The following is a 55,585-nucleotide window of genomic DNA, read 5'->3' as shown; positions in this document are numbered from 1 at the left end:
GCCTTCGGCGACGAAGCAGGCTTCCAGCGACGCCGACGGCGGATAGTTGCCGGTGAAATGGCTGGTGTCGATGTCCACGCCCTTGATCTGGCCCGGCACGCCCAGGCGGATCACCGCGTGGTCGTAGCCTTCGAACCGCTTGCGGCGCGACTCCCAGCCATCCATCCACTTGCCGTTGTCATCGAACACGCCCTCCTTCCATACGGCCGGCGTCGGCTGGAACAGCCGGTTGACGTCGGCGAACCAGTCGTCGGTGACGGAAATGGCGCGGGTGCCCAGGCGGGCGTCGGCCAGGTTGACGTATTTCTCGAAAGGTACGGCGTAAGCTTTCATCGCGATCTGCCTTGAATTGAGTGGAGCGGTTTCTGCCTTTATTGCCTGTGTTGCGGTGTTGCTAGGTCACATCGCCTGCAGTCGGAACAGGGCGATCTTGTTGATCTCGGCCAGCGCCGTGGCGAACTCCTGCTCGGGTGCGTTGTGGATGCGCTCCTCGAAGGCCGCCAGGATCTGGTGCCGGTTGCTGCCTTTCACCGCCTTGATGAAGGGGAAGCCGAACCGGGCCTTGTAGGCGTCGTTGAGCGCGGTGAAGCGAGCGAATTCTTCGGCGCTGCATTCGTGGATGCCGGCGCCGGCCTGCTCCGAGGTGGAGGAGGCGGTGAGCTCGCCGCGGACGGCGGCCTTGCCGGCAAGGTCCGGGTGAGCGTTGATCAGCGCCAGCTGTTCTTCGCGGCTGGCAGCGAGCAGGATGCCGGCCATGCGCTGGTGCAGCGTGTCGATGTCGTCGAGGCTGGCGTCCACGCCCTGCTCGTAGGCGCGCTCGGCGACCCAGGGCGAGTGCTCGTAGATGTCGGCGAAGGCGGCGACGAATGCGTCGCGGTCCAGTCGGGACGGGGTCAGGGTCTGGAAGCGGCTCATTTCGCTTCTCCTTGCTCTTTATCCGAAGAGAATGGGTGGGTGGCGTGCCAGTGGCGGGCGATATCGGCGCGGCGGGCGAACCAGACCTTGTCGTGACCTTTCACATAGTCGATGAAGCGTGCCAGCGAGGCGATCCGCGCCGGGCGGCCGAGCAGGCGGCAATGCATGCCGATCGAGAGCATCTTCGGCGCCCCTTCGCAGCCTTCGGCATAGAGCACGTCGAAGGCGTCCTTGAGGTACTCGAAGAAGTCGTCGCCCTTGTTGAAGCCCTGCACCTGGGTGAAGCGCATGTCGTTGGTGTCCAGCGTATAGGGGATCACCAGGTGCGGCCTGTCCGGCGTCGATTCCGGGTCCCAGTAGGGCAGGTCGTCATCGTAGGTATCGGAGTCGTAGAGGAAGCCGCCTTCCTCGCGCACCAGGCGCCGGGTGTTGGGGCCGGTGCGGCCGGTGTACCAGCCGACCGGGCGTTCGCCGGTCAGCTCGGTGAGGATGCGGATGGCCTCGAGCATATGCTCACGTTCCTGCGCCTCGTCCATGTACTGGTAGTCGATCCAGCGGTAGCCGTGGCTGCATATCTCGTGACCGGCGTCGACCATCGCGCGGATCGCCTCGGGGTGACGCTGCGCGGCCATCGCCACGGCGAACACGGTCAGCGGAATGCCGTGCTTGTCGAACAGCTTGAGCAGGCGCCAGACGCCGGCGCGGCTGCCGTATTCGTAGAGCGACTCCATGCTCATGTGGCGCACGCCCTGCAACGGCTGTGCGGCGACCATCTCGGAGAGGAACGCCTCGGACTCCTTGTCACCATGCAACACGCAGCGCTCGCCGCCTTCCTCGTAGTTCAGCACGAAGGACAGGGCGATGCGGGCCTCGCCCGGCCAATGCGGGTGGGGCGGATTGCTGGCGTAACCGATGAGGTCGCGAGGGTAGTCGGCGTTCACTGTGATGCTTCCTTTGTGGCAGGTCGTGACGGGGCGACCGGATGTAGATTGTATACAAAACGAATTGCGCTTTGTAAATAAGAAAATTGCCTCCCGTTGCGCCCGCTTATCCGGCGAAGCGCGCCAATCCGCGTCAGTCACTGCCTGGAAGTCCAGCAGGAAACGGGCCAGCTCGGGTTTTTTGTGTTGTGTACAATTTTGTTATTGAATTGTCTTGAATGACTGCATTCGCATGCTATGCTCCAGTGCATTCCATCCATTGAAGCGGAGGTGCACGTGGGCCGTTTGACCACACACGTACTGGATGCTGCCCACGGTTGTCCGGGCAGCGGCATCAAGGTCGAGCTGTATCGCGTCGAGGCGCAGGGCCTGGAGCTGGTCGCCACGCGCGAAACCAACGCCGACGGCCGTTGCGACAGCCCGCTGCTCGAAGGCGAAGCCTATCGTTCGGGCGTCTACCAGTTGCAGTTCAGCGCCGGCGACTACTACCGCCGCCGTGGAGCCGCGCTGGCCGAGCCGGCGTTCCTCGACGTGGTGGTGCTGCGGTTCGGCATCGATGCCGGGCAGGACCATTACCACGTGCCGCTGCTGATTTCTCCCTACAGCTACTCCACCTATCGGGGCAGTTGAATCCATTTTTGCCGTGCATTGACTCTCCCTGAGTCCCTTTACCCGCCTTCGTGGCGGGTTTTTTGTGGTGGTGGTCGTAGGAGCCCGCTTGCGGGCGATCGGCCGCAACGCCGATGATCGCCGGCAAGGACTCGGCGTCCCCCCCGGCTCCTACGGGCTCGGTGTGCCCATGCGGCTTTCTCGGGGCTGCACCCTGTTTGCTGCCCGACAGCGCTGCATCGAAGACGCGCAGGCACCTCCTACCGAAAAGCGGGGCGAGCCTCACCGGCTCAACAGCGACGCCGTCCCCGCGCCCCCGAATAGGGCGGCGCTGATGCGGTTGAACCACACTTGCCCATTGCCGGTGCGCAGGTAGCGCGCCGCGCCGTGGGCGCACAGGCCATAGAAGAGCTTGCAGCACAGGTCGAGCACCGCCCAGGTGGCGATCATCACCAGCAACTGCGGCAGGAAGGGCCGTTCGGCGCTGAGGAATTGCGGCAGGAAGGCGGCGAAGAACAGGATGTCCTTGGGGTTGCTGGCGCCCAGGCCGAAGGCGCGCCAGAACAGCGGGCGGAAGCCGGGGTAGGGCAGGGCCGCCGGCAGGCCGGCCGGCGTGCCGGCCTGGCGCGAGGCCTGCCAGCTTTGCCAGGCGAGATAGAACAGGTACAGCGCGCCGACCAGCTTGAGCGCGCTGAACAGCCGTTCCGAGGCCAGCAGCAGCGCACCGAGGCCGGCGGCCGAGGCGCTGAGCAGGCAGATCGAGGCGCTGACGCCGCCGACGAAGGCCGGCCAGGAGCGGCGCACGCCGTAGTTGAGGCTGTTGCCGATCATCAGCAGTGACAGCGGGCCGGGAATCAGGATCACCACCAGCGCCGCGCTCGCGAACAGCAACCAGGTCTCCACGTTCATTCAGCTACCCCCTACATGAAAAACCCGCCGCAAGCGGCGGGCCTGGATTTCGCCTCGCTCAGAGGAACGCGAACTTGGCGATGAATATGACACAGAGCACGTACAGGCTGATCGACACCTTGTCGCGCTGGCCGGTCAGCAGCTTCAACGTCGCATAGGTCAAAAAGCCCAGGGCGATGCCGTTGGCGATGGAGAAGGTCAGCGGCATCATCACCACGGTGACGATCGCCGGAATGGTGTCCGTGAGGTCTTCCCAATCGATGTGCGCCAAGCCGCTCATCATCAGCATCGCCACGTAGATCAGCGCGCCGGCGGTGGCGTAGGCGGGGATCATGCCGGCCAGCGGGGCGAAGAACATCGCCGCGAGGAACAGCACGCCGACGGTGATCGCGGTCAGTCCGGTGCGCCCGCCCGCGGCGACGCCCGAGGCGCTTTCCACGTAGCTGGTCACCGGTGGGCAACCGACGAACGCTCCGACCACGCTGGAGGTGCTGTCGGCTTTCAGTGCGCGGGACAGGTTCTGGATCTTGCCGTCCTCGTCGACCAGATGCGCGCGGTGCGCCACGCCCATCAGCGTGCCGGCGGTGTCGAACATGTTCACGAAGAGGAACGCCAGGATCACGCTGACCATCGCCACGTTGAGCGCACCGGCGATATCCATCGCCAGCCAGGTCGGCGCCAGGCTCGGCGGCATCGACACCAGGCCGTTGTACTCCACCAGCCCCAGCGCCCAGCCGATGCCGGTCACCGCCAGGATGCTGACCAGAATGGCGCCGAATACGTTGCGGTGGCTGAGGGCCGCGATCAGCAGGAAGCAGATGGCCGCCAGCAGTGCCGAAGGTTCGGCGAACGAGCCCATGGTCAGTAGCGTGGCCGGGCTGTCGACGACGATGCCGGCGGTCTTCAGGCCGATCAGCCCGAGGAACAGGCCGACCCCGGCACCCATGGCGAAGCGCAAACTCATCGGGATGCTGTTGAGCAGCCATTCGCGGATGCGCGACAGGCTCATGAACATGAACAGCACGCCGGAGATGAACACCGCGCCCAGGGCGATCTGCCAGCTGTAGCCCATCTCGCCGACCACCGTGTAGGTGAAGAAGGCATTCAGCCCCATGCCCGGCGCCAGGCCCACCGGCCAGTTGGCATACAGGCCCATGAGGAAGCAGCCGAGCGCGGCGCCGATGCAGGTCGCGACGAATGCCGCGCCGTGATCGACGCCGGCGTCGGCCATGATGTTGGGGTTGACGAAGATGATGTAGACCATGGTGACGAATGTCGTCAGGCCGGCGAGCAGCTCGGTACGGACACTGGTGCGGTGCTCGCTGAGCCTGAAGAAGCGGTCGAGCCAGCCGGGTGCCTTCTGCTGCAGGTGCGCAGCCTTGTGTTCCTGCTTGATGCTTTCCACTGGGTGTTCCTCATCGTTCTTGTTGTCGATCACCCGGAGCGCAAGTACTCCCGAGGGGTGGGTGATGGTAGGCGCATCCTGCTTCGGTAGTTGACCGAAAGGTCAGAAATGCTTCCCGGATTATGCGTTTGTATACAAGAAATGCAATCAATGAAACGAAATAAGAAACGGTTTTGTCGGTAATCCTGGTATCTGATCGCCTCGTTGCGCGTATTCACAGAGGCGAGTGGTACGCCTGAACGGCTGCGGAAAAGTTGATTGTGCACAATGTATGCGGCTTTTCTTCGCTTTATTTTGCACGGCGAACTGCCAGTGGCTTCGCGAACACAGTAAAGTTCTGCCTTGCCGACACCCTCATATGCGAGCCATCGATGAACGAACAGTTGCAGCCCCTGAAGAAGCCGAGCAAAAACGGCAAGATTCGCACCGGGACGCAGGACGATATCGTTTATGCGCACATCTTCGACGCCATCCTCGAACAGCGCCTGGCGCCGGGCACCAAGCTCAGCGAGGAAGCGCTGGGGGAGATCTTCGGGGTCAGCCGCACCATCATTCGGCGTGCCTTGTCGCGCCTCGCCCATGAGGGCGTGGTACTGCTGCGGCCCAATCGTGGCGCGGTGGTCGCCAGCCCGAGCGTGGCCGAAGCGCGGCAGATCTTCTTCGCCCGCCGCCTGGTCGAGCGTGCCATCACCGAGCTGGCGGTGCAGCATGCCAGCGACGAGCAGCTCGCCGAGCTGCGGCAGATGGTGACGGACGAGCGCGATTGCTTCGCCCGTGGCGACCGGGGCGCCGGTATCCGCCTGTCCGGCGAGTTCCACCTCAAGCTCGCCGAAGCGGCGAAGAACACGCCACTGGTGAGTTTCCAGCGCAGCCTGGTGTCGCAGACCTCGCTGATCATCGCCCAATACGAGGGCGGTAGCCGCTCGCACTGCTCCTACGACGAGCACAACGAGCTGATCGACGCCATCGCCGCGCGCGACAGCGACCGGGCGGTGAGCCTGATGATGCATCACATGGACCATATCGACAGCAAGCTCAACCTCGAGGAAGACAGCGCCTCCGGCGACCTGCACGCGGTGTTTTCGCACATCGTGGCGAAGGCTGGAAAAGCCGCGAAAAAGCGCTGAGAGAACGTAGGGTGGATGGCCGAAGCCATCCACGCGAGTGCGGTGCCCGATCTCCCCGCACGAGGCGTATCCATGCACGTCCGCGTGGAAAATCGCTTTGCGAGTTTTCCACCCTACGGGTTGGCTTTACACCTTTCGGTGCACCGAAACCCCGGCGGCATAGGTTTCCTTCACGGCGCGGTCGTCGCCGAGGATCATCAGGGCGAAGAGTTTTTCCTGCAGGGTGCTGGCCTGGCTCAGGCGGTAATCGATCAGTGGCGTCGCCTTGTAGTCGAGCACCACGAAGTCGGCGTCCTTGCCCGGCTGCAGGTTGCCGATATGCTCGTCCAGGTACAGCGCGCGCGCGCCGCCCAGGGTGGCCAGGTACAGCGCCTTGAACGCATCGAGCTTCTGGCCCTGCAGCTGCAGCACCTTGTACGCCTCGTTGAGGCTTTGCAGTTGCGAGAAACTGGTACCGCCGCCGACGTCGGTGCCCAGGCCGACCCGCACGCCGAAGCCTTCCACCTTGGCCAGGTCGAACAGGCCGCTGCCGAGGAACAGGTTGGAAGTGGGGCAGAAGGCCACCGCCGAGCCGGTCTCGCCGAGGCGCTGACATTCGTCGTCGCACAGGTGGATGCCGTGGGCGAACACCGCGCGCGGGCCGATCAGGCCGTGGTGGTCGTAGACGTCCAGGTAGCCCTTGCGCTCGGGGAACAGCTCCCTGACCCAGGCGACTTCCTGCTTGTTCTCGGAAATATGGGTGTGCATGTACAGGCCCGGGAACTCGGCGAACAGCTTGCCGGCCAGGGTCAACTGCTCCGGCGTGCTGGTGGGCGCGAAGCGCGGGGTGACGGCGTAGTGCAGGCGGCCCTTGCCGTGCCAGCGCTCGATCAGCTCGCGGCTGTCGGCGTAGCCGGACTCGGCGCTGTCGGTGAGGAAGTCCGGGGCGTTGCGGTCCATCAGCACCTTGCCGGCGATCATCCGCAGGTTCAGCTTCTCGGCGGCCTCGAAGAAGGCATCCACCGACTGCTTGTGCACCGTGCCGAACACCAGCGCGGTGGTGGTGCCGTTGCGCAGCAGCTCGCCGAGGAACAGCCCGGCCTGCTCGCGGGCATGCGCCATGTCGCTGAAGCGGCCCTCGTTGGGGAAGGTGTAGGTTTCCAGCCAGTCCAGCAACTGCGCGCCGTAGGAGCCGATCACGCCGACCTGCGGGTAGTGGATATGGGTGTCGATGAAGCCGGGGGTGATCAGCGCGTCCGGGTATTCGACGACCTCGGTGCCGGTCGCCAGCGTCGGCAGCAGCTCGGCCGCGTGGCCGATCTGCGCCACCTTGCCGTTCTCGACGACCAGCAGGCCGTCCTCGAAGTATTCGTGGGATTGCTCGATGCCGACCTCGCGCGGGTCGGCGAGGCAGTGGAGCAGGGCGGCACGGTAGGCTTTGGCGTGGGGCATGGCGGTTCTCTAAATCGTTGTAATGATGCGTTGTGACATTGCAGCAGGCCACCTTCGGAGACCAATGCTGTTTAAGCGTCGGGCATTGCATCTCCCCTCTCCCTTGACGGGAGAGGGGCCGGGGGAGAGGGTGAAAGCTCACGTCCCCCCTCTCCCTAGCCCTCTCCCGCGAGGGGAGAGGGGACTCGTATGCCCGCTCCTCCGACGGAGGGCGCGTGATCAGTTGGCCCGGGAACGCCGAGAGGCGGGCAGCAGCATCGGCACCGGCTTCTCGCCGTCCTGGCTCTTTTCGCCGCTTCTTTCACCGAAATGGGCGTTGTAGGTGGCGATCACCTCGCCGGCGATGGATACGGCGATCTCCACCGGCAGCTTGCCCTTCACCTCGGCGATGCCCATCGGGCAGCGCATGCGCTGCACCACCTCGGGTTGGAAGCCACGCTCGCGCAGGCGATGTTCGAACCTGGCGCGCTTGCTCTTCGAGCCGATCAGCCCGTAGTAGGTGAAGTCGCCGCGCTCGAGGATCGCCGTGGTCAGTTCCAGGTCCAGCTGGTGGTTGTGGGTCATGACGATGAAGTAGCTGCCGGCGGGCATGTTCTCCACTTCCTCGACCACGTCATCGTTGACCACCTTTTCCACTCCACGCGGGATCTCGGCGGGGAATTCGCTTTCCCGCGAGTCGATCCAGCGCACCTTGCACGGCAGGCTGGCGAGCAGCGGCACCAGCGCGCGGCCGACATGGCCGGCGCCGAACACGGCGATATGCGCCTGCGGCTGGCCCATGGGCTCGAACAGCAGCAGCGTGGCACCGCCGCAGCACTGGCCGAGGCTGGCGCCGAGGGAAAAGCGTTCCAGGCGAGTATCGCGCACGCGGTTTTCCAGCATCTCGCGGGCGATCTGCTGGGCCTTGTACTCCAGGTGCCCGCCGCCGATGGTGTCGTACAGGCGCTCGCGGCCGACCACCATCTTCGAGCCGGCATTGCGCGGCGTCGAGCCGCGCTCCTCGATGATGGTCACCAGCACGCAGGGTTCGCCTTTCTGCTGCAGCTCGGCGAGTGCGTCGAGCCAATTCATGAGCTGCAAGCCTCGAGCTTCAAGCGACAAGTTAAAAGCGCGGCGGTGTTCATGCGTGCTCCTGGGCTGGACGACCCTCGGCTTTTGCTTGCGGCTTGTAGCTTGCCGCTTGCAGCTTGGCGACAGCCATGAGCACCCGCTCCGGCGTCGCCGGGGCGTCGATCTGCGGCTGGACCCGGTAGTCGGCGAGGCTCGCCACGGCGTCCTTGATCGCGCACCACACCGAGATGCCGAGCATGAACGGCGGCTCGCCGACGGCCTTGGAGTGGAACACGGTGTCCTCGGGGTTCTTGCGGTTCTCCACCAGTTTGACCCGCAAATCCAGCGGCATGTCGGCCACCGCCGGAATCTTGTAGCTGGCCGGGCCGGAGGTCATCAGCTTGCCCTTGTCGTTCCACACCAGCTCTTCCATGGTCAGCCAGCCCATGCCCTGGACGAAGCCGCCTTCGACCTGGCCGATGTCGATGGCCGGGTTCAGCGAGGCGCCGACGTCGTGCAGGATGTCGCTGCGCAGCATGCGGTATTCGCCGGTCAGGGTATCGACGATCACCTCCGAGCAGGCCGCGCCGTAGGCGTAGTAGTAGAACGGCCGGCCGCGCGCCTGGCTGCGGTCGTAGAAGATCTTCGGTGTGCGGTAGAAGCCGGTGGCCGACAGCGAGACCTGGCCGAAATAGGCCTGCTGGATCAGTTCCTCGAAGCTGATGTACTGCTCGCGCAGGCGCACCTGGCCGTTCCTGAATTCCACGTCCTCCTCGTAGACCTGCCATTTGCGCGCGGCGAACTCGACCAGCCGCTGCTTGATGGTCTGCGCGGCGTTCTGCGCCGCCTTGCCGTTGAGGTCGGCGCCGCTGCTCGCGGCGGTCGGCGAGGTGTTGGGCACCTTGTCGGTATTGGTCGCGGTGATCTGGATGCGCTCGATGTCGACCTGGAACACCTCGGCCACCACCTGGGCGACCTTGGTGTTGAGCCCCTGGCCCATCTCGGTGCCGCCGTGGTTGAGGTGGATGCTGCCGTCGGTGTAGACGTGGACCAGCGCGCCGGCCTGGTTGAGGAAGCTCGCCGTAAAGCTGATGCCGAACTTCACCGGCGTCAGCGCCAGGCCCTTCTTCAGGATCGGGCTTTTCGCATTGAACGCGCGGATCTCCTCGCGGCGCCGGGCGTACTCGGCGCTGGCCTCCAGTTCGGCGGTCATCTCCTCGAGCATGTTGTGCTCGACGGTCTGGTAGTAGTGGGTGACGTTGCGCTCGGTCTTGCCGTAGTAGTTGCGCTTGCGTACCTCGAGCGGGTCCTTGCCCAGCTCGCGGGCCACCGCGTCCATGATCTCCTCGATGGCGACCATGCCCTGCGGGCCGCCGAAGCCGCGGTAGGCGGTGTTCGAGGCGGTGTTGGTCTTGCAGCGATGGCCGTGGATGGTGGCGTCGCCCAGGTAGTAGGCGTTGTCGGCGTGGAACATGGCGCGGTCGACGATGGAGCCGGAGAGGTCCGGCGAGTAGCCGCAGTTGCCGGCCAGGTCCATTTCCACGCCATGCAGCAGGCCGTCGTCATCGAAGCCGACGTCGTATTCGACGTAGAACGGGTGGCGCTTGCCGGTCATGGTCATGTCTTCCATGCGTGGCAGGCGCATCTTGCTCGGGCGCCCGGTCAGGTGCGCGATCACCGCGCAAAGGCAGGCGGGACCGGCGGCCTGGGTTTCCTTGCCGCCGAAGCCGCCGCCCATGCGGCGCATGTCGATGACGACCTTGTTCATCGGCACGCCGAGCACCTCGGCCACCAGCTTCTGCACCTCGGTGGGGTTCTGCGTCGAGGTGTAGACGATCATGCCGCCGTCCTCGCTGGGCATCACCGAGGAGATCTGCGTCTCCAGGTAGAAGTGTTCCTGGCCGCCGATGTGCAGCGAACCCTGCAGCCGGCGCGGTGCGGCGGCCAGCGCGGTGGCCGAGTCGCCGCGCTGGTGGCTGTGGCTGTCGAGCACGAAGTGCTTCCTGTGCAGGGCGTCGACCACGTCGAGCACCGGCTCCAGGTCCTCGTATTCGATGACCGCGGCCATGGCGGCCTTGCGCGCCGTTTCCAGACTGTCGGCGGCCACCGCGATCACCGGCTGGCCGACGAATTCGACCTTGCCGTCGGCCAGCAGCGGATCGCCGGGCATGACCGCGCCGATGTCCAGCTGGCCGGGCACGTCCGCGGCGGTGATGGCGATGGCGACACCGGGGATGGCATAGCAGGGAGTGGTATCGATGCTGAGGATGCGCGCATGGGCGCGATCGCTCATGCGGGCGTAGACGTGCAACTGGTTGGGAAACTCGAGGCGGTCGTCGACGTACACCGCTTCGCCGCTGACGTGCTTGGAGGCGCTGTCGTGCTTGACGCTCCTGCCGACGCCCGTGATCAGGTCCTGGGTGAACAGCGTGGCGATCTCTTCCTGGGTCCGGGCGGTTACGTGATTAGACATAAGCGGTGACCCTCGTTTCGGTTTTCGCGGCCTGCTGTTCGAGGAAGCATTTGCGCAGCAGGTTCTGCGCGACCAGCAGGCGGTATTCGCGGCTGGCACGGAAATCGGTGAGCGGCGTGAAGTCCTCGGCCAGGGCTTCGCAGGCGCGTTCGACCGTCTGTTGATTCCAGGGCGCGCCATCGAGCGTCGCCTCGCAGGCCGCGGCACGCTTGGGAATCGCCGCCATGCCGCCGAAGGCGATACGGGCGTCGCTGACCACGCCCTGGTCGATCTTCAGGTCGAAGGCCGCGCACACCGCGGAAATGTCGTCGTCCAGGCGTTTGGACACCTTGTAGGCGCGGAAGATGCGCCCCGGCTGCGCCCGCGGCACGATGATCTTCTCGATGAATTCGCCCGGTTCGCGCGCGGTGACCTTGTAGTCGATGAAGTAGTCCTGCAGCGCCAGGGTGCGGCTGGCGGTGCCCTTGCGCAGCAGCAGTTGCGCGCCGAGGGCGATCAGCAGCGGCGGCGAGTCGCCGATGGGCGAGGCGTTGCCGATGTTGCCGCCGAGGGTGCCCTGGTTGCGGATCTGCAGTGAGGCGAAGCGCTGCAGCAGCTCGCCGAAATCCGGGTACTCGCTGGCCAGCGCGGCGTAGCAGTCGGTCAGCGGCGTTGCGGCGCCGATCTCGATGCGGCTGTCGGTGATCTCGACTTTCTTCATCTCGGCGATCTGGCCGACATGGATCATGACCGGCAGCGCGCGATGGAACTGGGTGACTTCCAGCGCCAGGTCGGTGCCGCCGGCGAGCAGCCGGGCTTCGGGGTTGGCGCTGTAGAGCTCGGCCAGGTCGGCCACGGTCAACGGCGACAGGCAGCGCTTGTCGCCACTGTTCAGCTCGGCCGTCTCGCGCGGCGCGATGGCCTTCAGCCGGGCGATGGTTTCGGCCGCGCGGGCATCGAACTGGTCCGGCTGGTGGTCGCCGCAGGCCTGTTCGGCGGCGGCGAGGATCGGCCGGTAGCCGGTGCAGCGGCAGAGGTTGCCGGCCAGCGCCTCGTGGGTCTGGTGCGGATCGTATTGGTTGACGGCAGCGTTCTTCTGCAGGGCGAACAGGCTCATGACGAAGCCGGGGGTGCAGAAACCGCACTGCGAGCCGTGGCAATCGACCATGGCCTGCTGGACGCTGTGCAGCTGGCCGCGGTCCTTGAGGTCCTCGACGGTGATCAACTGCTTGCCGTGCAGGGCGGATACGAAGGTCAGGCAGGAATTCAGCGTGCGATAGCGGATGCGCTCGCCGTCGAGCTCGCCGACGACGACAGTGCAGGCGCCGCAGTCGCCGGAGGCGCAACCTTCCTTGGTGCCGGTCTTGCCGCGGTATTCGCGCAGGTACTCGAGCACCGTGGTGTTGGGATCGAGCGCGCTTTCGCTGCGCATTTCCCGGTTGAGGAGAAACTGGATCAAGGCGAGGCCTCCGGCTGTTGTTCTTGTGAAGCGAAAACTAGCGGTATCTGACTTTTCGGTCAAGAAATACCTGACTCAAAAGTCAATGCGGCTGACGAGCGCACGCCTCGGGCGGGAACCTCATCGCTGTTGCCCGGGCTTCGACTTCTATTTAAGTCGGTTCAGGCGTTCTCGGCCTGCTTGTCGCGACGATAGGCGTAGGTCTCGGCGAACCGCCAGAGCATGTAGGCGCTGCAGGTGGTCGCCGGGTACTTCGGTGGATTGTCCGCGTCGTGGCAGCCGGGCAGGCAGCTGATTTCGGTGTCCGGATGCGGCTCGGCGAAGAACGGCATGGAATAGCGATCCACGCCCAGCGGGCTGATCACCCGGTGCGGCGTCGATTTGTAGCGGTCGTTGCTCCAGCGCGCCATCATGTCGCCGATGTTGACCACATAGGTGCCTGCGATGGGCGGCGCATCGATCCATTCGCCCTTGACGTTCTGCACCTGCAGGCCGCCGGCCTGGTCCTGGTGCAGCAGAGTGACGCAGCCGTAGTCGGTATGTGCGCCGGCGCCCTGCTGCTCGGCGCTGCTGGCGGTGGCGCGGGGCGGGTAGTGGATCATGCGGAACACGCTGATCGGCTCGACGAAGCGCTTGTCGAAGAAGTCGCGCTCGATGCCCAGCGCCAGGGCGATGGCGCGCAGCAGGGTGCAGGCCAGGTCCTGCATGTCGCGGTAGTGGCCTTCCATCAGTTCCACCCAGCCGTCGATCTGCGCGGGGTGGCGGTTGGGCCCGCGCAGCGGCTTGCCGGCCAGCACGTCGGGGTGCTCGGCGCCCATGTGGAAACCCATGTCGAAGGTTTCCTTGAGGTCGCATGGCTGGCTGGGGTCGAGCTGTTCGGTGGCGACGGCGCCGTAGCCGCGATGATGTTGGCTCCGGGTGATGTCGATCTTCAGCTTTTCTTCGGCCGGCAGGGCGAAGAAGCGCTGTGCCTGTTCGGTGAGGGTCGCGATACGCTCGGCGCTGATCGGATGTCCCTTGATGTAGAAGAACCCCCAGTCGCGGCAGGCGGCGTCGATCTGCCGGGCGACATCGAAATGGCCGGCTTCGTCGGGGCGGTACAGCGGGGAGATGTCGATGATGGGCAGTTGGGTCATTTCGGAATACCTTGGATCGCAGCCTGAAGCCTGAAGCCTGAAGCCTGAAGCCTGAAGCAGGCACGGCTGGCTTCCAGCTTCAGGCTTCCAGCTCAGCGCTTATTTGGGCAACTCGGCCTTGATGCCTTCGACGTAGTAATTCATCGAAGCCAGGTCCTTGATGGTCGCGGTCTGGCCTTCGGCGATGCGCACCTCGCCGGACTGGTCCTTGATCGGGCCGGTGAACGGGTGGAACTCGCCGCTCTTGATGCTGGCGATGATCTGCTCGGCCTCGGCCTTGACGTCGGCCGGCACCAGGTCGCTGATCGGCAGGCTGATGCTGTCCTGCGCCAGGCCGCCCCAGAAGTCCTCGGATTTCCAGGTGCCGGCCATCACGGCTTCGGCGGACTTGGCGTAATGCGGGCCCCAGTCGTTGACGATGGAGGTCAGCACCGCTTTCGGTCCGAAGTGGGCCATGTCCGAAGCGTAGCCGACGGAGTAGGCGCCACGGCGCTCGGCGGCCTGGATCGGCGCCGGGCTGTCGGTGTGCTGGAAGACCACGTCGACGCCCTGGTCGATCAGCGCGTTGGCGGCATCGGCTTCCTTGCCCGGATCGAACCAGGTGTTGACCCAGACGACCTTGACCTCGGTGCCGGGGTTGTATTTGTCCAGCGCCAGCTGGATGGCGTTGATGTCACGGATCACTTCCGGGATCGGGAACGAGGCGATGTAGCCGACCTTCTTGGTCTTGGTCATCTTCGCTGCGAGGAAGCCGCCGACGTAGCGGCCTTCGTAGGAGCGGGTCAGGTAGGTGCCGACGTTCTTGTCCTGCTTGTAGCCGGTGGCGTGCTCGAAGGTGACGTCGGGGAACTGCTTGGCGACCTTGATCGTCGGGTTCATGTACCCGAACGACGTGGTGAAGATCAGGTCATAGTCACCCTTGGCCATGTTGCGGATCACCCGCTCGGCGTCGGCACCCTCGGGCACGTTCTCGACGAAACTGGTCTGAACCTTGTCGCCGAGCTTCTCTTCCAGGTACTTGCGGCCCTGTTCGTGCTGGTAGGTCCAGCCGTGGTCGCCGATCGGGCCGATGTAGACGAAGCCGACCTTCAGCGGGTCGGCTGCCGATGCGCTGAGGGTCGCGCTGAAGCCGATCGCTGCGGCCAGGGCACGCAGCATGTTTTTCCGTGTGTGTTTCTGCATGGGGGTGACGCTCCTTCTGGTTTTGCTGGCAAAGCATGGTTTTGGCTGAAAGCGTAGTAGCAAAAAGCTGACCAACTAGACAAAAACGCCTGCTGCGTGGAAAAGCGGCGTGCGGGGTCCGCTCGTTGCGCTTCGGGAGATTCTCCTTGGTGCGTCGGGTGCCTGTCACGCCCCGAGAGGGTGCAGCTACGGGACTGGTGGGGGCTCGGGTGCAGGACCAGGTGCCGCATCCGCGTGGATGGCTTCGGCCATCCACCCTACGCCCACCTGGCGGGTGCGCTGCGGTAGGGTGGAAAACTCGCGAAGCGATTTTCCACGCGGGGCATGCATGGGTACGCCTCGTGCGCAAGATCAGGCGTCGCATCCGCGTGGATGGCTTCGGCCATCCACCCTACGAAAGCAACCATTGCCTGCGGCCTGTGGCGCCGTTTGGCGCGGCAACGCCGCTCGCGACGAAACGGGAGCCGCCCCTGGGCCTTCAGCCGGCGATCAGTCGGCGTGCCGCCTGGCTGTGGTCGGCGATCAGCCCGGCGATGTCCAGGCCCTCGATCTGGCCATCGATCACGCGCCACTCGCCGCCGATCATCACCCGGTCGGCACGGTCGGCGCCGCACAGCAGCAGCGCGGCGATGGGGTCGTGGCTGCCGGAAAAGCGCAGTTCGTCGAGCTTGAACAGCGCCAGGTCGGCCTGCTTGCCGATGGCCAGCTCGCCGATGTCGCTGCGCCCGAGCAGGCGCGCCGAGCCGCGGGTCGCCCAGCCGAGCACCTTTTCCGGGGTGATCGCCTGCGCGCCATAGCGCAAGCGCTGGATGAACAGCGCCTGGCGCGCTTCGAGCATCATGTTCGAGGCGTCGTTGGACGCCGAGCCGTCGACGCCCAGGCCGATGGTGGCGCCCTTTGCCTCGAGTTCCAGGGTGTGGCAGATACCCGAGGCCAGGCGCATGTTGGAACTCGGGCAATGGCAGATGCCGACGCCGGCCGCGCCCAGCCGGTGGATTTCGACCTGGTTGAAATGGATGCCATGTGCCAGCCAGGTCCGCGGTCCCAGCCAGCCGACGCTTTGCAGGTAGTCCACGGTGCGCATGCCGAAGCGCTGCGCACAGAACTCCTGCTCGTCCAGCGTCTCGGCCAGGTGGGTATGCAGGCGCACGTCGCGCTTTTCGGCCATCTCGGCGCTGGCGCGCATGATGTCGGTGGTGACCGAGAAGGGCGAGCAGGGCGCCAGGGCGATCTGGATCTGCGCACCGTCGCCGCGCTCATGGTAGCGGTCGATCAGGCGCTCGCTGTCGGCGAGGATCACCTCGGCAGTCTGCACCACGCTCTGGCAGGGCAGTCCGCCGTCGTGCTTGCCCAGGTTCATCGAGCCGCGGGTCAGCATGGCACGCATGCCCAATTCCCGTACCGCTTCGACCTGGATGTCGATGGCCTCATCCAGTCCGGCGGGAAACAGGTAGTGGTGGTCGGCCGCCGTGGTGCAGCCCGAGAGCAGCAGTTCGGCGAGGGCCACTTTGCTGGCGAGCGCCAGTTGCCGGGGCGTCAGCCGGGCCCAGACGGGATAGAGCGTCAGCAGCCAGTCGAACAGCGGCTCGTTGACCACCGGGCCCCAGGCGCGGGTAAGGGTCTGGTAGAAGTGATGATGCGTATTGACCAGCCCCGGCAGCACGACGTGCTCGCGGGCATCGAAGCTGCTGTCCACCGGCGTGGCCGGCGCCTGGCCGGCGCCGAGCAGTTCGACGATCACGCCATTTTCGATCACCAGCCCGCCGGCGGCGTCCTGCTGGTTCGCGGTGAAGATGGCGAGAGGGTTCTTGATCCAGATACGGGTAGCGGACATGGCCGGCTTCTCCTGAAAGTGTGGGGTTCAGAAACGAGCCAGCTCAGTTATGCCCTGTCTGCTGATCCAGGGGGACGCCTAGTCGGGGACGTCTAGTCGGGGACGCCTAGTCGGGGGCGCGAAACGCGGCTGGAAAGATAAACCATTCGGCGGATTTTGCCAGCATTTGCCGAAGCATGGCTGCGGGCCCTACCAGGGCAGCCTGTCGCCCTGGTAGTCGATGAAGCGATGTCCACCCTGGCCGGCTGCCTGCGTCACCTGCTCGACCAGTCCCTTGCAGCTGGTCGCCACGTCCAGCGGCGCTTCATCGCCGCCCATGTCGGTGCGCACCCAGCCGGGATGCAGTGACAGTACGCTGATGCCGGTTTCGCCCAGCTCGGCGGCGAAGCTGCGCGTCAGGTGGTTGAGGGCCGTCTTGCTGGCGCCATAGAGCGCCATGCCCATGCCCGGTCCGGATTCCACGCTGCCCATGATCGAGCTCATGAAGGCGATCACCCCGCTGTTCGGGTTCACCAGCGGCAGTAGGCGTTCGGCCAGGCGGATCGGTGCCACGGCATTGGTGGCGAACAGCTCGCCGATCTCGTCGCGGCTGGCCTGGCTCGCCGGCTTGTTCTTCGGCCCGGCGATGCCGGCGTTGATGTGCAATAGATCCAATTGCATGCCCGCCAGGCGTTCGGCCAGTGCCTCGATGCCGGCGGCATCGGTGACGTCCAGCGCCTCGATGCGCACGCCGGGCACGGCCTTCAGGCCTGTGGCATGCTGCGGGTCACGCACGCTGGCGATCACCTGCCAGCCGGCGTCGCTCAACTGCTCGACCAGGCCGAGACCCAGGCCCCGGGAGGCGCCGATGACGAGTGCGGTCTTGCTCATGGGAATCTCCTCAGGCATTCAACGGAAGGGCAAGGATAGCGCGCCGGCCGGCGTCGTGGGTGTTGCCGGGTCGGCAGGTAAGGCCGTGTCGCTACCCTGAAGCATCGCCAGGCACAGGGTGGGCCAGGCGGCGTTCCGCTTCAGCCCACCAGATACCGCGCTGTCGTAGCTCGGTGGGCTGAAGCCCACCCTGCATCCTCAGGACAGGCTCTCAGAGCGGCGGCAGGTCTTCCATCAGATCGGTGGCATAGATGCCGGGGATGTGCAGCTCGCTCTGCACCAGTTGCTGGCCTTCCATCTGCGGCTGGGTCACCCAGGTGAGGATGTCGTAGTAGCGGCGGATGTTGGCGACGAAGTGCACCGGCTCCCCGCCGCGGGCATAACCGTAGCGGGTCTTGCTGTACCACTGCTTCTGCGCCAGGCGCGGCAGCATCTGCTTTACGTCCAGCCATTTGTTCGGGTCGAGCCCCTCGGCCTCGGCCAGTTTGCGGGCATCTTCCAGATGGCCGCCGCCGACGTTGTAGGCGGCCAGGGCGAACCAGGTTCGATCGGGTTCCAGGATGCTCTCCGGCAGGCTCGCGTGCACCTGCACCAGATACTTGCCGCCGCCCTGGATGCTCTGCACCGGATCGAGGCGATTGGTGACGCCCATGGCGTTGGCCGTGCGCAGGGTCAGCATCATCAGGCCGCGCACGCCGGTCTTGGAGGTGGCTTCGGGCTGCCAGTGGGATTCCTGATAGCCGATTGCGGCCAGCAAGCGCCAATCGATACCGTGCTGCCTGGCGGTTTCGCGGAAAGTCTTCTCGTAGCGCGGCAGGCGCTGCTGCAGGTGCTTGGCGAAGGCATAGGCGCCGACGTAGCCGAGCACGTCGACATGGCCGTAGTAGCGCTCGCGCAGGCGTTGCAGGGTGCCGTTCTGCCGGGCCTGGTCGAGGAAGTGGTTGGCCGCCTGGAGCAGGCTGTCGTCCTCGCCCTTGGCGACGATCCAGGCCAGGTTGTTCTGTTCGCCGATATCGAACCCGGCGCGGATGTTGGTGAAGTACACCTGGTTCATCGACAGTTCGTTGGATTCCACCAGGGTCAGGTCGATCTGGCCCTCGTCGACCATGCGCAGCAGGTCGACCACTTCCACCGCATCCGATTCCTCGTAGCGCAGCTCCGGCAGCTCGGCCTGCAGTGCCGCGAGTTTTTCCGCCTGGCTGCTGCCCTTGAGCACGAGAATCCGCTTGCCGACCAGGTCCTCGGGGCGGGTCGGCCTGCGCTGGCCGTTGCGGTAGACGACCTGGGTGGTGACGTCGAGATAGGAATGCGTGAAGCGCGCCAGCGCCTGGCGGCCTTCGCTGGCCACCAGCCCCGCCGCCGCGAGCGCCGGGCCGCCGGGACGGTTCAGGCGGGTGAAGATTTCATCGATGCTGTCGGCGGTTTCGATCTGCAGCTCGACGCCCAGGTCGCTGGCGAAGCGCTTGACCAGTTCGTACTCGAAGCCGGCCTCGCCGTTGCGGTCCTGGAAGTAGGTGGACGGGCTGTTGCGGGTGATCACGCGCAGCACGCCTTCCTCCTGTATGCGCTCGAGGTCACTGGGCTTTTCGGCGCAGCTGCTGAGCATCAGGAAGATTCCGGTCGCCAACAGCCAGGTGGCGCAGCGCTTGCGGAACGGGGTTTGGGCAAACATCGGCGCAGTATACGCAAAGGCGAACCGCCACCATATCTGGACAGCGAGGCGGCTCTCTGCTAGGCAAAGGGCGGCAAACGGGTGCGCTTGGGCGCCGGTGCCGCGCTTTCGCGGGCTCGGCTGCAACGCGGTCAGCAGCACAATGCCGGAAAAAAAGTTTTCGATAAGTATGAGAATCGAGCGGCTGGCCGTTCGCGATGAGTCCGGCATAATGCCCGGCCCTGGAGACTTTTTCGTGTAATGACCGACATCGAGCCCAAGCCCTGGTTCGTCTATCTGGTGCGTGCCGCCAACGGGGCGCTGTACTGCGGCATCAGCGACGATGCGCAGCGGCGCTTCGCCGAGCACCAACGCGGGCGAGGCGCCCGGTTCTTCCATTCCAGCCCGGCACAGGCCCTGGTGTACGTCGAAGCCTGCGCCAGCAAGGGCGATGCATTGCGCCGGGAGATCGCGATCAAGCGGCTGAACAAGCGCGCCAAGGAAAGCCTGGTCGGCCTTGCCAATGACGTATCGTGAATGACCCATCAATCAGTCGGTAGGCTCGGCTGGACGGACCGTCTAAGCTGACGGCTCTCGAACCTCGATAAGAAAATCTGGCGGAGCGCTGTCATGCACGAGCTGATCCTGCACCACTATCCCACCTCGCCGTTCGCCGAGAAGGCGCGTCTGATGCTGGGGTTCAAGCAACTGTCCTGGCGCTCGGTGATGATCCCGCCGGTCATGCCCAAGCCGGATCTGACCGCGCTGACCGGTGGCTACCGCCGTACGCCGGTGCTGCAGGTCGGTGCCGACATCTATTGCGACACTGCACTGATCGCCCGCCGCCTGGAGGCGCAAAAGGCCACGCCGGCGCTGTTTCCCGAGGGTGGGGAGTTCAACGTCGCGGCGCTGGCGCAGTGGGCCGATTCGGTGCTGTTCCTCAATGCGGTGAGCCTGGTTTTCCAGCCCGAATCCATGGCCCTGCGCTTCGCCCAGGCGCCCAGGGAGTTCGTCCAGGTATTCAGCAAGGATCGCGCGCAGCTGTTCGGTAACGGTACGGTGACCCGCGTACCACTGGAGCAGGCGAAGAACGACTGGCCCGTCTTCATGGCGCGCCTGCAGCAACAGCTGGCCCGCGAGGAGGGCGAGTTTCTCTTCGGCAGCGCGCCATCGTTGGCCGATTTCTCGGTTGCCCACTGCCTGTGGTTCCTGCGCGCTACCCCGGTGACCGCGCCATTGGTGGACGACTACCCGGAGATCCGCGTCTGGCTGGACAAGGTGCTGGGCGTCGGCCATGGCTCGCACAGCGAGCTGTCTGCCGAAGAGGCGCTGCGCATGGCGCGCGAGGCGGAGCCGGTCGCCGTGCCGGAGGAGCCTTTCGTCGAGCCCAACGGTTTCCACGAGGGGCAACGGGTGGCGATCTGTGCGGTGGACTACGGTGCCGATCCGGTCGAGGGTGAGCTGGTCTTCGCCGGTGTCGAGGAGTCGATCCTGCGCCGCACCGATGACCGGGCGGGTGTCGTGCATGTGCATTTTCCGCGCATCGGTTATCGCATCGAGGCGCGTTGAAGCACTGTTCATTTCTTCCGTGAGGCCCCTGGGGCGATGCTTTCGATCTGCTCGCAGGCCTTACCGCAGACGCAGCCCGTTCAGCGGATGCGCTCCAGATCCTCGTGGCTGAACGGCGCCGGATGCGTCGGCCAGTCGAGCGCCAGGCATTCGAATTCGCGGGCCAGCAGGCTGGCGACGATCAGGTCGCGCAGCCAGCGGTGATCGGCGGGCACCACGTACCAGGGCGCACCGCCGCCGTGGCTGGCGCTCAGCACGTCGGCCCAGCAGGCCTGGCGCTGGGCGAAGTCGCGATGCCCTTGCAGGTCGTCCAGGGCCAGTTTCCAGCGTTTGTCGGGCCGTTCGAGACGCTGATGCAGCCGACGTTTCTGTTCATCCACCGATATCTGCAGGTAGCACTTCAGCGGATGGATCCGCAGCGCCGGCAGTTGCCGCTCGAAGGTTGCGATCGCGATCCGTCGTTGTGGAATATCTTCATCGCGGCACAACCCGTCGCGCAGATCGCTGACCAAGGCCTCGTAGTAGCTGCGGTTGAACACGCCGAGCAGGCCCGGCGCGGGTAGGCGCTGACGGTAGCGCCAGAGGACATCGTGGCGGCGTTCGTCCTCGCTCGGCGCCTGGAAGCTGCAGGGCGCCAGGCCCAGCGGGTCGAGGCCGCCGAGCACGCGACGGATGACGCCGTTCTTGCCGGCGCAGTCGGGCCCCTGCAGCACCAGCAGCAAAGCCTCCCGACGATTGGCCCAGAGCATGGTCTGCCGCTCGCGCAGCCAGGCTTTCAGCGCGCCCAGTTGCTCTTGCGCCTGGGCCTTGTCGAGGCCGTACTGGCGCGCCGGATCTCGCGCCAGCGGCGCGGCCGGGTCGCACAGGCAATCGTCGAGAACGGCGTCGGGCAGGCGCATGGCGGTTCCTGGGTTGCGTCAGTCCTTGCGGCGCTTGAGCTGGTCCGTCAACTGGGTCGGCAACTGGCGGATGATCAGCATGTCGCGGGCCTCGTCGTACTCGATCTTCGAACCCAGCAGGTGCGATTCGAAGCTGATCGACAGCCCCTCGGCGCGGCCGGTGAAACGGCGGAACTGGTTGAGGGTGCGCTTGTCCGGCGGAATCTCCGGCGAGAGACCGTAATCCTTGTTGCGGATATGGTCGTAGAAGGCCTTGGGGCGCTCCTCGTCGATCACCCCGGAAAGCTCTTCCAGGGTCATCGGCTGGCCCAGCTTGGCCTGGCTGCTGGCATAGTCCACCAGAGCGCTGGTCTTCTCGCGGGCCTGTTCTTCGGGCAGGTCCTCGCTCTCGACGAAATCGCTGAAGGCCTTGAGCAATGTGCGTGTCTCGCCGGGCGCGTCGACGCCCTCCTGGCAGCCGATGAAGTCGCGGAAGTACTCGGAGACCTTCTTGCCGTTCTTGCCCTTGATGAAGGAGATGTACTGCCTGGACTGCTTGTTGTTCTGCCACTCGGAAATGTTGATCCGCGCGGCCAGATGCAACTGGCCGAGGTCCAGGTGCCTGGCTGGGGCGACGTCCAGCGATTCGGTGACGGTGACGCCTTCGCTGTGGTGCAGCAGGGCGATGGCCAGGTAATCGGTCATGCCCTGCTGGTAGTGGGCGAACAGTACGTGGCCGCCGGTGGAGAGGTTGGATTCCTCCATCAGCTTCTGCAGGTGCTCCACCGCCTGCCGGCTGAAGGCGGTGAAGTCCCGATTGCCCTCCATGTATTGCGTCAGCCAACCGCTGAAGGGGTAGGCACCCGACTCCTCGTGAAAGAAGCCCCAGGCCTTGCCCTGCTTGGCGTTGTAGCTCTCGTTGAGGTCGGCCAGCAGGTTTTCCATGGCCTGCGACTCGCCCAGCTCCGAAGCGCGGGCGTGGAGCACGGCGGGCGTGCCGTCGGGTTTCTTCTCGATCAGGTGGACGATGCAATGGCGGATGGGCATGGCGATCTCACGGCTGGAATGCAACAGGTGGGGCAGTTTACCCGAGAGCCGGCGTTGCGTGGCTTGCGTCCCGAAGAAGCCGGTCGTATCCGGGACGAAAAGCGCGGGTTCTATAAGCGTCCCCTGTGCATACCGATTCGCAGCTCAGGATAGGGGTGCCGAAAGGAAGCGTAATCCGAGTAAACTGGTCGCCTTTTCCCGCAGGAATGATTCCATGACTTCTGCTTGGCGCAATTGCGTCTGGATGCTCTTCGGTGGCTCGCTGATCCTCGCCATTTCCCTGGGCGTCCGCCATGGTTTCGGCCTGTTCCTGCCGCCGATGAGCGCCGAGTTCGGCTGGGGGCGCGAGGTGTTCGCCTTCGCCATCGCCGTGCAGAACCTCATCTGGGGACTGGTGCAGCCGGTGACCGGGGCTCTGGCCGATCGCTTCGGTGTGGCGCGTGCGGTGCTGATCGGCGGGATTCTCTACGCCATCGGACTGGCGTTGATGGCGGTTTCCGACTCGCCGCTGACGCTGACCCTGAGCGCCGGCCTGCTGATCGGGCTGGGGCTTTCCGGTACGTCCTTCTCGGTGATCCTCGGCGCGGTCGGCCGCGCGGTGCCTGCGCAGAAACGCAGCATGGCCATGGGCATCGCCAGCGCGGCGGGCTCTTTCGGCCAGTTCATCATGCTGCCGGGCAGCCTGGGCCTGATCGAATGGCTGGGCTGGTCCTCGGCGCTGCTGGCGCTGGGTTTGCTGGTCGCGCTGATCGTGCCGCTCGCCGGGATGATGCGCAGCCCCGCGCAGACCCCGGCCGCGCCCGGTGCGCAGCAGTCGCTCGGCGAGGCGCTGCGTGAGGCGGCCGGGCATTCCGGCTTCCGCCTGCTGGCGCTGGGCTTCTTCGTCTGTGGCTTTCAGGTGGTATTCATCGGTTTGCACCTGCCGGCCTATCTGGTCGATCAGCATCTGCCGGCACAGGTCGGCACCACGGTGCTGGCGCTGGTCGGACTGTTCAACGTGGTGGGCACCTACACCGCCGGTTGGCTGGGCAGTTGCTATTCCAAGCCGAAGCTGCTGGCCGGGCTCTACCTGATCCGTGCGGTGGTGATCGCCGCCTTCCTGCTGGCGCCGCTGAGCGTCTGGAGCGCCTACGCCTTCGGCATCGCCATGGGCCTGCTGTGGCTGTCCACGGTGCCGCTGACCAATGGCACCGTGGCGACGATGTTCGGCGTACGCAATCTGTCCATGCTCGGCGGCATCGCTTTCCTCTTCCACCAGCTCGGTTCGTTCTTCGGCGGCTGGCTGGGCGGCTGGCTGTACGACCGCACCGGCAGCTACGACCTGGTCTGGCAGATCGCGATCGCCCTCAGCCTGATGGCTGCGGCGCTCAACTGGCCGATCCGCGAGCAGCCGGTCGAACGGCTGCGCACGGCGGCGCAGGCCGGTTGATGCGCCGGTTCTGGCTCGGCGGCATGGCCGTGGCCGTGCTCGGCCTGCTGGCGGCGTTCGCCTGGTGGGGCTGGCAGCGCGGCGGGCTGGCGCTACTGCAATTGGGGCTTGGCACCTGCTGAAGCGTTCGGCTGCCGCGGCGCGGCCACGGCGCGACCGATTTGACCAGGGCCAGCAGCTCGGCGCTCATCGGCGGCGGCAGGATATGGCGGGCGACACAGGAGGTGATGCGCCATGGTCGCCAAGTCGGGCGGCCCGTTGCGCTCGTAGCCCGGGCCTCGGCGCGATGATCCGGTTCCGTGTGGCTGACGGGCGGCCAGCATAACCGGCAGGATTTCGGATGGGCAGGCGGGCCACGGCGAGTGGCCGAGATTGCGAAAGCAGGGAATCAAATCGCGAATTCCCGCTCAAAGAGCGAAACGGCGTCGCGGACGTCAAGGATAAATCGCCGTTTGTTAACGACAGCAATCGGGCGCTATGCGTGCACGTTGACAGCAGACAACCGTCATCGGCGAAAACCGTGGCACGGTTGTCGCATAACCGTCATCAACACTTGGTAAATACCTGCCCGCACGCAGTCAACGGAGCAAGAAGCAATGTCCACACTCACCGAACTCGCCCAGCACATCGCCAAGCTCTACCCCCTGCAGGACAAGCGAGTCGGCAAGCGCTACCGCGTGGTTGGCGAACTGGCCGGGATGACCGAGCTGGAGGAAATCAACGGCGAACCGCGCTATATCCGGACGCTGGCCTTGAAGGACAAGCAGGTCTGGGACCTCGCCGTTTGAGCTCATGCTGATCCGCGATACGCATCTGGCGGATCTGCCCGCCATCGGCGCGTTGCTCGCGCAGTTGGGCTATGCCGGCACCGAAGCCTTCCTCGCCGAGCGGCTGGCGCGGCAACTGAACCATCCGGACGCCGTGGTGCTGGTGGCCGAGCAGGATGGCCGCGTGCTGGGGCTGATCTCGCTGCACTTCATCGCGCAACTGGCCCTGGCCGGCGACTTCTGCCGCATCAGCTACCTGTGCGTCGACGCCGCCGCGCGTGCCGGCGGGATCGGCGCGGCGTTGGTAGCGGCGGCGCAGCAGCTTGCCGAGCAGCGCGGCTGCGATCGCATGGAGCTGCACTGCGACAGCCGCCGGGTTGCCGCCCATGCGTTCTATGCGCGCCTCGGCTATGAGGATGCACCGAAGTATTTGCGCAAGTCGCTGCGCTGATTAGCATGCCCGTTCGCCCCAGCGCTGCGCCCGCCAGCCGGCCTGTTCGGCCTCGGACAGAAAGGTCCAGGCGACAAAGCGGCTGCGCTTCTGTCCCTGGGCCATCTCCACCACGCGAATCCGCCGCGCGCCGAGGCGCTGCAGCCGCTTGTGCAGCGGCGCGACATTGGCGCCCTTGGAAACCAGCGTGCTGTAGCAGTAAGCCTGCGCTGTGAAGGCCGCGCTCTGCTCGGCCAGGCGCGCGATGAAGGCTGCCTCGCCACCTTCGCACCAGAGCTCGGCGGCTTGCCCGCCGAAATTCAGCGCCGGCAATTTTCGCGTGGGATCGAGCTTGCCGAGGTTGCGCCACTTGCGCTGGCTGCCGCTGCTGGCCTCGGCCTGGGAGGCATGGAAGGGCGGGTTGCAAAGGGTGACGTCGAAACGATCCTCGGGCAGCACCAGGCCTGCGAATATCTGCCGCGGCGCCGCCTGCAGCCGCAGTTCGACGGCCTTGTCGAGCCCGTTCGCCGCGACCAGGGTGCGTGCCGAGGCCAGCGCCGTGGCGTCGATGTCCGAGCCGGTGAAGCGCCAGCCATATTCGCGCTGGCCGATCAGCGGGTAGATGCAGTTGGCGCCGGTGCCGACATCCAGTGCGCGAACATGGGCACCCCGCGGAATCGCGCCGCCGTTGTCCTCGGCGAGCAGGTCGGCCAGGCCATGCAGATAGTCGGCGCGGCCGGGCACCGGCGGGCACAGGTAGCCCGGCGGGATGTCCCAGTGCTCGATGCCGTAGAACTGCCTGAGCAGCGCGCGATTGAACACCTTGACCGCGTCCGGGTTGGCGAAGTCGATGCTCTGCTTGCCGTACGGGTTGACGATGACGAAATCGGCCAGCTCCGGGCTGGCGGCGATCAGCGCCGGGAAGTCGTAGCGGCCGGTGTGGCGGTTGCGCGGGTGCAGTACGGCTTTGGCCGTTTCGCCGCCGGCGTGGCGGGGCGGCTTGTTCGGGGCTTTGCTCGGCATGGGAACGCGGGACGGTGATGGATCAGGCGCGCATTGTCCCATAAGCAGAGCGTATTGGTTTCATTGCCCGACCCTGCAGGAGCCAGGGGGCTGGCACCTACGGAGAGCGGTGGCGCGGCACCGCCAGCATCCACAACAATCCCCAGAGAAACGCCCCGGCACCCAGCCAGAACGCGCTGTGCAGGCTGCCGCCCATGTTCATCCAGACGCTGGTCAGCCAGGGGGCGGCGAGCTGGGTCAGGCTATAGAGGGCGATCAGCGCCGCCGACAGGCGCGGACCCTGGTGCGGATGCAGCGTACGCGCCAGACGCTGGGTCAGCAGTACCGTGCCGAGGAAGGTGCCGCCGACCAGTACCGCGCAGAGCAGGATGCCGCTGGCGCCGGGCAGCAGCAGCGCGGCCAGCACGCCGACCAGTTGGACCAGATAGCTCAGGCGCAGGGCGATGTCGTCACCCATGCGCACGCCGAGCCGGTTCCACAGCCAGGGCGAGGGCAGCGTCGCCAGCGCCACCACCAGCCAGCTGCCGCCGACCAGGAAATCGCCGGGCTCGGCCTGCAGGCGTGCGATCATCGGCAGGAAGGTCATCGGCAGGATGTAGCCCATGCCGGCACCGGCATAGGAGAGAAACAGCGGGGTACTGGCACGATCGAGCAACCTGCCGCTGGGCGGTGTCGTCGATGCCCGGGCCGACTCGTCGGGCGGCATGTCCAGTCGCGACAGCTGACGCCAGCCCCACCAGGCCAGCGGTATCGACAGCAGCGCCGCCGGCCACCAGCGCTCGGCGCCCTGCAGCATGCCGTCGCTCAGGCTCACCAGCAGGCTGGAGAGGATCAGCCCCACGCATACGCCGAGATAGACCAGGCCGCTGGACGAGATGCGCTGATGCCGCGCCAGCCATTCGAGGGTCAGCGACGGTGCCTGGACGAATACCAGGCCATTGCTGATGCCGTTGAGCAGGCGCAGTGCGGCGAGGGCATCGGCGGATTCGGCCTGGGTCTGCAACAGGCTGCTCAGCACATGCAGCGCCAGCGCCCAGGGCAGGCTGCGGCGGATCTGCGCCACGCGGTGCCAGCGCAGCGCGAGCAGCGCGCCGAGCAGATAGCCGAGGTAATTCCAGCTGGCGATGCTGGCGCCCTGTTGCACGCTGAGCAGGCCGTCCTCGACCAGCCACGGCAGCAGCGGGGTATAGACGAAGCGGCCGAGGCCGTGGACGACCAGCAGCAGGATGGCGCCGGCCAGCAGGACCGGAAACAGGGCGGGACGGTGGGGCATCATGAAGGCTTTTCGGAATGAGGGCCCGAGCTTAGCCGCTGGCGGCATCGGCGACCATGCCGCTTTAGTCGCCGTTGCCGAGCGCAGTGAGGCCCCAAAAGAGTGTGCATCGACGATATGCACAGCCGCAGCCAAGTCCCAACCGGCGGCCCGGTCCTGACCTGGGGTGAACACTGTACCCGCCGCATGCGCCGAGACCCGGCGGTGCGCGTAGCGCACGCAAAGGCCATGCCCCCGTTACGTGTTGCAGGGGCTTGGTGACCTGGCAGCCCGATGTTCGGGTGATCGGACACACGCCGGTAGGTTGGCGCTGCGCGCAGCGAAGCCCAACGGCTGGAATCGACAAACGTTCGGCGAGGCGGCGCTAGAGCGGAAACAGCAGCGGCACCAGCACTACCGAAACCAGCATCACCAGCAGCGTGAAGGGCACGCCGATACGCACGAAGTCGGCGAACCGGTAATGGCCCGGACCGAGCACCAGCGTATTCACCGGTGAGGAAATCGGCGTCATGAAGGCGGCCGAAGCGGCGAGGGCGACGATCATCGCGAACGGGTAGGGCGAGGCGCCCAGCTGTTCGGCCACCGACAGCGCCACCGGCGCCATCAGCACCGCGGTGGCGGTATTGGAGATGAACAGGCCGATCAGCGCGGTGAGCAGGAACAGACAGCCCAGCAGCGCACGGGGGCCGGCATCGCCGAACAGCTCGATCAGCCCGCCGGTGGCCAGGGCGATACCGCCGGTTTTCTGCAGCGCCAGCGCGAACGGCAGCATGCCGACGATCAGCACCAGGCTCTGCCAGTGGATGGCCTTGTAGGCGCTGTCCATGTCGATGCAGCGGAACAGCCCCATGACCAGGCAGCCGATCAGCGCGGCCAGCACGTTGGGCACCAGGCCGCTGACCATCAACGCCACCATCATGCCCAGGCCGAGCAGAGCGAAGGGCGCCTGGCTGGCGGCCGGGGCGACATCGTCCACTTCGGCCGGCAGGCTGAGCACCAGGAAGTCGCGGCTCATGCCCTGCAGGCGATGGATGTGCTTCCAGCTGCCGGCGACCAGCAAGGTGTCGGCCGGCTTGAGTTTCTCGTCAACCAGCAGGCCCTGCAGCGCCTCGCGGTTGCGCCGCAGGCCGACCACGTTGAGCTTGTGCCGGCTGCGAAAGCCCAGCGCCTGGATGGTCTTGCCCGGCAGGCTCGAATCGGGCGGCAGGGCGACCTCTGCCAGGCCCAGTTCGCGGGCGTGGTCGACATAGTAGGAACTGGCCAGGTGCAAGGGTTCCAGGCCGAGTTCGTCGTAGGCGCCGAGCAGGCCGATCGCCGGGCTGGCCAGGTCCACCAGCAGCACGTCGCCGACGAACAGCTCGGTATTGCCGGTGGCGATCAGCAGCAGGTTGCGGAAGCGATGCTGGCGTTCGACGGCGATCACGTTGATGCCGTACTGCGTGCGCAGTTGCAGTTCGTCCAGCGCCTGGTTGGCCAGGACCGAGCCCGGCCGCACGCGCAGGCGCCGCTCGCGCTCGGACAAGCGATAGTCGCGAGCCAGGTCGGCCAGGGTATGGCGCGGCACCAGCGCCGCGTGGTCATCGGTACCGCCGAGCCAGCGCCGCGCCAGGAGCATGTAGCCGATGCCGAGCAGGAGGATCGCCAGGCCGATCGGGGTGAAGTCGAAAAAGGCGAAACCGTCCAGCCCGGCGCGCCGCAGTTCGCTGGCCACCACCAGATTCGGCGGGGTCGCCACCAGCGTCAGCATGCCGCTGATCAGCCCGGCGAACGCCAGCGGCATCATCAGGCGTCGCGGGGAGACCTTCATCCGCGCGGCGATGCCGAGCACCACCGGGATGAAGATCGCCACCACGCCGGTGGAGCTCATCACCGAGCCGAGCCCCGCGACCGCCAGCATCAGCAATATCAACAGGCGGGTTTCGTTGCTGCCGGCGGTGCGCATCAGCCAATCGCCCAGGCGATAGGCGATGCCGGTGCGCACCAGGCCGTCGCCGATGACGAACAGCGCGGCGATCAGCACGACGCTGGGGTCGCTGAAACCGGCCAGGGCCTCCGGGACGCTGAGCACGCCCGAGAGCGGCAGGGCGACCATGGCCAGCAGCGCGACCACGTCCATGCGCGGCCTGTTGACGATGAACAGGCCGACGCAGACGGCCAGCAGGAATAGAACCAGGAGCAGGTCGCCGTTCATGCGAATTCAGGGATAGGCGAGAATGGATTTGATGCGCGGCAGGTTGCGTTCGATCCAGCCCCTGTCGATGGCGCCCCAGTCGCGGATGGCGTAGTGGCCGGCATTGTGCCGTTCGCCATCGTCCTGCTGGAAGCTGCAGTCGATGTCCAGCTCGGCGAGGGCGGCGAGCGTGTCCTGGGCGGTGCGCCGGGGCATGCCGGTCGCCGCCATCAGCGCCGGGACGCTGGTGGCGGTGCCGCTGTCGATCAGCCAGGCGACATAGAGCCGGCGGTAGAAGCTGGTTTTGGTCTTGCTGGTGGTCATGCCGGGATCCTTGCCAGGTCGTTGAGAGCGCCGCACGGGCTTCGACGACCTGACAGGGCGGCACGAGGCCGATCAGCCCAGGGCGAGCATGCCCATGTAGGTCGCTGCGCCGGCAGTGTAACCGAGGAAGGCCAGCAGGCTGACCCGCTTGACGTACCAGGTGAAGCTGATCTTCTCCATGCCCATGGCGGCCACACCGGCTGCCGAGCCGATGATCAGTGTGCTGCCGCCGGTACCGGCACAGTAGGCGAGCATTTCCCAGAAATTGCCGTCGACGACGAACTGCGACAGCCAGCCGGTTTCGCCTGCGGCTGCTGCGGCGAGTAGCGTTTCGCTGACCAGCGGGTACATCTTCATCGCACCGGCCACCAGCGGCACGTTGTCGACCACGGCCGACAGCAGGCCGATGGCGTAGTTGATCGCGTAGATGTTGCCCAGCGCCTCGCGCAGCCCGCCGGCGACCTGAGTCAGGTGGCCGGCCGTGGCAAGGCTGGAAACCGCCAGCAGGATGCCGAGGAAGAACAGCACGCTGGGCGTGTCCACCTTGCGCAGTACGCCGACCACCGAGAGTGGGTGCTTGTCCTCGGCATTCTTGCCGCGGTGGATGAGCTCGGTGGTTATCCAGAGCACACCGAGGCCGAAGAGGATGCCCATGTACGGCGGCAGGTGGGTGACGGTCTTGAATACCGGGACGAAGAGCAGCGAACCGAGGCCGAGAGCCAGCACCAGATTGCGTTCGAACGCGGTGGTAACCGGCGGCTGCTTTTCCGCCAGGTGCGCTCGGGCCCGCGGGCGGGGAGCTTCACCGTGCAGGCGGACGCTGAGAATCAGCAGCGGGACCAGCAGGCAGACCAGGCTCGGCAGGAACAGGCCGACGATGATGCCGCTGGCGGTGATCTGCGTGCCGATCCAGAGCATGGTGGTGGTGACGTCACCGATCGGCGACCAGGCGCCGCCGGCGTTGGCGGCGATCACGACGATGCCGACATAGAGCCAGCGTTCGGGACGGCCTCGGATCAGCTTGCGCAGCAGCGAGACCATGACGATGGTGGTGGTGAGGTTGTCCAGCACGGCCGAGAGGAAGAAGGTGATCAGGCCGACGATCCACAGCAGGTGCACGCGCTTGCGGGTCTGGATACGGTCGGTAATGACCTTGAAGCCTTCATGGGAATCGATCAGCTCGACGATGGTCATCGCCCCGAGCAGGAAGAACAGGATCTCCGATATCTCGCCGAGATGGTGGCGCAGCGCCTCGACCACCACCGCCGAGGAATCCGCCGGGCCATGGCTGCCGGGCTCCAGCAGCGGCAGGATCTGGTCCGCGCCCAGCACCAGGACGGTCCAGGTGAGCACCGCGGTGAGGATCGCGGCGGCGGCCTTGTCGATTTTCAGGGGATGTTCGAAGGCTATGCATAGATAGCCTATGACGAACACGACAGCCATGAGTGCATACATCGCGGAGACTCCATCTAGAGAAACCTTGCCGGGCCTGCGGGCGCGATGACGCAGGCCCGGCGGCTGGCGGGCTGCCGAGTACGATTGGCTGTGCGAGGTGAAACAAGTCGGGACCGGGGTGCGGGGCAGTTGCCTGCCGCTGGGAATCGGTTCGCGCACAAGGCGGGGTGCCTACAGGCACTGCGCTTCGCGGCAAGGGCTCATTTCGTATCGTCGCGCTGTTCGCGTTGGCTTCTAACGGCCTGCCAGTTTGTTAATGGGTATTTCACGAGCGGCATAGTGTATCAGTGTCGTCTGCAATAACTTGTCATCAATCAATAGGCGGCGAATCAGTAAAAAGGCCAGCATCGTTGGATGCTGGCCTTTGCCGATTACAGCGTCGCGATACGCTCGCGCTGTTCCAGGAGCCTGGCTCTGGCCTGTTCGGCCTCGGCCAGTTTGGCGCGCTCCTTGTCGATCACCTCGACCGGCGCCTTGTCGACGAAGGCGGCGTTGCCGAGCTTGCCGCCGACGCGCTTGACCTCGCCGTCCAGGCGGCCGATCTCCTTGTCCAGCCGCGCCAGTTCGGCGTCCTTGTCGATCAGGCCGGCCATCGGCACCAGCACCTGCATGTCGCCGACCAGCGCGAGCGCCGACAGCGGGGCCTCTTCGCCGGCAGCCAGGATGCGCACGCTTTCCAGCTTGGCCAGCTTTTTCAGCAGCGGCTCGTTTTCGCCGAGGCGACGCTGGTCGGACGCCGAGACGTTGCCCAGCACCACGTCGATGCGCTTGGCCATGGAGATGTTCATCTCGCCGCGAATCTGGCGGATGCCCAGCATGAACGCCTTGACCCACTCGATGTCGCCCTCGGCGGCCTCGTCGAGACGCTCGGGATCGAGCTCCGGCCAGGGTTGCAGCATCAGCGTCGGGCCGGACTTGCCGGCCAGCGGCGCGACGCGCTGCCAGATTTCCTCGGTGATGAACGGCATGAATGGATGCGCCAGGCGCAACGCGGTCTCCAGCACGCGTACCAGGGTGCGGCGGGTGCCGCGCTGGCGGTCGGCGCTCGCGCTTTCATCCCAGAGTACCGGCTTGACCAGCTCCAGGTACCAGGCGCAGTACTCGTCCCAGATGAATTCGTAGAGGGCCTGGGCGGCCAGGTCGAAGCGGAAGGCTTCCAGCTGGCGGGTCACTTCGGCCTCGGTGCGCTGCAGGGCGGAGATGATCCAGCGGTCCACCGGGGACAGTTCGACCGGAGCGCCGGCCGCCGGCTCGTCGGCGGTGCCGGTGTCCTTGCCTTCGGTGTTCTCGAAGACGAAGTTGGCGGCGTTCCAGATCTTGTTGCAGAAGTTGCGGTAACCCTCGACGCGGCCCATGTCGAACTTGATGTCGCGGCCGGTGGAGGCCAGCGAACAGAAGGTGAAGCGCAGCGCGTCGGTGCCGTAGCTGGCGATGCCTTCGGAGAATTCGGCGCGGGTCTGCTTGGCGATCTTCTCCGCTAGCTTGGGCTGCATCATGCCGCTGGTGCGCTTGGTCAGCAGTTCGTCCAGGGTAATGCCGTCGACGATGTCCAGCGGGTCGAGCACGTTGCCCTTGGATTTGGACATCTTCTGGCCCTGGCCGTCGCGCACCAGGCCGTGGACGTAGACGGTCCTGAACGGAATCTGGCCGGTCAGGTGGGTCGACAGCATGATCATCCGGGCGACCCAGAAGAAGATGATGTCGAAGCCGGTGACCAGCACGTCGGTGGGGTGGAAGGTCTTGAGGAAGTCGGTCTGCTGCGGCCAGCCCAGCGTAGAGAAGGTCCACAGGCCGGAGCTGAACCAGGTGTCCAGCACGTCCTCGTCCTGGCGCAGCGACTCGTCGTTGCGGATGCCGTGCTTCTTGCGCACTTCGCTCTCGTCGCGGCCGACGTAGACGTTGCCGGCCTCGTCGTACCAGGCCGGGATGCGGTGGCCCCACCAGAGCTGACGGCTGATGCACCAGTCCTGGATGTCACGCATCCAGCTGAAGTACATGTTCTCGTACTGCTTGGGCACGAACTGGATCTCGCCGCTTTCCACCGCGGCGATGGCCTTCTCGGCCAGCGGCTTGGTGGAGACGTACCACTGGTCGGTCAGCCAGGGTTCGATGACGGTGCCGGAGCGGTCGCCGCGCGGTACTTTCAGCGCGTGGTCATCGATCTTCTCCAGCAGGCTCATGGCCTCGAACTCGGCGACGATGGCCTTGCGCGCGTCGAAGCGGTCCATGTGCGCGTAGCCGTCCGGCAGGCTGGCGTCGACCTTGTCGTTCAGCGTGCCGTCGATGTTGAACACCTGGGCGCGCGCCAGCACGCAGGCGTTCTGGTCGAAGATGTTGATCAGCGGCAGGTTGTGGCGCTTGCCGACTTCGTAGTCGTTGAAGTCGTGGGCCGGGGTGATCTTCACGCAGCCGGTGCCGAACTCGCGGTCGACATAGTCGTCGGCGACGATCGGGATCAGGCGATTGACCAGCGGCAGCATGACGTGGCGGCCGATCAGGTCCTTGTAGCGCTCGTCCTCGGGATGCACGGCGATGGCAGCGTCACCGAGCATGGTTTCCGGGCGGGTGGTGGCGACCACCAGGTAATTCCTGCCGTCGGCGGTGCGCGCATCATCGGCCAGTGGATAGCGCAGGTGCCAGAGGTGGCCCTTCTCGTCGTGGTTCTCCACTTCCAGGTCGGAAATGGCGGTGTGCAGCTTGGTGTCCCAGTTGACCAGGCGCTTGCCGCGATAGATCAGCCCGTCCTCGTGCAGGCGTACGAAAGCTTCCTTGACCGCCTCGGAGAGGTCAGGGTCCATGGTGAAGCGTTCGCGCGACCAGTCCACCGAGGAGCCCAGGCGGCGGATCTGCCGGGTGATGTTGCCGCCGGACTGCCCCTTCCACTCCCAGACCTTTTCCAGGAATTTCTCGCGGCCGAGGTCATGACGGCTCACGCCCTGGGCGGCCAGTTGGCGCTCGACCACCATCTGCGTGGCGATGCCCGCATGGTCGGTGCCCGGCTGCCAGAGGGTATTGCGGCCCTGCATGCGGCGCCAGCGGATCAGTGCATCCATGATCGCGTTGTTGAAGCCATGGCCCATGTGCAGGCTGCCGGTGACGTTCGGCGGCGGGATCATGATGGTGTAGGGCACGCCTGCGCCCTGGGGTGCGAAGTAATTGTTCGATTCCCAGGTCTGGTACCAGGAAGTCTCGATGGCGTGCGGCTGGTAGGTCTTGTCCATGCGGCGGGACCCTTAGAACGGCTGGTCGGAAAAACGGGCAAGTATAAAGGCAAACGGTCGTCACGTTTTTACGGCGGTGCATTTTTACTGCCGATGTGCCTGCCGGGCGATCCGCCCGCGTGCCTGTTGCGCGAGTCAGGACCTGGGCGCGCGGATCAGCCTGTCGAGCCGGCTTTCCAGGCGACGCTTGAGTTCGGCCTCGATCTGCGGCACGAAATCGTCGATCACCTCCTGCAGGATCAGGTTGGCCGCGGTGCGCAGTTCGTGGTCGATGTGTCGTTCGGCGAGCGAGCGAAAGGCGCTGCGTACGCTGGGCTCGCGTGATTCGTTCGCGACCGCGGTGCCCGTTGGCGCGGCAGGCGCAGGCTCGATGATGTCGGACAGCAGCGGAATGGTGTCGGGGTCCAGCGCTTCGCCTGCTGCGGACGTGTCCTGGAAATCGTCACCGAGCAGGGCGCGGATGGACTCCAGGTCGCTGAGCAGCTCGGCGGGTTTGTTCGGGGTTTTCGGTGCCATCTGAATGCTTCCGGGGCTTGGGCGGCTAGAGTTCGACCCGTTTAGGATCATAGCCTTGCCGTCGGTACAGGCGGAAATTGTCCCGGCAGACGGTCAGCAGTTGCGGTTCCTGGTTGACGATTTCGATGACCCGGCTGAACTGGTCGATATGGGACGAGAGCGTCGGCGCGAGGTTGACCAGCAGCCCCTGCGTGGCCTGCGGCGGCTGTTCCACGCCGATGACCACCGGTGCCTGCGGATCGTCGGCGTGCAGTTCGTGGGGGATGAAGCGCTCGGCGCGAAAGCTCCAGAGCAACTCGTCGAGCTGGCTGGCTTGCGCGTCGTCGCTGCAGCGGATGAAGACCCGCATGCCGTGCTGCCAGCCCTTGGCCGCGAGCTGGCAGGCCGCCCGCAGGCGGCCGAGCGGATTGGCGTCCGGCAGTACATAGAACTCGATGCGCGTCATGGACGTGCTCCGTCATGGCCGGGCAGACAAAGGCTGCGCCGGCCATGGCGTTCATGCACGACGGTTGCGCGCATCTCAGTTGGCTCGGTCCAACAGGTACTGGGTCAGCAGGGGCACGGGACGGCCGGTGGCGCCTTTCTCCTTGCCGCCGCTGATCCAGGCGGTGCCGGCGATATCCAGGTGCGCCCAGGGATATTTCTTGGTGAAGCGCGAGAGGAAACAGGCGGCGGTGATGGTACCGGCCTTGGGGCCGCCGATGTTGGCGATGTCGGCGAAGGGGCTGTCCAACTGTTCCTGGTACTCGTCGAACAGCGGCAGTTGCCAGGCGCGGTCGGCGGCATTCTCGCCGGCGCTCAGCAGTTGTTGCGCCAGCTCCTCGTCGTTGCCGAGCAGCCCGGAGGTGTTGCTGCCCAGGGCGACGATACAGGCGCCGGTCAGGGTGGCAACGTCGATCACCGCGCGGGGCTCGAAGCGCTCGGCGTAGGTCAGCGCATCGCACAGCACCAGGCGGCCTTCGGCGTCGGTGTTGAGGATTTCCACGGTCTGCCCGCTCATGGTGGTGACGATGTCGCCCGGGCGGGTCGCGCCGCCGCTGGGCATGTTCTCGGCGCAGGCCAGCAGGCACACCAGGTTGATCGGCAGCTGCAGTTCGAGCACGGCCTTGAGGGTGCCGAGCACGCTCGCGGCGCCGCACATGTCGTACTTCATCTCGTCCATGCCGAGGCCCGGCTTGAGGCTGATGCCGCCGGTGTCGAAGGTGATGCCCTTGCCGACCAGGGCGTAGGGCTTGTCGCCCTTCTTGCCGCCGTTGTATTGCAGGGCGACGATGCAGCCCGGCTGATCGCTGCCCTGGGAAACGGCGAGGAACGCGCCGGCGCCCAGCTCGCGCAGCTTCTTCTCGTCGAGCACCTCGACCTTGAGGCCCTTGTAGGCCTTGCTCATCTGCTTCGCCTGATCGGCGATGTAGGTCGGGTGGCAGACGTTCGGCGGCAGATTGCCGAGGTCGCGGGTGAAGGCCATGCCGACGGCGATCGCCGAGGCCTCGCGGGTCGCACGCGCGATCGCGGCTTGCTCGGATTTGTCGCACAGCAGGATGATCTTCTGCAGCGCGCGCGGGTCGGCCTTCTTGCTCTTGAAGCGATCGAACACGTATTGGCCGTCGGCTAGAATTTCCACCAGCAGGCGGGTGCGGGCATAGCTGTCGCGGCCCTTGACCTGCACATCCTGCAGGGCGAACGCGGCGTCGCCGCCGCCGAGGTTCTTGATCGCAGTCAGCGCGGCATTGACCACCTTGCGCCATTGGCGGGCGTCGAGCTCATCCGCCTTGCCGGTGCCGACCAGCAAAATGCGCTCGGCCTTGAGATTCGGCAGGCCGTGCAGCAGCAGGGTCTGGCCCGGCTTGCCCTGGATGTCACCGCGCTTGAGCGCCGCGCCGAGCGCCCCACCGCTGGCACTGTCGACGCTCTGGGCGACGCTGCCAAGGACGCAGTCCTCGCCCAGCGGCAGAATCAGGGTGGCGGTCTTCTGTGTGGAGGCTTTGGCGCTTTTGACAACGAATTCCATGACGTGGTGTCCCCAAGACAAAGAGTCGGGTTTGCAGGATAATGCCGGGCTTATTTTTCCGGTGGTTCGCCTGTTCGGTCGTTGCTGACGACTGCGCTAGGCTGGAAACGTTGCGATCGACTGCGCTTGTCAGTGATCGCGGCGACGCGGCCATCCGCGTCCAGCCGGTTCGCTATTACCTATTTCCAACGGTCTGCTGCGGCGGGCCGGCAACTGGCGGCTAGTTTGAGCGTTGCCGCCAGAGCCTGACAACCCTGGAGTGTCTGGTTTGATCGTCTTTCGTTACCTGTCCCGAGAGCTGCTGGTCACCATGAGCGCGGTCAGTGCCGTGCTGCTGGTGATCATCATGAGCGGCCGTTTCATCAAGTATCTGGCCCAAGCCGCCCAGGGGGTGCTCGATCCGAGCGTGTTGCTGCTGATCATGGGCTTTCGTCTGCCCGGCTTCCTGCAGCTGATCCTGCCGCTCGGCCTGTTCCTCGGCATCCTGCTGGCCTATGGGCGGCTCTATCTGGAAAGCGAGATGACCGTGCTCTCCGCCACGGGCATGAGCCAGCGCCGCCTGCTGGCCTACAGTCTGGCGCCAGCGGCGCTGGTGGCCGCATTGGTCGGCTGGCTGAGCCTTGGCCTGGCGCCGCAGGGCATCGCCGAAGTGGACCGCATCCTCAACCAGCAGGATTCGCTGACCGAGTTCGACACCCTGGTGCCGGGGCGCTTCCAGACCCTGCGCGGCGGTTCGCGCGTGACCTACACCCGCGAGCTGTCGGCGGATCGCAGCGAACTGGCCGGCGTGTTCATTTCCGAGACCAACGTGTCGCGGCAGACCGGCAAGGAGGGCAGTCTTTCGGTGCTGGTCGCCGAGAGCGGCCGCCAGGAAATCCAACCCGACGGCAGCCGTTACCTGATCCTGGAGAACGGCTACCGCTACGACGGCAACCCCGGGCAGGCGGACTACCGGGCGATCCAGTACGACACCTACGGCGTGCTGTTGCCCAAGCCGGAAGTGAGCATGGAGCTGAGCGAGCGCGAGGCGCTGCCGACCCGCGAATTGCTCGGCAGCCAGAACGTTCGCCACCAGACCGAGCTGCAATGGCGGCTCTCTTTGCCGCTGCTGGTGTTCGTCGTCACCGTGCTCGCCGTACCGCTGGCCAAGGTGAATCCGCGCCAGGGCCGCTTTCTCAAGCTGCTGCCGGCGATCCTGCTGTACATGACCTACCTCGCCCTGTTGATCGCGGCCCGTGGCGCGCTGGACAAGGGGCGCATCCCGATGGCGCTGGGGCTGTGGTGGGTGCACGGGGTGTTCCTGGCGATCGGCCTGCTGCTGCTGTACTGGGAACCCATCAGGCTGCGAATGAACAAGCGGCGCGCGCAGCTGGAGGTGGCTCGTGGTTAAGCTCGATCGCTACATCGGTATCCATGTCTTTCTCGCCATCCTCAGTGTGCTGGGGATCATCGTCGGGCTGGCGCTGCTGTTCGCCTTCATCGACGAGCTGGGCGATGTCGAGGGTAGCTACAGCCTGTTCGATGCGCTGCAGTACGTCCTGCTGACCTCGCCGCGGCGGCTCTACGAGATGCTGCCAATGGCGGCCCTGATCGGCTGCCTGATCGGCCTCGGCACGCTGGCCAGCAGTAGCGAACTGACCATCATGCGCGCGGCCGGGGTCTCCCTGGGTCGCATCGTCCTGGCGGTGATGAAGCCGATGCTGGTGCTGCTGGTGGCGGGCATTCTGATCGGTGAATACGTCGCGCCCTGGAGCGAGGACATCGCCCAGGCCCAGCGTTCGCTGGCGCAGGGTGCCGGTGAGGCGCAGAGCAGCAAGCGCGGCCTGTGGCATCGGCAGGAAAACGAATTCGTGCACGTCAATGCGGTGCAGCCGGGGGGCGTGCTGGTGGGAGTGACGCGTTACCGCTTCGACGAGGAGCGGCGATTGCTGTCGTCGAGCTTCGCCCGGCGCGCGAGTTATCAGGGCGACCACTGGCAGCTGCAAACCGTATCGACCACGCATTTTCGCGGCGATCACACCGAGGTGTTGCAGGCGCCCGAGGAGCGTTGGGACGTGCAGCTGACGCCGCAGCTGCTCGGCACGGTGGTGATGGAGCCGGAGGCGTTGTCCATCACCGGCCTGTGGCGCTACATCCACTACCTGGGCGAGCAGGGCTTGAACAACGGGCGCTACTGGCTCGCCTTCTGGACCAAGGTCCTGCAGCCGGCGGTCACCGTTGCGCTGGTGCTGCTGGCGATCTCGTTCATCTTCGGGCCGCTGCGTTCGGTCACGCTCGGGCAGCGGATCTTCACCGGCGTGGTGGTCGGTTTCGTCTTCCGCATCATCCAGGACCTGCTCGGGCCGGCGAGCCAGGTATTCGGCTTCTCGCCGCTGCTCGCCGTGGTGCTGCCGGCAGGCGTCTGTGCGCTGATCGGCGTCTGGCTGCTGCGGCGGGCGGGGTAAGAGCAGCGGCAAGCTTCAAGCTGCAAGCGGCAAGAAAGGCCCGCCGGGAGCGCATCCCCGCTTGCAGCTTGCAGCTATTTCTTATGGATATTCTTCGGCAACTGCACGGCCTGGCTCTCGGAATAGATGTCGTGCCAGGTCCGCTTACGCTTGTCCCAGAGCATCCACCAGTAGCCCAGTCCCAGGCACAGCCAGGAGAGCAGGGCGATCAGAAAGCGCAGCAGTGCCTGCCAGAGATCGATGGCGCTGCCGTCGGCGTTCTGGATGCGAATGCCCCAGACCTGCATGCCCAGCGTCTGGCCGTTATGGGTCCAGAACTTGGCGAAGAAGCCGAACAGGCTGAACAGCAGCAGCGTCGAGAGCACGGGATCGATATCCAGCCCGCCAGCGTCGGCGAGGGCCTTCAATTGTTCGCTGCCGTATAGCAGGCGCAGCAGAACCTGCTGATAGAACAGTGTCACCACCATCATCAGGGCGATGCACAGCAGGCTGTCGTAGAAGAGGGCGGCAAGTCGGCGCGCCAGGCCGGCGGCGGGAAATTGGCCCTGCGGGCTCAGCTGGTGTTTGCGCATTGCATGTCTCGATGAATGGGGGGTGGGGCATTTTAGGGTCTGTTGCCATTTCGTTCACGGCCCGAAGGGTTGCGCGGCAAATGGCGCCATGCGGCGTTGCGGGACTTGGCAAGGGAGCGACCATTACCGGCGTCCCGCGCCTGCGGAACGCCGCCCGACCTGGCGCCATTTGGCGCAGTAACGCGGCTCGCGACGAAGTGGCAGCAGCCCCTAGGGAATCGCGTGCATAAAAAAGCCCCTGATGTCGCCATCAGGGGCTTTTCGGAGCGGAGGCTCAGCCCAGGATCTGAACCTGGTCGGCCTGCATGCCCTTTTGACCTTGCACGGCGACGAAGCTGACCTTCTGGCCTTCTTTCAGGCTCTTGAAGCCGTTGCCTTCGATCGCGCGGAAGTGCACGAACAGATCCGGACCGCTCTCGGGAGTGATGAAACCAAAACCTTTCTCGTCGTTAAACCACTTGACGGTACCGTTCTGACGATTCGACATGTCTTTGTATCCTTGAAACTCAAAAGTAGAATTGCCCCTGCAATGGCAGGAAGCTGGAACTGGTTGCAAAGAGTAAGAGAGTCGAGCGGAGTAGCGGATCTGAAGATCTACTGCACCAGGTCACGATTCAACAGCGACCCATGCAAACACAGTGGGCACACTCTACGATAACTCACCGGGCAATGCCAACCCCTCGGAGCCATAGAATTTGCCCTGTTCAGGCGCGCCATTCGGCGCTTTTGAGGTGACCGCGCCCCGCCGATTCTGCGGGCGATGTCACGGGCCGGCTGCGCCGATATCGGTGCGACAGCCTGCGAATACATGGTGATGCCAGATCGTTTTGCCGGTGAAGCGTCGAGTCCGCGCCTTGGCGAGGATTCGGGTAAGCCTGGTGCCAGGTGCAGCCTCGCTATGGCGTGCCGGCTTCGTGCGCAACTCGATTGCCTCGTTGCTGAAGCGCGCAGCGCGCTGCGTTGTAGCGATTCACTGATGGTGCCTCGAGAGAGACTCGAACTCTCACGTTGTTACCAACGGCGGATTTTGAATCCGCTGCGTCTACCGATTCCGCCATCGAGGCACAGTGGCGGCGCAGTATAGGGATGCGCGGCTGGGCGGTCAATCGTTTGGCGTGGTCAGCCCGACGTCTTTCGGATAAGCTTTGCGCCCTTTCCGCTCCCCTGAATGGCTCGCATGCAAGTCGCCGATTTTTCCTTCCAGTTGCCGGATTCCCTGATTGCCCGACATCCGCTGGCCGAGCGCCGGGCCAGCCGTCTGCTGGTGCTCGAGGGCGAATCCGGCAAGCTGGTGCATCGGTGTTTCGCCGACCTGCTCGAGCACGTGCGACCCGGCGACCTGATGGTGTTCAACGATACCCGGGTGATCCCCGCGCGACTGTTCGGCCAGAAGGCTACTGGCGGCAAGCTGGAGATTCTCGTCGAGCGGGTGCTGGACAACCATCGGGTGCTGGCCCATGTGCGCTCGAGCAAGTCGCCCAAGGCGGGAACCAGGATTCTGCTCGAGGGTGGGGGCGAAGCCGAGATGCTCGCCCGCCACGACGCGCTCTTCGAGTTGAGCTTCGCCGACGAGGTGTTGCCGTTGCTCGAACGCATCGGGCACATGCCACTGCCTCCTTATATAGACAGGCCGGACGAAGCGGCCGACCGCGAACGCTACCAGACGGTCTATGCGCAGCGCGCCGGGGCCGTGGCCGCGCCTACCGCCGGCCTGCATTTCGACGACGCGCTGCTGGCGGCGCTGCGCGACAAGGGCGTCGAGAGCGCCTACGTCACGTTGCATGTCGGTGCCGGCACGTTCCAGCCGGTGCGTGTGCAAAGCATCGAAGAACACCACATGCACCGTGAATGGCTCGAGGTCAGTCAGGCGGTGGTCGACGCGGTCGCGGCCTGTCGCGCCCGTGGCGGCCGGGTGATCGCGGTGGGTACGACCAGTGTGCGCTCGCTGGAAACGGCTGCACGCGATGGCGAACTCAAGCCGTTCAGCGGCGACACCGACATCTTCATCTACCCGGGCAAGCCCTTCCATGTGGTGGATGCCCTGGTGACCAACTTCCATCTGCCCGAGTCGACCCTGCTGATGCTGGTCGCCGCCTTCGCCGGTTACCCCGAGACGATGGCGGCCTACGCTGAGGCCGTGGCGCAGGGCTATCGCTTCTTCAGTTACGGTGATGCCATGTTCATCACGCGCAATCCCGCTCCGCGCGGCCCCGAGGAAATCAAATGAGTCGCACCTGCCACATGTCGTTCGAGCTGCTTGCCACCGATGGCAAGGCGCGCCGGGGACGTCTGACCTTCCCGCGTGGAACCGTGGAGACCCCGGCCTTCATGCCGGTGGGCACCTACGGCACCGTCAAGGGCATGTTGCCGCGCGACGTCGAGGCCATCGGCGCGCAGATCATCCTCGGCAACACCTTCCACCTCTGGTTGCGGCCGGGGACCGAGGTGATCAGGCGGCACGGCGATCTGCACGATTTCATGCAGTGGCAGGGGCCGATCCTCACCGACTCGGGCGGTTTCCAGGTGTTCAGCCTGGGCGCGATGCGCAAGATCAAGGAGGAGGGCGTTTACTTCGCGTCCCCGGTGGATGGCGCCAAGGTGTTCATGGGGCCGGAGGAGTCGATGCAGGTCCAGCGCGAGCTGGGCTCGGACATCGTGATGATCTTCGACGAGTGCACGCCCTATCCGGCCGACGAGGACGTGGCGCGGCGCTCCATGGAATTGTCGTTGCGCTGGGCCAAGCGTTCGAAAGTGGCCCATGGGGACAGTCCGGCGGCGCTGTTCGGCATCGTTCAGGGCGGCATGCATGAATCGCTGCGCATGCGTTCGCTGGAAGGGCTGTGCGAGATCGGTTTCGACGGCCTGGCGATCGGTGGGCTTTCGGTGGGCGAGCCCAAGGAAGAGATGATCCGCGTGCTGGACTTCCTCCCGCCGCGGATGCCGGCCGACAAGCCGCGTTATCTGATGGGGGTGGGCAAGCCGGAAGACCTGGTGGAAGGCGTGCGCCGCGGCGTCGACATGTTCGACTGCGTGATGCCGACGCGCAATGCGCGTAACGGTCATCTTTTCACCGATAGTGGGGTGGTCAAGATCCGCAACGCCGTGCACAGGCACGACGATTCCCCCCTTGATCCGGGCTGCGATTGTTACACCTGCAAACATTTCTCCCGCGCATATCTGCATCACCTGGATAAATGCGGTGAAATGCTGGGTAGCATGTTGAATACCATCCACAACCTGCGGCATTACCAGCGGGTGATGGCTGGTTTACGCGACGCCATTCAACAGGGTACATTGGCGGCCTTTGTCGACGCCTTTTATGCCAAGCGCGGTCTGCCAACGCCGCCGCTTGCGTGACGTGCCAATACAAAACAAACCTTTCTGCAACAGGAGTGCTACATGAGCTTTCTGATTCCCGCCGCCTATGCCCAGGAGGCTGCCGCTGGTCCTGCCGGCACTGGTTTCGAGTGGGTGTTTCTGGTCGGTTTCCTGGTCATCTTCTACCTGATGATCTGGCGCCCCCAGTCCAAGCGTGCCAAGGAGCATAAGAACCTGATCGCCGGCCTGCAGAAGGGCGACGAAGTGGTCACCTCCGGCGGCATCGCCGGCAAGGTCACCAAGGTCGCCGATGATTTCGTGGTGATCGAAGTGTCCGACAACGTTGAACTGAAGTTTCAGAAGGTGGCGATTGCCGCAACGTTGCCCAAGGGCACTCTGAAGGCCATCTGAGCTGACTTCATTCAACACCAAACGACGGGGCGCGCAAGGCGCCCCGCGTCATTAAACGGGCTGCGTCATGCTCAATAGATTCCCTCTCTGGAAATACCTGCTGATACTGGCAGTGCTCGCGATTGCCTTCGTTTATTCGGCGCCCAATCTCTATCCCGACGATCCGGCGATCCAGATCACCGGTGCCAGCGCTGCGCAAGAAGTCGGCCAGGTCGAGCTCGATCGCGTCAGCAAGGCGCTCGAGGATGGCGGTATCGCGGTGAAATCCGCGGCGCCGGACGAACAGGGGCGCGGCGGCCTGGTGCGCCTGGCGCGCCAGGACGATCAATTGCCGGCCCAGGACATCGTCCGGCGCGCCCTCGGCGATGCCTATGTCGTTGCGCTCAACCTGGCGCCGACGACGCCGGACTGGCTGCGCAATCTCGGCGCGAGCCCGATGAAGCTCGGCCTGGATCTTTCCGGCGGCGTGCACTTCCTGCTGGAAGTCGACATGGAAAAAGCCGTCGAAACGCGGCTGAATGTCTACGAAGGCGAGGTGAAGGGCCTGCTGCGCAAGGAGCGTGTGCGTTACCGCAGTCTGCCCAATCTGAAGAATGCCGTGCAGCTGGGCTTCGCCGATGAGGCCTCTCTTGCCGGGGCGCAATCGCTGATCCGCAAGAACTTCAACGATTTCGAGCTGACCACCAGCGAGCGCAATGGTCAGCAGGTGCTGCGCCTGGCGCTGACCGAAGCCAAGCTGGCGGAAATCCGCGAGTACTCGATCAGACAGAACCTGACGACGGTGCGCAATCGTGTCAACGAGCTGGGCGTGGCCGAGCCGCTGGTTCAGCGTCAGGGCGCCAACCGCATCGTGGTGGAGCTGCCTGGTGTTCAGGACACGGCCGAAGCCAAGCGCATTCTCGGCAAGACGGCGAACCTCGAATTCCGCCTGGCCGCCGAGGCCGATGCGTCGCGTGCATCCACCGAAACCTTCGAGTTCCGCCAGGAGGGGCGCCCACCGGTCCAGCTGGAGCGTACGCTGATCATCACCGGCGACCAGGTGACCGATGCCCAGGCCAGCTATGACGAGAACGGTCGTCCGCAGGTCAATATCCGTCTCGACGGGCACGGTGGCGACCTGATGAATCGGGCCACGCGCAACAATGTCGGGCGCAGCATGGCGGTCATCTTCATCGAGCAGCGGCCGCTGACGCGTTATGTGCGGCAAGTGGTCGAGGGTGTCGAGCAGGAGGTTCGGGTCGAAACCTTCCAGGAAGAGAAGAAGATCATCAGCCTGGCGACCATCCAGTCGCCGCTCGGCAGCCAGTTCCGCATCACCGGCCTCGATGGCCAGGGTGAGTCCTCCGAGCTGGCCTTGTTGCTGCGTGCCGGTGGCCTGGCGGCGCCGATGTACTTCGCCGAAGAGCGCACCATCGGCCCGAGCCTGGGTGCCGAAAACATCAAGCTGGGCATCCAGGCGGCCATGTGGGGCTTCCTTTTCGTCGCCATTTTCATGGTGCTGATCTACAAGTTCTTCGGCGTGCTGGCGACCATCGCGTTGCTGTTCAATATGGTGGTGCTCACCGCGCTGATGTCGATGCTCAATGCCACGCTCACCCTGCCGGGTATTGCCGGTATCGTGTTGACCATGGGCATGGCGGTTGACGCCAATGTGCTGATCTTCTCGCGCATCCGCGAGGAGATCGCCAATGGCATGTCGATCCAGCGGGCCATTCACGAGGGCTTCGATCGGGCATTCTCGGCGATTGTCGACGGCAACCTGACCACGCTGCTGGTGGGTGGCATCCTGTTCGCCATGGGCACCGGTCCGATCAAGGGCTTCGCGGTCACCCTGTCGCTCGGCATCCTGACGTCGATGTTTACTGCAATCATCGTGACGCGCGGCATGGTCAACCTGATCTATGGTGGCCGCGATCTCAAGAAGCTGTGGATTTAAGGGGCTATCACGATGAAGCGCGTAATCAATTTCATGGGCGTTCGCCATGTGGCCGTCGCTCTTACCGTGCTGCTGACGGTCGCATCCTTGGCCAGTCTGGTGATGAAAGGGCTGAATTTCGGTCTGGACTTCACCGGCGGCAGCTTGATCGAGCTGGGCTATGAGCGTCCGGTCGAACTCGAGCAGGTGCGCGGCCAACTGGTTCGGTCGGGCTTCACCGATGCGGTGGTGCAGAGCTTCGGTGCCACGACCGATGTACTGGTACGCATGCCGGGCGATGATCCGCTGCTGGGCGAGCGCATCGCCGAGGCACTGCGCAATGGCGGCGACGGCAATCAGGTCAGCGTCAAGCGGGTCGAATTCGTCGGGCCGGCGGTAGGCGAGGAGCTGCGCGATCAGGGTGGTTTGGGCATGCTCCTGGCGCTGGGTGGCATCCTGGTCTACGTGGCGTTCCGCTTTCAGTGGAAGTTCGGGTTCGGCGCCGTGTTGTCCCTGTTCCACGATGTGATCGTGGTGCTCGGTGTGTTCTCCTTCTTCCAGATTTCCTTCGATCTGACGGTGCTGGCGGCGGTGCTGGCGGTGATCGGTTATTCACTGAACGACACCATCGTCATCTTCGACCGGATCCGCGAGAACTTCCGCATGCTGCGCAAGGCGGAGCTGCTGGAAAACATCAACATCTCCACGACCCAAACGCTGCTGCGCACCTTGGCGACTTCGGTGTCCACGTTGCTGGCCGTCGGCGCGCTGATGGTCTTCGGCGGCGAAAACCTCTGGGGCTTCTCGCTGGCGCTGTTGATCGGCGTCGGCGCGGGCACCTATTCGTCGATCTACGTGGCGGGGACGTTGCTGCTGTGGCTCAAGCTGACTCGCGACGACCTGATCCCGCCGGTGGTCGAGGAGGCAGCGGACGAGCGCCCCTGATTAATCCTCGCAACTTTCGCGGCCTTGGCGGGTCCAAGGCTGCGCAATGGGCGCAGCCCGAAGGAAGAGGATGTCACCGTGAACAAGTCCATGTTGGTCGGTACGGCGTTGGGTGTGGTGGTCGCCACTGCTGGCGGAGCATTCGCGACCTATAGTCTGGTCGATAGGGGGCCGAAGTTTGCCGAGGTGCTCGCGGTCGAGCCCATCAAGGAAACGATCAAGACGCCCCGGGAGATCTGCAAGGACGTGACGGTCACTCGGCAGAAGCCGGTTCAGGACCAGCATCGAATCGCCGGTACTGCGGTGGGTGCGGTGGTCGGCGGTCTGCTCGGCAATCAGGTCGGTGGCGGCAACGGCAAGAAGATCGCGACGGTCGCCGGTGCGGTAGGCGGCGGTTACGCCGGCAATCAGGTACAGGAGCGGATGCAGGCCAGCAGCACCTATACCACGACCGAGACCCGCTGCAATACGGTGACCGACAGCCATGACAAGATCGTTGGCTACGACGTGAAATACGACCTGGATGGCAAGGTTGGTCGTGTGCAGATGGATCGCGATCCGGGCAGTCGGATCCCGGTGCAGGACGGCCAGCTGATGCTGTCGCAGCAATAATTTCTGCCGCGGATAAAAAACGCCCCGATCGATCGGGGCGTTTTTCGTTGTTGCGTTTTTCAGCGTTTGAGCGATGGCGTCAGGTGGGGCTGGATGGTGGTCAGCACTGCCTTGAAGCACTTGGTATTGCCCGCGACGATCTGCCCCTTCTCGAGGAAATCGTGGCCGCCGCTGAAGTCGCTGACCAGCCCGCCGGCTTCCTGGATCAGCAGGGCGCCGGCCGCCATGTCCCATTCGGAAAGGCCGAATTCCCAGAATGCATCGAAGCGGCCTGCCGCGACGTAGGCCAGGTCGAGGCTGGCTGCGCCAGCTCGGCGCAGGCCGGCGGTCTCGCCGACCAGGCTGCGGAACATGTTCAGGTAGCTGTCCAGGTTGTCCATCTGCCCATCGCGGAACGGGAAGCCGGTGCCGAGCAGGGCGCCTTCCAGGCTCTTGCGCGAACTGACGCGCAGGCGGCGACCGTTCAGGGCCGCGCCACGGCCGCGGCTGGCGGTGAATTCTTCCTGGCGTACCGGGTCGAGGATCACCGCATGTTCCAGGCGACCGCGGTATTTGCAGGCGATGCTCACGGCGTAGTGCGGAATGCCGCGCACGAAGTTGGTGGTGCCGTCGAGCGGGTCGATGATCCACAGGTAATCGGCGCCGTCGCCGCTGCCTTCGAGCAGCCCGCCTTCCTCGCCGAGAATGCCGTGATTCGGGTAGGCCTTGCGCAGCGCATTGACGATGCTCTGCTCGGCGGCGCGATCGATCTCGGTGACATAATCCTTCGCGTCTTTCTCGTTGACCGAGATTGCATCCAGGCGATCGGTGGAACGGACAATCAGTTCGCCGGCGCTGCGGGCGGCGCGCAGCGCGATATTCAGCATGGGCTGCATGGATCAATTACCTGGTCGTTTAAAGAAAGCGCGAAATTCTATCAGGAAAGCGGCGACGCATGTAGCGCCGCGCGTGGGGCCGAGCGCCGGTGGATGGCGGACGCCGAGACGCTTCCTGTAAGCTTTCCGTCCGTATTTCGAGTCGAGAATTTCCGTGTCGCTGCAAAACATTCGCGTGGTGCTGGTCAACACCAGTCATGCCGGCAATATCGGTGGTGCCGCCCGGGCCATGAAGAACATGGGGTTGTCGCGGCTGGTGCTGGTCGATCCGGAAGATTTCCCGAGCCCGAACGCCATTGCCAGGGCGTCCGGCGCTACCGATATTCTCGATGCCGCGCAGATCGTCGGCACGCTGGAAGAAGCGCTGGTCGGTTGCAGCCTGGTGCTGGGGACCAGTGCGCGTGATCGGCGTATTCCCTGGCCATTGCTGGACCCGCGCGAGTGCGGAATGGCTACCGTGGAGCAGGCGGCTTCGGGTGGCGAGGTGGCGCTGGTGTTCGGTCGCGAATATGCCGGGCTGACCAATGAAGAACTGCAGCGCTGTCAGTTCCACGTGCATATTCCGTCGGACCCCGAGTTCAGTTCCCTGAACCTGGCGGCTGCCGTGCAGGTGCTCGCCTATGAGGTGCGCATGGGCTGGCTGGCCGCCGAGGGGCGGCCGACCAAGACGCAAAAGTTGGAGACCACCGCAATGCTGGATGCCCAGCCGGTGACCATGGATGAGCTGGAGCATTACTTCGGCCATCTGGAGCAGACGCTGGTGGATATCGGCTTCCTCGATCCGGAAAAGCCACGGCATCTCATGCCCCGGTTGCGGCGGCTCTACGGGCGCAGCGGCATCAGCAAGCTGGAAATGAATATCCTGCGCGGTATTCTCACCGAGACACAGAAGGCCGCCCGCGGCGAGCCTCACAAGCGGAGAAAGGATTGATGTTCGAGCGCATGCGCGAAGATATCCGGAGCGTGTTTCATCGCGATCCGGCGGCACGTAATGCGTTCGAGGTGCTGACCTGTTATCCCGGGCTGCATGCCATCTGGATTCATCGGCTGTCGCATTGGCTGTGGGGGCATGAGTGGAAGTGGCTGGCGCGCATGACCTCGAATCTGGGGCGCTGGCTGACGGGGGTCGAGATCCATCCGGGGGCGAAGATCGGTCGCCGCTTCTTCATCGATCACGGGATGGGCATCGTCATCGGCGAAACTGCCGAAATCGGCGATGACGTGACGCTCTATCATGGCGTCACGCTGGGCGGTACCAGCTGGAACAAGGGCAAGCGCCACCCGACGCTCGAAGACGGGGTGATCGTCGGGGCCGGGGCGAAGATTCTCGGTCCCTTCATCGTCGGCGCGGGCGCCAAGATCGGCTCCAATGCGGTGGTGACCCGCGAAGTGCCGGCCGGCGCCACCGCGGTGGGGATTCCGGGGCGGGTCATCGTCAAGTCGAGCGACGAGCAGGAAGCCAGGCGCAAGGCCATCGCGCAGAAGATCGGCTTCGATGCCTATGGCGTCAGCGAGGACATGCCCGACCCGGTGGCCCGGGCGATCGGGCAACTGCTCGATCATGTGCAGGCGGTCGAGGAGCGTCTGGAGGGCATGTGTGGCGCGCTCAAGGCGCTGGGCAGCGATTACTGTGCGAAGGAACTCCCGCAATTGCGCGAGGAGGATTTCGTCGAGGTGAAGCCCGAGGTCGTCGAGCCGCGCCCCTGAAGTGCGGGCCGAGGCGGTAGCTGCTATCATGCGCAGCCAGCGCCTCGACCGATTCGGCGAGTCCTGTGGTTCGCCGTGACCCTCGACTAAAGACCGACTATTTTAATAAGTCTTATAGTTGACTCAAATACTCGGGAATTGCATAATTGCGCCAAACCGTGATGCTTGGTGCAGACCGATGCGATTGACCACTAAAGGCCGTTATGCCGTAACCGCCATGCTTGATCTGGCGCTGCATGCGCAGCATGGCCCGGTTTCCCTGGCCGATATTTCCGAGCGGCAGGGCATTTCGCTTTCCTATCTTGAGCAATTGTTCGCCAAGTTGCGCCGCAGCAGTCTGGTGACCAGTGTGCGTGGCCCTGGTGGCGGCTATCAGTTGTCGCGGGACATGACCGGGATTCAGGTGGCCCAGGTGATCGACGCCGTCAACGAGTCTGTCGATGCGACTCGCTGCCAGGGCCTGGGCGGCTGCCATTCAGGTGACACCTGCCTGACCCATCATCTGTGGTGCGACCTCAGCCAGCAGATCCATGAATTTCTCAGCGGCATCAGCCTGGCCGATCTGGTCAAGCGCCAGGACGTGCAACAGGTCGCGCTGCGCCAGGATATGCGCAAAGCCAATGGCAGCGCACCGCAGCTGGACAAGATCGAAGCGTCCGCCATCGAATGAGCAGGGCGACTGCCTGATAGGAGATATCTGAATGAAATTGCCGATTTACCTGGACTACTCCGCCACCACGCCGGTGGATCCGCGTGTCGCCGCGAAGATGATCGAATGCCTGACCCATGAAGGCAATTTCGGCAACCCGGCCTCGCGCTCGCACGCCTTTGGCTGGAAGGCCGAGGAGGCTGTGGAGAATGCCCGACGGCAGGTCGCCGAGCTGGTCAATGCCGATCCGCGCGAGATCGTCTGGACCTCCGGCGCGACCGAGTCCGACAACCTGGCGATCAAGGGTGTCGCGCATTTCTATGCCACCAAGGGCAAGCACATCGTTACCACCAAGATCGAACACAAGGCCGTGCTGGACACCACCCGCCAGCTCGAGCGCGAAGGCTTCGAAGTCACCTACCTCGAGCCGGGCGAAGACGGCATCGTCACGCCGGCGATGGTCGAGGCGGCGCTGCGTGACGACACCATTCTGGTTTCGGTGATGCACGTCAACAACGAGATCGGCACCATCAACGACATCGGCGCCATCGGCGAGCTGACCCGTGCCCGCGGGATTCTGTTCCACGTCGACGCCGCTCAATCCACCGGCAAGGTGGAGATCGATCTGGAGAAGATGAAGGTCGACCTGATGTCCTTCTCCGCGCACAAGACCTATGGGCCGAAGGGTGTCGGCGCGCTCTATGTCCGGCGCAAGCCGCGCGTGCGTCTCGAGGCCCAGATGCACGGTGGTGGTCACGAGCGCGGCATGCGCTCCGGCACGCTGGCGACCCATCAGCTGGTCGGCATGGGGGAGGCCTTCCGTATCGCGAAGGAGGAGATGGCTCAGGAGAACGAGCGCATCCGCGCGCTGCGCGATCGCTTCTACAAGCAGGTCGAGCATCTCGAAGAGCTCTACGTGAATGGCAGCATGACCGCGCGCGTGCCGCACAACCTCAATCTCAGCTTCAACTACGTCGAGGGCGAGTCGCTGATCATGGCGCTCAAGGACCTGGCGGTCTCCTCCGGTTCCGCCTGCACCTCCGCCTCGCTGGAGCCGTCCTACGTGCTGCGCGCCCTGGGGCGCAACGACGAGCTGGCGCACAGCTCCATCCGCTTCACCTTCGGGCGCTTCACCACGGAAGAGGAAATCGACTACGCCGCGCAGAAGGTCTGCGAGGCCGTGACCAAGCTGCGCGAGCTTTCGCCCCTGTGGGACATGTTCAAAGACGGCGTCGACATCTCCAAGGTCGAGTGGCAGGCCCACTGATCCGCGTCGAGCTCCGCATAGCCTGATATAGAGAGGATTGCACCATGGCATACAGCGATAAGGTCATCGACCACTACGAAAATCCGCGCAACGTCGGCAAGTTCGACGCCGAGGATCCGAGCATCGGTACCGGCATGGTCGGCGCTCCCGCCTGCGGCGACGTGATGCGCCTGCAGATCAAGGTCAACGAGCAGGGCGTCATCGAAGACGCCAAGTTCAAGACCTACGGTTGCGGTTCGGCGATCGCCTCCAGTTCCCTCGCCACCGAATGGATGAAGGGCAAGACGCTGGAGGAGGCCGAAACCATCAAGAACACCCAGCTGGCCGAAGAATTGGCGCTGCCGCCGGTGAAGATTCACTGTTCGGTGCTCGCCGAAGACGCGATCAAGGCCGCCGTGCGCGATTACCGCGAGAAGAAAGGCCTGCTCTAAAAGGAGGTTGCGATGGCTATCAGCATGACACCGGCTGCCGCCCAGCATGTTCGCCGCTCGCTCGAGGGGCGTGGCAAGGGGGTGGGCGTGAGGCTCGGAGTGCGCACCACCGGCTGCTCCGGGCTGGCCTATGTGCTCGAGTTCGTCGATGAGACGGGCGCCGAGGACTCGGTGTTCGAGAGCCATGGGGTCAAGGTGATCATCGATCCGAAGAGCCTCGTCTATCTCGACGGCACCGAACTCGACTTCGTTCGCGAAGGCCTCAACGAGGGCTTCAAGTTCAACAATCCGAACGTGCGTGGCGAATGCGGCTGCGGCGAGAGCTTCAATATCTGAGGGCGCTGTGGGTACTCCTTGTCATTTCGCGCTCTTCGGTCTGCAACCCGACTTCGAGCTGGATCTGGATGGGCTGGCTGTCCGCTATCGGGAGCTGGCGCGCCAGACGCATCCCGATCGTTTCGCCGATGCCACCGAGAGCGAGCAGCGCCAGGCGCTGGAGCGCTCCGCCAACCTCAACGAGGCCTATCAGACGCTGAAGAGCCCGAGCCGCCGCGCGCGCTACCTGCTCGCGGTGGAGGGGCATGAGGTGCCGCTGGAGGCGACCGTGCAGGACCCGCAGTTCCTCATGCAGCAGATGCACTGGCGCGAGGAGCTGGAGGAATTGCAGGAGCAGGCCGACCTCGATGGCGTGGCGGCTTTCAAGTCGCGCCTGAAGCAGGCGCAGCAGGGGCTGAACGACGGCTTCGCCCAGGTCTGGCAAGACCCTGCGCGCCGCGAGGAGGCCGAGCGCCTGGTTCGCCGCATGCAGTTTCTCGACAAGCTATCCCAGGAAGTGCGCCAACTCGAAGAGCGCCTCGACGATTAACCCCGCGTAGCGCCTGGCGCTGCGCCCGATATCAGACAGACATGGCCTTACTTCAGATTGCCGAGCCAGGACAAAGCCCACAGCCGCACCAGCGCCGCCTGGCCGTCGGGATAGACCTGGGCACCACCAATTCTCTCGTGGCTGCGCTGCGCAGTGGCGTCACCGCGCCGCTGGCCGATGACGAAGGGCAAGTGATCCTGCCGTCGGCGGTGCGCTACCACGCCGATCGGGTCGAGGTCGGCCGCGCGGCCAGGCAGGCGGCGGCCGTGGATCCGCTCAATACCATCATCTCGGTCAAGCGCTTGATGGGGCGCGGCCTGGGCGACGTCAAGCAACTGGGCGAGCAGCTACCGTACCGCTTCAACAGCGAAGGCGAGTCGCAGATGCCCTACATCGAGACGGTGCAGGGGCCGAAAAGCCCGGTGGAGATTTCCGCCGAGATCCTCGCGACGCTGCGCCAGCGTGCCGAAGCCACGCTGGGTGGCGAGCTGGTCGGCGCGGTGATCACGGTGCCGGCGTATTTTGACGATGCGCAGCGCCAGGCAACCAAGGATGCCGCGCGACTCGCCGGTCTCAACGTGCTGCGGCTGCTCAACGAGCCCACGGCCGCGGCGGTCGCCTATGGGCTGGATCGCCAGGCCGAGGGTGTGGTCGCCATCTATGACCTGGGGGGCGGCACCTTCGATATTTCGATCCTGCGCCTGAGCAAGGGGGTCTTCGAGGTGCTGGCCACTGGCGGCGATACCGCCCTGGGCGGCGACGATCTCGATCACGCCGTGGCGGGCTGGGTCCTCGCCCAGGCTGGCGTTTCCGAGAATCTCGATCCGGGTGCCCAGCGTGCGTTGCTGAAGGTCGCCTGCGATGCCAAGGAGCGTCTGAGTGACGCCGATGCGGTGGAGATCGCCTACGCGGACTGGCGGGGCACGCTGAGCCGCGAAACCTTCGATGCGCTCATCGAACCGATGATCGCTCGCAGCCTGAAGTCCTGCCGCCGTGCGGTGCGTGACTCCGGCGTCGAGCTGGAGGAGGTGACCGCCGTGGTCATGGTGGGCGGTTCGACCCGGGTGCCGAGCGTGCGTTCGGCCGTCGCCAGGCTGTTCGGCCGCGAGCCGTTGACCGACATCGACCCCGACGAAGTGGTGGCGATCGGTGCGGCGATCCAGGCCGAGACCCTGGCCGGCAACAACCGTGGCGGCGAAGAGTTGCTGTTGCTCGACGTGATCCCGCTGTCGCTGGGGCTGGAAACCATGGGCGGTCTGATGGAAAAGATCATTCCGCGCAACACCACCATTCCGGTCGCCCGCGCCCAGGACTTCACCACCTACAAGGATGGCCAGTCGGCCATGATGATCCATGTGCTGCAGGGCGAGCGCGAGCTGATCGCCGATTGCCGTTCGCTGGCACGCTTCGAGCTGCGGGGGATTCCGCCGATGGTCGCCGGCGCGGCGAAAATCCGCGTGACCTTCCAGGTCGATGCCGATGGTCTGCTCAGTGTCTCGGCGCGCGAGCTGGGCTCCGGTGTCGAGGCGAGCATTCAGGTCAAGCCGTCCTACGGCCTGACCGATGGCGAGATCGCGCGGATGCTCGAGGATTCCTTCCGCAAGGCGGACGATGATCGCCATGCCCGCGCACTGCGTGAGCAACTGGTCGACGCCCAGCGCCTGCTGGAAGCTGTCGAGGCGGCGCTGGCGGCCGACGGCGAGCGCCTGCTCAGCGGCGAAGAGCGCGAGGCCATCGAGCTGCAGATGGGTGAATTGCGGGGGCTGCTCGACAGCCAGGACGTCACCGCCATCGAGCGCCAGAGCAAGCGCCTGAGCCAGATCACCGATGCCTTCGCTGCGCGTCGACTGGATTCCACCGTCAAGGCCGCGCTGGCCGGACGGCGGCTAAACGATATCGAGGATTGACCCAGATGCCGCAGATCATTTTCCTGCCCAATACCGACCATTGCCCGGAAGGCGCCGTCATCGAGGCGCAAGCCGGCGAGACGGTGCTGGATGCCGCGCTGCGCAATGGCATCGATATCGAGCATGCCTGCGAGAAGTCCTGTGCCTGCACCACCTGCCATGTGGTGGTGCGCGAAGGGTTCGACTCGCTCGAGGCGTCCGACGAACTGGAGGACGACATGCTCGACAAGGCCTGGGGGCTGGAGCCGCATTCGCGGCTCTCCTGCCAGGCGGTAGTGGCCGATGCGGACCTCGTGGTGGAGATTCCGAAGTACACCATCAACCAGGTTTCCGAAGGGCATTGAGGCGAGGGAAGAGTCATGGTTCTCAAATGGACGGATGTGCAGGACATCGCCATCGAGCTGGCCGAGCGCAAGGTCGACGTCGATCCGCGTTACGTGAACTTCGTCGAGCTGCACCGCTGGGTGCTGGAGCTGCCGGACTTCTCTGACGACCCCCAGCGCGGTGGCGAGAAGGTTCTCGAAGCGATCCAGGCGGCCTGGATCGAAGAGGCCTAGGCGGCAGCGGCAAGCTGCAAGCCATAAGC

General features: G+C 65.1%; 54 protein-coding genes and 1 tRNA gene (1 of these 55 cut by a window edge). 26 read left to right on the top strand and 29 right to left on the bottom strand.

What is annotated here, in order from left to right; translation table 11 throughout:
* The 3 genes from alc to puuE form a co-directional block, all read right to left on the bottom strand.
* Positions 1-333, bottom strand: the start of a protein-coding gene (gene alc, locus IN820_RS13475; RefSeq protein ID WP_193681446.1) for an allantoicase. The gene continues 663 nt to the left of window position 1, outside the view; the window shows 333 of its 996 coding nt (coding positions 1-333); its start codon is at positions 331-333; its stop codon lies off the left edge, out of view.
* Positions 334-399: 66 nt separating this feature from the next.
* Positions 400-915 carry a 2-oxo-4-hydroxy-4-carboxy-5-ureidoimidazoline decarboxylase gene (gene uraD, locus IN820_RS13470; protein ID WP_193681445.1) on the bottom strand — a complete coding sequence of 172 codons (516 nt, stop codon included), beginning with the start codon at positions 913-915 and terminating at the stop codon, positions 400-402.
* The gene (gene puuE / locus IN820_RS13465) at positions 912-1,856 is read right to left on the bottom strand and encodes an allantoinase PuuE (RefSeq protein ID WP_193681444.1); all 945 of its coding nucleotides are present in this window, start codon (positions 1,854-1,856) and stop codon (positions 912-914) included. The genes uraD and puuE overlap by 4 nt, the downstream gene beginning before the upstream one ends.
* Positions 1,857-2,093: 237 nt before the next feature.
* Here puuE and uraH point away from each other — a divergent pair, with 237 nt between their 5' ends.
* Positions 2,094-2,486, top strand: a complete 393-nt coding sequence (gene uraH, locus IN820_RS13460; protein ID WP_193681443.1) for a hydroxyisourate hydrolase — start codon at positions 2,094-2,096, stop codon at positions 2,484-2,486.
* A gap of 261 nt (positions 2,487-2,747) precedes the next feature.
* On the opposite strand, the gene IN820_RS13455 is transcribed toward uraH, so the two are convergent.
* Positions 2,748-3,374, bottom strand: coding sequence for a LysE family translocator (locus tag IN820_RS13455; RefSeq protein ID WP_193681442.1), 627 nt, complete (start codon positions 3,372-3,374; stop codon positions 2,748-2,750).
* Positions 3,375-3,432: 58 nt separating this feature from the next.
* Positions 3,433-4,779 (bottom strand): NCS2 family permease, encoded by a 1,347-nt coding sequence (locus IN820_RS13450; protein WP_193681441.1) that lies wholly within the window; start codon positions 4,777-4,779, stop codon positions 3,433-3,435.
* Between the two features lie 371 nt (positions 4,780-5,150).
* Here IN820_RS13450 and IN820_RS13445 point away from each other — a divergent pair, with 371 nt between their 5' ends.
* On the top strand, positions 5,151-5,906 hold the full coding sequence (locus tag IN820_RS13445) for a GntR family transcriptional regulator (RefSeq protein WP_193681440.1): 756 nt from the start codon (positions 5,151-5,153) through the stop codon (positions 5,904-5,906).
* A gap of 126 nt (positions 5,907-6,032) precedes the next feature.
* Here IN820_RS13445 and guaD read toward each other — a convergent pair whose 3' ends face one another.
* From guaD to mltF, 9 genes are all read right to left on the bottom strand, one after another.
* Positions 6,033-7,337 carry a guanine deaminase gene (gene guaD / locus IN820_RS13440; protein WP_193681439.1) on the bottom strand — a complete coding sequence of 435 codons (1,305 nt, stop codon included), beginning with the start codon at positions 7,335-7,337 and terminating at the stop codon, positions 6,033-6,035.
* Positions 7,338-7,556: 219 nt separating this feature from the next.
* On the bottom strand, positions 7,557-8,408 hold the full coding sequence (xdhC, locus tag IN820_RS13435) for a xanthine dehydrogenase accessory protein XdhC (protein WP_193681438.1): 852 nt from the start codon (positions 8,406-8,408) through the stop codon (positions 7,557-7,559).
* A gap of 49 nt (positions 8,409-8,457) precedes the next feature.
* Entirely contained in the window at positions 8,458-10,860 is a 2,403-nt protein-coding gene (gene xdhB / locus IN820_RS13430) for a xanthine dehydrogenase molybdopterin binding subunit (protein ID WP_193681437.1), read from the bottom strand.
* Positions 10,853-12,298: a xanthine dehydrogenase small subunit gene (xdhA, locus tag IN820_RS13425; protein WP_193681436.1), complete on the bottom strand. Its 1,446-nt coding sequence runs from the start codon at positions 12,296-12,298 to the stop codon at positions 10,853-10,855. The genes xdhB and xdhA overlap by 8 nt, the downstream gene beginning before the upstream one ends.
* A gap of 161 nt (positions 12,299-12,459) precedes the next feature.
* Positions 12,460-13,434: a 2-oxoglutarate and iron-dependent oxygenase domain-containing protein gene (locus IN820_RS13420; RefSeq protein ID WP_193681435.1), complete on the bottom strand. Its 975-nt coding sequence runs from the start codon at positions 13,432-13,434 to the stop codon at positions 12,460-12,462.
* A 99-nt stretch (positions 13,435-13,533) separates the two neighbouring features.
* A complete protein-coding gene (locus IN820_RS13415) occupies positions 13,534-14,616 on the bottom strand; it encodes a BMP family ABC transporter substrate-binding protein (protein WP_193681434.1) in 1,083 nt (360 codons plus the stop codon).
* Between the two features lie 478 nt (positions 14,617-15,094).
* Positions 15,095-16,450 (bottom strand): 8-oxoguanine deaminase, encoded by a 1,356-nt coding sequence (locus IN820_RS13410; protein WP_193681433.1) that lies wholly within the window; start codon positions 16,448-16,450, stop codon positions 15,095-15,097.
* Positions 16,451-16,639: 189 nt separating this feature from the next.
* Positions 16,640-17,320 carry an SDR family oxidoreductase gene (locus tag IN820_RS13405; RefSeq protein ID WP_193681432.1) on the bottom strand — a complete coding sequence of 227 codons (681 nt, stop codon included), beginning with the start codon at positions 17,318-17,320 and terminating at the stop codon, positions 16,640-16,642.
* A 211-nt stretch (positions 17,321-17,531) separates the two neighbouring features.
* The gene (gene mltF / locus IN820_RS13400) at positions 17,532-18,992 is read right to left on the bottom strand and encodes a membrane-bound lytic murein transglycosylase MltF (RefSeq protein WP_193681431.1); all 1,461 of its coding nucleotides are present in this window, start codon (positions 18,990-18,992) and stop codon (positions 17,532-17,534) included.
* 240 nt (positions 18,993-19,232) lie between these two features.
* On the opposite strand from mltF, the gene IN820_RS13395 reads away from it, so the two are divergent.
* Complete coding sequence (locus tag IN820_RS13395; protein ID WP_193681430.1) at positions 19,233-19,508, top strand: GIY-YIG nuclease family protein; 276 nt, start codon at positions 19,233-19,235, stop codon at positions 19,506-19,508.
* Between the two features lie 93 nt (positions 19,509-19,601).
* Positions 19,602-20,540, top strand: a complete 939-nt coding sequence (locus tag IN820_RS13390) for a glutathione S-transferase family protein (RefSeq protein ID WP_193681429.1) — start codon at positions 19,602-19,604, stop codon at positions 20,538-20,540.
* Between the two features lie 80 nt (positions 20,541-20,620).
* On the opposite strand, the gene IN820_RS13385 is transcribed toward IN820_RS13390, so the two are convergent.
* Both IN820_RS13385 and yejK read right to left on the bottom strand, forming a co-directional pair.
* Positions 20,621-21,439, bottom strand: a complete 819-nt coding sequence (locus tag IN820_RS13385) for a polyphosphate kinase 2 family protein (protein ID WP_193681428.1) — start codon at positions 21,437-21,439, stop codon at positions 20,621-20,623.
* Positions 21,440-21,457: 18 nt separating this feature from the next.
* Entirely contained in the window at positions 21,458-22,465 is a 1,008-nt protein-coding gene (gene yejK / locus IN820_RS13380) for a nucleoid-associated protein YejK (protein ID WP_193681427.1), read from the bottom strand.
* 214 nt (positions 22,466-22,679) lie between these two features.
* Between yejK and IN820_RS13375 the strand changes: the two genes are divergently transcribed.
* The 4 genes from IN820_RS13375 to IN820_RS13365 all read left to right on the top strand — a co-directional run bounded on the left by IN820_RS13375 (position 22,680) and on the right by IN820_RS13365 (position 25,112).
* Complete coding sequence (locus IN820_RS13375) at positions 22,680-23,894, top strand: MFS transporter (protein WP_193681426.1); 1,215 nt, start codon at positions 22,680-22,682, stop codon at positions 23,892-23,894.
* A complete protein-coding gene (locus tag IN820_RS22795; RefSeq protein WP_268939454.1) occupies positions 23,894-24,016 on the top strand; it encodes a hypothetical protein in 123 nt (40 codons plus the stop codon). Before IN820_RS13375 ends, IN820_RS22795 begins: the two co-directional genes overlap by 1 nt.
* A gap of 474 nt (positions 24,017-24,490) precedes the next feature.
* The gene (locus IN820_RS13370; RefSeq protein WP_193681425.1) at positions 24,491-24,682 is read left to right on the top strand and encodes a hypothetical protein; all 192 of its coding nucleotides are present in this window, start codon (positions 24,491-24,493) and stop codon (positions 24,680-24,682) included.
* A gap of 4 nt (positions 24,683-24,686) precedes the next feature.
* A complete protein-coding gene (locus IN820_RS13365) occupies positions 24,687-25,112 on the top strand; it encodes a GNAT family N-acetyltransferase (protein ID WP_193681424.1) in 426 nt (141 codons plus the stop codon).
* Here IN820_RS13365 and rlmF read toward each other — a convergent pair whose 3' ends face one another.
* From rlmF to IN820_RS13320, 9 genes are all read right to left on the bottom strand, one after another.
* Positions 25,113-26,114: a 23S rRNA (adenine(1618)-N(6))-methyltransferase RlmF gene (gene rlmF / locus IN820_RS13360; protein ID WP_193681423.1), complete on the bottom strand. Its 1,002-nt coding sequence runs from the start codon at positions 26,112-26,114 to the stop codon at positions 25,113-25,115. It abuts the gene before it with no gap.
* Positions 26,115-26,211: 97 nt separating this feature from the next.
* On the bottom strand, positions 26,212-27,387 hold the full coding sequence (locus tag IN820_RS13355) for a YbfB/YjiJ family MFS transporter (protein WP_193681451.1): 1,176 nt from the start codon (positions 27,385-27,387) through the stop codon (positions 26,212-26,214).
* Positions 27,388-27,751: 364 nt separating this feature from the next.
* Entirely contained in the window at positions 27,752-29,578 is a 1,827-nt protein-coding gene (locus IN820_RS13350) for an SLC13 family permease (RefSeq protein ID WP_193681422.1), read from the bottom strand.
* 6 nt (positions 29,579-29,584) lie between these two features.
* Positions 29,585-29,881 carry a winged helix-turn-helix domain-containing protein gene (locus tag IN820_RS13345; protein ID WP_193681421.1) on the bottom strand — a complete coding sequence of 99 codons (297 nt, stop codon included), beginning with the start codon at positions 29,879-29,881 and terminating at the stop codon, positions 29,585-29,587.
* A gap of 72 nt (positions 29,882-29,953) precedes the next feature.
* A complete protein-coding gene (gene nhaD, locus IN820_RS13340) occupies positions 29,954-31,336 on the bottom strand; it encodes a sodium:proton antiporter NhaD (RefSeq protein WP_193681420.1) in 1,383 nt (460 codons plus the stop codon).
* Positions 31,337-31,707: 371 nt separating this feature from the next.
* The gene (locus IN820_RS13335) at positions 31,708-34,557 is read right to left on the bottom strand and encodes a valine--tRNA ligase (RefSeq protein ID WP_193681419.1); all 2,850 of its coding nucleotides are present in this window, start codon (positions 34,555-34,557) and stop codon (positions 31,708-31,710) included.
* A gap of 135 nt (positions 34,558-34,692) precedes the next feature.
* Positions 34,693-35,073: a DNA polymerase III subunit chi gene (locus IN820_RS13330; protein ID WP_193681418.1), complete on the bottom strand. Its 381-nt coding sequence runs from the start codon at positions 35,071-35,073 to the stop codon at positions 34,693-34,695.
* 25 nt (positions 35,074-35,098) lie between these two features.
* On the bottom strand, positions 35,099-35,518 hold the full coding sequence (locus IN820_RS13325) for a DNA polymerase III subunit chi (RefSeq protein WP_193681417.1): 420 nt from the start codon (positions 35,516-35,518) through the stop codon (positions 35,099-35,101).
* Positions 35,519-35,593: 75 nt separating this feature from the next.
* Positions 35,594-37,081 carry a leucyl aminopeptidase gene (locus IN820_RS13320; protein WP_193681416.1) on the bottom strand — a complete coding sequence of 496 codons (1,488 nt, stop codon included), beginning with the start codon at positions 37,079-37,081 and terminating at the stop codon, positions 35,594-35,596.
* Positions 37,082-37,349: 268 nt separating this feature from the next.
* On the opposite strand from IN820_RS13320, the gene lptF reads away from it, so the two are divergent.
* The gene (gene lptF / locus IN820_RS13315) at positions 37,350-38,471 is read left to right on the top strand and encodes an LPS export ABC transporter permease LptF (protein ID WP_193681415.1); all 1,122 of its coding nucleotides are present in this window, start codon (positions 37,350-37,352) and stop codon (positions 38,469-38,471) included.
* The gene (gene lptG, locus IN820_RS13310; RefSeq protein ID WP_193681414.1) at positions 38,464-39,525 is read left to right on the top strand and encodes an LPS export ABC transporter permease LptG; all 1,062 of its coding nucleotides are present in this window, start codon (positions 38,464-38,466) and stop codon (positions 39,523-39,525) included. The genes lptF and lptG overlap by 8 nt, the downstream gene beginning before the upstream one ends.
* A 74-nt stretch (positions 39,526-39,599) precedes the next feature.
* Here the strand turns inward: lptG and IN820_RS13305 are convergent, their stop codons facing one another.
* From IN820_RS13305 to IN820_RS13295, 3 genes are all read right to left on the bottom strand, one after another.
* Complete coding sequence (locus IN820_RS13305) at positions 39,600-40,097, bottom strand: RDD family protein (protein WP_193681413.1); 498 nt, start codon at positions 40,095-40,097, stop codon at positions 39,600-39,602.
* A gap of 274 nt (positions 40,098-40,371) precedes the next feature.
* Positions 40,372-40,584: a cold-shock protein gene (locus IN820_RS13300; RefSeq protein WP_003298189.1), complete on the bottom strand. Its 213-nt coding sequence runs from the start codon at positions 40,582-40,584 to the stop codon at positions 40,372-40,374.
* Positions 40,585-41,074: 490 nt separating this feature from the next.
* Positions 41,075-41,161, bottom strand: a tRNA-Leu gene (locus tag IN820_RS13295).
* Positions 41,162-41,274: 113 nt separating this feature from the next.
* On the opposite strand from IN820_RS13295, the gene queA reads away from it, so the two are divergent.
* From queA to IN820_RS13265, 6 genes are all read left to right on the top strand, one after another.
* Complete coding sequence (gene queA, locus IN820_RS13290; RefSeq protein WP_193681412.1) at positions 41,275-42,324, top strand: tRNA preQ1(34) S-adenosylmethionine ribosyltransferase-isomerase QueA; 1,050 nt, start codon at positions 41,275-41,277, stop codon at positions 42,322-42,324.
* A gap of 14 nt (positions 42,325-42,338) precedes the next feature.
* Positions 42,339-43,454: a tRNA guanosine(34) transglycosylase Tgt gene (gene tgt / locus IN820_RS13285; RefSeq protein WP_193681411.1), complete on the top strand. Its 1,116-nt coding sequence runs from the start codon at positions 42,339-42,341 to the stop codon at positions 43,452-43,454.
* Positions 43,455-43,496: 42 nt separating this feature from the next.
* Positions 43,497-43,826, top strand: coding sequence for a preprotein translocase subunit YajC (yajC, locus tag IN820_RS13280; RefSeq protein WP_003296020.1), 330 nt, complete (start codon positions 43,497-43,499; stop codon positions 43,824-43,826).
* Between the two features lie 67 nt (positions 43,827-43,893).
* Positions 43,894-45,762, top strand: a complete 1,869-nt coding sequence (gene secD / locus IN820_RS13275; protein WP_193681410.1) for a protein translocase subunit SecD — start codon at positions 43,894-43,896, stop codon at positions 45,760-45,762.
* Between the two features lie 12 nt (positions 45,763-45,774).
* Complete coding sequence (secF, locus tag IN820_RS13270; RefSeq protein ID WP_193681409.1) at positions 45,775-46,686, top strand: protein translocase subunit SecF; 912 nt, start codon at positions 45,775-45,777, stop codon at positions 46,684-46,686.
* A gap of 78 nt (positions 46,687-46,764) precedes the next feature.
* The gene (locus tag IN820_RS13265; protein WP_193681408.1) at positions 46,765-47,298 is read left to right on the top strand and encodes a glycine zipper 2TM domain-containing protein; all 534 of its coding nucleotides are present in this window, start codon (positions 46,765-46,767) and stop codon (positions 47,296-47,298) included.
* A 59-nt stretch (positions 47,299-47,357) separates the two neighbouring features.
* Here the strand turns inward: IN820_RS13265 and suhB are convergent, their stop codons facing one another.
* The gene (gene suhB, locus IN820_RS13260; protein ID WP_193681407.1) at positions 47,358-48,173 is read right to left on the bottom strand and encodes a type III secretion system regulator SuhB; all 816 of its coding nucleotides are present in this window, start codon (positions 48,171-48,173) and stop codon (positions 47,358-47,360) included.
* A gap of 154 nt (positions 48,174-48,327) precedes the next feature.
* Between suhB and trmJ the strand changes: the two genes are divergently transcribed.
* The 10 genes from trmJ (at position 48,328) to iscX (ending at position 55,556) form a co-directional block, all read left to right on the top strand.
* Positions 48,328-49,104, top strand: a complete 777-nt coding sequence (gene trmJ / locus IN820_RS13255) for a tRNA (cytosine(32)/uridine(32)-2'-O)-methyltransferase TrmJ (RefSeq protein ID WP_193681406.1) — start codon at positions 48,328-48,330, stop codon at positions 49,102-49,104.
* The gene (gene cysE / locus IN820_RS13250) at positions 49,104-49,880 is read left to right on the top strand and encodes a serine O-acetyltransferase (RefSeq protein WP_193681405.1); all 777 of its coding nucleotides are present in this window, start codon (positions 49,104-49,106) and stop codon (positions 49,878-49,880) included. Before trmJ ends, cysE begins: the two co-directional genes overlap by 1 nt.
* Positions 49,881-50,058: 178 nt before the next feature.
* On the top strand, positions 50,059-50,550 hold the full coding sequence (gene iscR / locus IN820_RS13245; protein ID WP_193681404.1) for a Fe-S cluster assembly transcriptional regulator IscR: 492 nt from the start codon (positions 50,059-50,061) through the stop codon (positions 50,548-50,550).
* Between the two features lie 31 nt (positions 50,551-50,581).
* Positions 50,582-51,796 (top strand): IscS subfamily cysteine desulfurase, encoded by a 1,215-nt coding sequence (locus tag IN820_RS13240; protein WP_193681403.1) that lies wholly within the window; start codon positions 50,582-50,584, stop codon positions 51,794-51,796.
* A 44-nt stretch (positions 51,797-51,840) separates the two neighbouring features.
* Positions 51,841-52,227, top strand: coding sequence for a Fe-S cluster assembly scaffold IscU (gene iscU, locus IN820_RS13235; protein ID WP_003284664.1), 387 nt, complete (start codon positions 51,841-51,843; stop codon positions 52,225-52,227).
* Between the two features lie 12 nt (positions 52,228-52,239).
* Complete coding sequence (gene iscA, locus IN820_RS13230) at positions 52,240-52,563, top strand: iron-sulfur cluster assembly protein IscA (protein ID WP_193681402.1); 324 nt, start codon at positions 52,240-52,242, stop codon at positions 52,561-52,563.
* A gap of 7 nt (positions 52,564-52,570) precedes the next feature.
* Complete coding sequence (hscB, locus tag IN820_RS13225) at positions 52,571-53,092, top strand: co-chaperone HscB (RefSeq protein WP_193681401.1); 522 nt, start codon at positions 52,571-52,573, stop codon at positions 53,090-53,092.
* Positions 53,093-53,133: 41 nt separating this feature from the next.
* A complete protein-coding gene (gene hscA / locus IN820_RS13220) occupies positions 53,134-54,999 on the top strand; it encodes a Fe-S protein assembly chaperone HscA (protein ID WP_193681400.1) in 1,866 nt (621 codons plus the stop codon).
* Positions 55,000-55,004: 5 nt separating this feature from the next.
* Positions 55,005-55,343 (top strand): ISC system 2Fe-2S type ferredoxin, encoded by a 339-nt coding sequence (fdx, locus tag IN820_RS13215; RefSeq protein WP_193681399.1) that lies wholly within the window; start codon positions 55,005-55,007, stop codon positions 55,341-55,343.
* 15 nt (positions 55,344-55,358) lie between these two features.
* On the top strand, positions 55,359-55,556 hold the full coding sequence (gene iscX / locus IN820_RS13210; RefSeq protein WP_193681398.1) for a Fe-S cluster assembly protein IscX: 198 nt from the start codon (positions 55,359-55,361) through the stop codon (positions 55,554-55,556).
* Positions 55,557-55,585: the final 29 nt, after the last annotated feature.

The organism is Pseudomonas lopnurensis, assembly GCF_015070855.1.
In the GTDB taxonomy this organism is placed as follows: Bacteria; Pseudomonadota; Gammaproteobacteria; order Pseudomonadales; family Pseudomonadaceae; genus Stutzerimonas; species Stutzerimonas lopnurensis.
Note: the sequence above shows the minus strand (reverse complement) of the source record. Positions and strands in the feature narration are given on the sequence as shown.

What these genes read in the sequence shown, in the direction of transcription:
- uraD (WP_193681445.1), bottom strand. Translation starts at nt 915, where the DNA reads ATGAGCCGCTTCCAGACCCTGACCCCGTCCCGACTGGACCGCGACGCA.
- uraH (WP_193681443.1), top strand. Translation starts at nt 2,094, where the DNA reads ATGCTCCAGTGCATTCCATCCATTGAAGCGGAGGTGCACGTGGGCCGT.
- IN820_RS13455 (WP_193681442.1), bottom strand. Translation starts at nt 3,374, where the DNA reads ATGAACGTGGAGACCTGGTTGCTGTTCGCGAGCGCGGCGCTGGTGGTG.
- IN820_RS13445 (WP_193681440.1), top strand. Translation starts at nt 5,151, where the DNA reads ATGAACGAACAGTTGCAGCCCCTGAAGAAGCCGAGCAAAAACGGCAAG.
- guaD (WP_193681439.1), bottom strand. Translation starts at nt 7,337, where the DNA reads ATGCCCCACGCCAAAGCCTACCGTGCCGCCCTGCTCCACTGCCTCGCC.
- xdhC (WP_193681438.1), bottom strand. Translation starts at nt 8,408, where the DNA reads ATGAATTGGCTCGACGCACTCGCCGAGCTGCAGCAGAAAGGCGAACCC.
- xdhB (WP_193681437.1), bottom strand. Translation starts at nt 10,860, where the DNA reads ATGTCTAATCACGTAACCGCCCGGACCCAGGAAGAGATCGCCACGCTG.
- IN820_RS13420 (WP_193681435.1), bottom strand. Translation starts at nt 13,434, where the DNA reads ATGACCCAACTGCCCATCATCGACATCTCCCCGCTGTACCGCCCCGAC.
- IN820_RS13415 (WP_193681434.1), bottom strand. Translation starts at nt 14,616, where the DNA reads ATGCAGAAACACACACGGAAAAACATGCTGCGTGCCCTGGCCGCAGCG.
- IN820_RS13410 (WP_193681433.1), bottom strand. Translation starts at nt 16,450, where the DNA reads ATGTCCGCTACCCGTATCTGGATCAAGAACCCTCTCGCCATCTTCACC.
- IN820_RS13405 (WP_193681432.1), bottom strand. Translation starts at nt 17,320, where the DNA reads ATGAGCAAGACCGCACTCGTCATCGGCGCCTCCCGGGGCCTGGGTCTC.
- mltF (WP_193681431.1), bottom strand. Translation starts at nt 18,992, where the DNA reads ATGTTTGCCCAAACCCCGTTCCGCAAGCGCTGCGCCACCTGGCTGTTG.
- IN820_RS13395 (WP_193681430.1), top strand. Translation starts at nt 19,233, where the DNA reads ATGACCGACATCGAGCCCAAGCCCTGGTTCGTCTATCTGGTGCGTGCC.
- IN820_RS13390 (WP_193681429.1), top strand. Translation starts at nt 19,602, where the DNA reads ATGCACGAGCTGATCCTGCACCACTATCCCACCTCGCCGTTCGCCGAG.
- IN820_RS13385 (WP_193681428.1), bottom strand. Translation starts at nt 21,439, where the DNA reads ATGCGCCTGCCCGACGCCGTTCTCGACGATTGCCTGTGCGACCCGGCC.
- yejK (WP_193681427.1), bottom strand. Translation starts at nt 22,465, where the DNA reads ATGCCCATCCGCCATTGCATCGTCCACCTGATCGAGAAGAAACCCGAC.
- IN820_RS13375 (WP_193681426.1), top strand. Translation starts at nt 22,680, where the DNA reads ATGACTTCTGCTTGGCGCAATTGCGTCTGGATGCTCTTCGGTGGCTCG.
- IN820_RS22795 (WP_268939454.1), top strand. Translation starts at nt 23,894, where the DNA reads ATGCGCCGGTTCTGGCTCGGCGGCATGGCCGTGGCCGTGCTCGGCCTG.
- IN820_RS13370 (WP_193681425.1), top strand. Translation starts at nt 24,491, where the DNA reads ATGTCCACACTCACCGAACTCGCCCAGCACATCGCCAAGCTCTACCCC.
- IN820_RS13365 (WP_193681424.1), top strand. Translation starts at nt 24,687, where the DNA reads ATGCTGATCCGCGATACGCATCTGGCGGATCTGCCCGCCATCGGCGCG.
- rlmF (WP_193681423.1), bottom strand. Translation starts at nt 26,114, where the DNA reads ATGCCGAGCAAAGCCCCGAACAAGCCGCCCCGCCACGCCGGCGGCGAA.
- IN820_RS13355 (WP_193681451.1), bottom strand. Translation starts at nt 27,387, where the DNA reads ATGCCCCACCGTCCCGCCCTGTTTCCGGTCCTGCTGGCCGGCGCCATC.
- IN820_RS13350 (WP_193681422.1), bottom strand. Translation starts at nt 29,578, where the DNA reads ATGAACGGCGACCTGCTCCTGGTTCTATTCCTGCTGGCCGTCTGCGTC.
- IN820_RS13345 (WP_193681421.1), bottom strand. Translation starts at nt 29,881, where the DNA reads ATGACCACCAGCAAGACCAAAACCAGCTTCTACCGCCGGCTCTATGTC.
- nhaD (WP_193681420.1), bottom strand. Translation starts at nt 31,336, where the DNA reads ATGTATGCACTCATGGCTGTCGTGTTCGTCATAGGCTATCTATGCATA.
- IN820_RS13335 (WP_193681419.1), bottom strand. Translation starts at nt 34,557, where the DNA reads ATGGACAAGACCTACCAGCCGCACGCCATCGAGACTTCCTGGTACCAG.
- IN820_RS13330 (WP_193681418.1), bottom strand. Translation starts at nt 35,073, where the DNA reads ATGGCACCGAAAACCCCGAACAAACCCGCCGAGCTGCTCAGCGACCTG.
- IN820_RS13325 (WP_193681417.1), bottom strand. Translation starts at nt 35,518, where the DNA reads ATGACGCGCATCGAGTTCTATGTACTGCCGGACGCCAATCCGCTCGGC.
- IN820_RS13320 (WP_193681416.1), bottom strand. Translation starts at nt 37,081, where the DNA reads ATGGAATTCGTTGTCAAAAGCGCCAAAGCCTCCACACAGAAGACCGCC.
- IN820_RS13305 (WP_193681413.1), bottom strand. Translation starts at nt 40,097, where the DNA reads ATGCGCAAACACCAGCTGAGCCCGCAGGGCCAATTTCCCGCCGCCGGC.
- IN820_RS13300 (WP_003298189.1), bottom strand. Translation starts at nt 40,584, where the DNA reads ATGTCGAATCGTCAGAACGGTACCGTCAAGTGGTTTAACGACGAGAAA.
- queA (WP_193681412.1), top strand. Translation starts at nt 41,275, where the DNA reads ATGCAAGTCGCCGATTTTTCCTTCCAGTTGCCGGATTCCCTGATTGCC.
- tgt (WP_193681411.1), top strand. Translation starts at nt 42,339, where the DNA reads ATGTCGTTCGAGCTGCTTGCCACCGATGGCAAGGCGCGCCGGGGACGT.
- yajC (WP_003296020.1), top strand. Translation starts at nt 43,497, where the DNA reads ATGAGCTTTCTGATTCCCGCCGCCTATGCCCAGGAGGCTGCCGCTGGT.
- secD (WP_193681410.1), top strand. Translation starts at nt 43,894, where the DNA reads ATGCTCAATAGATTCCCTCTCTGGAAATACCTGCTGATACTGGCAGTG.
- secF (WP_193681409.1), top strand. Translation starts at nt 45,775, where the DNA reads ATGAAGCGCGTAATCAATTTCATGGGCGTTCGCCATGTGGCCGTCGCT.
- suhB (WP_193681407.1), bottom strand. Translation starts at nt 48,173, where the DNA reads ATGCAGCCCATGCTGAATATCGCGCTGCGCGCCGCCCGCAGCGCCGGC.
- cysE (WP_193681405.1), top strand. Translation starts at nt 49,104, where the DNA reads ATGTTCGAGCGCATGCGCGAAGATATCCGGAGCGTGTTTCATCGCGAT.
- iscR (WP_193681404.1), top strand. Translation starts at nt 50,059, where the DNA reads ATGCGATTGACCACTAAAGGCCGTTATGCCGTAACCGCCATGCTTGAT.
- IN820_RS13240 (WP_193681403.1), top strand. Translation starts at nt 50,582, where the DNA reads ATGAAATTGCCGATTTACCTGGACTACTCCGCCACCACGCCGGTGGAT.
- iscU (WP_003284664.1), top strand. Translation starts at nt 51,841, where the DNA reads ATGGCATACAGCGATAAGGTCATCGACCACTACGAAAATCCGCGCAAC.
- iscA (WP_193681402.1), top strand. Translation starts at nt 52,240, where the DNA reads ATGGCTATCAGCATGACACCGGCTGCCGCCCAGCATGTTCGCCGCTCG.
- hscA (WP_193681400.1), top strand. Translation starts at nt 53,134, where the DNA reads ATGGCCTTACTTCAGATTGCCGAGCCAGGACAAAGCCCACAGCCGCAC.
- fdx (WP_193681399.1), top strand. Translation starts at nt 55,005, where the DNA reads ATGCCGCAGATCATTTTCCTGCCCAATACCGACCATTGCCCGGAAGGC.
- iscX (WP_193681398.1), top strand. Translation starts at nt 55,359, where the DNA reads ATGGTTCTCAAATGGACGGATGTGCAGGACATCGCCATCGAGCTGGCC.